This window comes from Candidatus Saccharimonadales bacterium (assembly GCA_035480635.1).
GTDB lineage: Bacteria > Patescibacteriota > Saccharimonadia > UBA4664 > DATIHN01 > DATIHN01.
Window position 1 is genome coordinate 1 of sequence record DATIHN010000025.1, and the last position, 54,781, is coordinate 54,781.

A 54,781-nucleotide genomic window follows, 5' to 3' on the forward strand; every position below is an offset into this window, starting at 1 on the left:
GGCGACTTCCACGGCTTAGTTAATTATCTCTACGCCCAGAACAAACTTCAGGCGCTACTCGTACCGAACCTGCGCCAATATTCCAGCCTGCTTAAAGGTGCTGCCCGCGAACGCATTGATTTTATTAGCAATATGCGTAAAGAGCTCGAGTATAAAAAGAACCGCGGCCGCACCGGTGGATCAAGTTCAAGCGGCAGTGCCCGCCGCAGCCCGGGCGATAAGCTCGAAGACGCATTAATCAAAGCGGTTGATGAGGGTTCTAAAGAACCCATCACGGCCGAAAGTCCCGGTGATGTCGTTAGCGAAGCCCCAACCACCAAGACCGAATAGCCAAATTGTCATCCTGAGCGAAGTCGAAGGATCTCATGCGCATTAGATGTTTCGACACGCTTAACATGACAAAAAAAGTAGTTGACAAAGCTTCACTTATATGCTAATATTCAAACACTCAGTCGCGGCGTAAGCGGCGGCTGAACATGTGGGCAAAATCTCCCAACCATCTCTGGGAGGCCCGTTACTAAGAGGCGAGAGATGGTAGTACCGTAACCTAGCCGCCAAGCTTGTTACGGGGTGAGCAGCCTACCAAAAGAGCTGTAGTTCTCGGGGAGCGGGTTAACCGCTGAAATTTCTTGCGCCGCAGGGCGCACCTTGGACCTTGTGGTTGCCTGAGAGGCCACCTGGTTCCCGTAAAGGCCGCAGCTCAGCTGTAGTGGCCCGCCGGTACGAAACTCGGCACCAAGCCCGCTTATTGCTTGCCAAGAAGCATAGGCCCAGTTCTGCAGAACTGGAAAAGGCGAGCGGTAATCACTCCGCACACTTGGACTATAGGGCCGAGAAGGGGCGTCCTAGGCGCGCTGACTCGGCAGGTTACTCTTATCCTTCACCTGTGGCGTAGGCCCAAAAAAGAGCGTAAGGTTTGTGATTTCGGTCGCGGACCAGCCGGGTACGAAAACTCCGGCACTTCTTTTTATAAACGCTCATGCTCTCGCGATTCGCCGCCCAAGGGTATAATCACCTTATGAATCTGTTTGAAGAAACCGCTCAAAAACCGCTGGCTGATCGCATCCGCCCTAAGAATCTCGAAGATGTTATTGGTCAAGAGCATTTGCTCGGTCAAAACCAGTTTTTAAGCGCCGTTATCAAAAAGCATCAGCCGACTAGCATGATCCTGTGGGGGCCGCCGGGTAGTGGCAAGACTACGATTGCTCGCATTATTGCCGCCAGTGGCGATTATGCGTTTGAAGAACTCAGTGCGGTTACTTCCGGCTTGCCAGAGGTCAAACAAGTTATTGAACGGGCCAAACAGCGCCAAAAACTCGGTCAGCAGACGATTTTGTTCGTCGATGAAATTCACCGCTTTAATAAGGCTCAGCAGGACGCTTTTTTACCTCACGTTGAAACTGGCACAATTATCTTGATTGGTGCGACTACCGAAAACCCGTCATTTGAAGTCATTGGGCCTTTGTTGTCCCGCACGCGGGTGGTGGTGCTAGAACCGCTTTCAACTTTGGATCTTATTAAAATAATTCATCGGGCCATTAAAGAACTGCCGGGCAAACAGTTGGACGAAAAGGCCGCCGAACTCTTAGCTGAACTCTCGGCCGGTGATGCACGGGTAGCACTAAACGGGTTGGAAACGGCTGCTAGCTTGAGTGGTGGCACCATTAAAACCGATATCATCAAGCAAGCCTTGCAAAAAACCAGTTTACGCTACGACAAAAGCGGTGAATACCACTACAACTTAATTTCGGCTTACATCAAATCGATGCGGGGCGGTGATAGCGATGCCGCCTTGTTTTATCTAGCGCGGATGCTGGAAGGCGGCGAGGACCCCAAATTTATTGCCCGGCGCTTGGTCATTTTTGCATCCGAAGACGTTGGCTTAGCTGACGCAGCCGCCCTGCCGCTGGCCGTTGCTACATTCCAGGCGGTGGAACGCATTGGCCTGCCCGAGTGCCAGCTAAATTTGAGTCATGCTACGATTTATCTAGCGACAGCCCCTAAATCGCGAGCCGCTACCAATGCCCTTGGGGCTGCCACTAAAGCCGCTAAGGACAACCCTTTAGCCGAAGTACCGCTACATTTGCGCAATGCCCCGACCAAGTTGATGAAACAACTTGATTACGGCAAAGACTACAAATGGGAACCGGGCTTTGAGCACGCCAAAGGCTTCATGCCCGAGGGTCTAGAGGATCAAAAATTCTACCAGCCGGATGTGGGCCCAAAGGTTGACAAGCCTAAGACATAATTGTTACGCTTAGCCCAGTTAAGTTCAAAAGGTTATGCCCAAAAAAGTTGCCAAAGTCGAAGCTGATAGCGTCTATTTTTTAAAGTTATTACTCTATTTCACCCTAGGAACCATCTGGCTGAAAATTAACGGCCGCACCGTGGTGCCGATTGGGTTGATCCTCGGTGTCATATTTAGCACTCACGAACACTTTCGCATCGATCGCAAAATTGAATACGCCGTGCTGCTAGTAGCGGCCCTATTGGGGCTAGCCGGCTTCGGCGTATTCCTAGGTATTTCGTTTTAAGACTGTTTTAAATAGCCTAAGGCGTTGATGAAAACCACGGCCATTAGAATTAGCATGGCAGGGCTGATTAGGCTATGGATAATCTCAAAGGGGATGATGACGTATAGCCCAAACAGCGCTACATAGATAATCAATAATTCAGCTGTGCGGATAGATTGGATGCGTTCGATCAATTTCATAACCCTATTTTAACTCAAAACATTGTAAAAGTCAACAAAGTGTGTTATGATAGCTCCACTTGCCGAAGAGGCGAGGGTACCTGAAAGGTGAAATGTGGAGATGCTTATCTGCCACGTCAGAAACTGTGAGTTCCAGGCTATTGCAAGCCATTACCATCCCGGCGATAGCAAATACCCCTGCGACCACGAAGTCGGAAACGAAGTTAGGGGATGGGTTTGCGACAAACCCGAAGCTCCAATCGGAAAACGACATTGGTCGTACAATTGTTACTTCTGTCTCATTGGTGTGGAAGCAGCAATAAAGAATGGTAACTTCGAAGACGTCAAAGAACCGCACCGCAGCGAGTGCATCGAAGAGATCGAGAAATCTCTGAGATACTTCCGCAGTCGGTAAGGCCCACCGAGGCTTAAAACCGGTGGTCGTGCTACTGGACCCTAAACAGTTGCACCTTTCACTGCTCTTAGCTAAACCCAGCATTCTGGGCTTGGCCAACGGCAGAGAAACCTCTTTGGCATAAGCTCAGCCATATCGCTGGGCTTTTTTGCTGTCAAATATTTATTGCTCAAATAATAGTAAAGTGGTAGAGTAGGTGCCAAGGTGGCGCAGCAAAAGCGCCATGTTCTTTTGAAAGGGGCCACAATGCCCTCCGAGACGGAACTCGAACGCTACCAGGCAGAGCTAGCTGAAGCTGAGTTGGCGCTTACTTCCGAGGCGTACGACAGTGCTGAAAGGATCGCAAGAAGGGCGCTTGATTTGAATCCCGATGGCATCAAGGCGAAAGCCATCCTCGGGAAAAGCTTCTACAAGCGGGGTTTGTATCGTCAGGCGATGACATTTTTGCAGCCGGCCGCACTCTACGAAGACGAGTCTCAAGTTTTACTGCTCGTCTCCCAAATTCGTTGCGGGCTCAACCGCCTACGGAAAATGGCTGTCACAAATGAACTTGTAGAGGTTCTCAAGCGTATTTGCAGTGTCGGGGAGCGGGAAGTCTGGCAAGTGGGGTATGACTTTCTAAAAGCCAACAGCGGCATAGACGCTGAGGCTAAACAAGTCCTGGAGTTCGCTAGAACCCACCGTCCGAGCTGGGTTTCTGAGACATAGATCGTCCGCCAACCGAACGGAGACGCCATGACCGATGCAGTCAACCTCAGTCGCGGCTGCTACTACTGTGGCCGAGACAACCCCACCCACTCAGAGGACTGTCCCGAGCAGTACCCGCCCGGTTTACAGCGCGACAATGCCATCGGGGAATGGGACCTGGGTTTTCACCATTGGTGTAAAGGCATCGAACCACCGCCAAACACCAGTGATTGGTACGCCCTCGGGTACCGCTGCGCCCAGGCCAAACGAATCGGAATGTTGGGCCAGAAGTAACTCAAGCCCCCGCTGTCTAAACGATGGCGGGGGCCAATGCTTTTTAAAGCTGTTGACGCAATCCCTCAAAGCTGATAGACTCTCTTGGTAGCCAAGTTCGAGAAGTCCAGTACTTCTCTTAAATTAAGAAGGAATATTTACTGGTGAATGGAGAGGCCCAGCGTAGCCCTGCGCGAAGTTGGGAACCGGCCAATTACCAGCCTTATTTGTGCCTAAATCTATGAAAGCCCTACTCGGAAAAAAAGTTGGAATGACCCAAATCTTCGATGCAAGCGGCAATGTCGTGCCGGTTACTGTCATTGAGGCTGGTCCTTGTGTTGTCACCCAAATCAAGCAGCCTGATCGCGATGGCTACTTGGCGGTCCAACTTGGCTTTGGTGCGGCCAAAAAGCCGGGTAAATCTCTAGTCGGACATAGCAAAAAGGCTGGTACAACTCCCAAGTATATGAAGGAAATTCGCTTGCCAGCCCTGCCTGAGGGCGAAGCCGCCTTGAAAGTTGGCACCAAGCTCGAAGCTAGCATTTTCGAAGTTGGTGATAAGGTTCAAGTCAGCGGTACCTCCAAAGGCAAAGGTTTTGCCGGTACCATCAAGCGGCACAATTTTCACACCGGCCCCAAAACCCATGGCTCGCACAATTACCGCGCCCCTGGATCGATTGGTTCGGGCTATCCCCAACACGTTTTTAAAGGTATGAAGATGGCTGGCCAAATGGGACACTCTCAAGTTACAACCAAAAACCTAACCGTTGCATTAGTTGATCCTAAACTTGGCGTCATCGGTCTGCGTGGAGCAGTGCCTGGACCCCGCAAAGGCTTAGTGGTGGTCAGAGGTCTGTGATGGTTAAGGTTCAAGCTTACAGTAAAACCGGAACCAAGCAGGCCGAAGCCGTAGCCTTAGATAAAGCTATTTTCGGGGTCGAAGCCAACCAGCAATTGGTGGCTCAGGCCTACAATGCTTATCTCAGTAATGGCCGCAGCGCTCAACCGACTACCTTGACGCGAGGCCTGGTTCGCGGTGGCGGTAAGAAACCTTGGCGTCAAAAAGGCACCGGTCGGGCCCGGGTTGGTTCAATCCGCGTGCCCAACTGGCGCGGCGGCGGAGTGGTTTTTGGTCCAACCGGTGTCGAAAATCACATTGTCCAGCAACCGATCAAAATGAAGCGAGCCGCCATTCGGCAAGCTCTTAGCCTCAAGGCCGCCCAAGACCGCATCATCATCATCGAAGAGCTGAATTTGACTGGTAAAACCAAAGATGCTGCTAGCTTGCTGGCTAAACTGGGTGCCACTCGCCGAGTGTTAGTGGTGGCTGACGATAAGACCGCCAAACTTGATCAAGCGCTGCGCAATATCCCAGGAGTCACGCTGGTTCAAGCCAATTACTTGAATGTCTTTGATGTTATGAATGCCGATAGCCTAATTATGACCAAGAAAGCCATCGAATTGATTGAGCAGTGGTTAGGGGAGAAGGCTAAGGCCCCGAAAGATCAAACCGAGCCAACTGCCCAAAAACCAGCAACTAAAGCCACTCCCAAACCAGCCCCCAAGGCGGAAAAGGCCAAATGAGTTTAATTCTGACACCCAAAATTAGCGAAAAAGCTATTGCTCAAGCCGAGGCTGGCAAATACGTTTTCGAAGTTCCAACTGCTACCAACAAAGTCGAAGTGGCTCATGCTGTTGAAGCCGCCTTTAAGGTTAAGGTCACGGACGTTAATATGCTGATTACCAAAGGCAAGGTCAAACAGTTCAAGCGCCAGAGTGGCCGCCGTGCTGACGTCAAAAAAGCCATTGTAACGCTAAAAAAGGGCGATAGCATCAAACTCTTTGAGGGAGCTAAGTAATGGCTATTAAGCTCTACAACCCAACCACTCCAGCCCGCCGCGGTATGACTAGCGCCGATACTTCGACTATTACCAAAAAGCGCCCACAAAAGTCGCTTTTAGTAGTTAAAAAGGCCGGTACCGGACGAAACAACCAAGGCCGAATCACTGTTCGCCATCGGGGAGCGGGTGTTAAAAACTTTTACCGCTTAGTTGATTTTAAGGCCCTCTGGCCCGAAGCCAAAGTGGTAGCGATTGAATATGACCCCAATCGCAGCGCTCGGATTGCATTAGTGCAAGCTGAAGGTGGCCAAAAGGCCTACGTGTTAGCGGGAGCCAACATGAAAGTTGGTGACAAACTCTCAACTGGCGAAAAAGCCCCGATTCGCGCCGGAAACCGACTGCCGCTGAAAGCTATGCCGGTGGGATCGAGCATTTATAACATTGAACTTACCCTGGGTCGCGGCGGCCAATTGGTTCGCAGTGCTGGTGCCAGAGCCCAGCTGGTGGCTAAAGAAGGCGAATTCTGCCAGGTTAAACTGCCCAGTGGTGAAGTTCGCTTGATTAATCAGAACTGTAGCGCTACCCTTGGGAACGTTGGCAACGAGTCACACCAAAATATTAAATACGGTAGTGCTGGTCGCCGCCGCCGCTTAGGCTGGCGCCCGGCTGTCCGCGGTAAGGCCATGAACCCAGTCGACCATCCGCATGGTGGCGGCGAGGGCGCTCACGATATTGGATTGCGCCGTGGGCCAACAACCCCTTGGGGTAAACCAGCTTTGGGTTACAAAACCCGCCGCCGTAAGTTAACCAATGCCATGATTGTGCGCGGGCGCAAGGAAGGCCGGAGACGCTAATGAGTCGTTCACTCAAAAAAGGCCCATATGTTGATGCCAAGCTACTGAAAAAGGTAGAGGCTTTGGCTGCCTCCGATAAAACCGTTCTCAAAACTTGGGCGAGGGCCTCGACAGTAGCACCGGAAATGGTCGGACGAACCATCGCTGTTCATAACGGCAAAGTCCATGTCCCGGTCTTTATCAGCGAAAACATGGTCGGACACAAATTGGGTGAATTTTCGCCAACTCGCAAATTCCGAGGGCATGGCGGTAAGCTAGCTAAGGATCAGAAACGATGAAAGCTATAGCCAAAGCCAAAATGATTAGAACCTCGCCTCGCAAAGTCTCGCTGGTAGCGGCTTTGGTGCGCGGTCAGAGCGTGGCCCAAGCCAAACTGACGCTTGCCCAAACCAACAAGGCTGCCACCGTTACGATTGGTAAAGTCTTAGATTCGGCCGTGGCTAATGCTGAGAATAATTTGAACTTGAAATCACGTGATTTGGTGGTCGAATCAGTCCTGGTTGGTGCCGGGCCAACCCTTAAGCGCATCCGCCGCCGGTCCCGTGGCCAAGCCAATCGAGTTTTGAAGCGAACCAGCCATATTACAGTCATCTTAAACGATAGTGGTGCAGCTGAAACCGAGACTAAGCCCAAGGCACCTATCGCGGCTAAAACCGCAGCCAAGCCCAGCCGAACCGCCAAAACCAATGTCAAACCGGCGGAGGCCAAATAATGGGTCATAAAGTCAATCCAGTTAGTATGCGCTTGCAGGTTACCAAAGACTGGCAGTCCAAGTGGTTTGCCGATAAAGACTATGCCAACTTCCTGGTGCAAGATATCAAATTGCGCCGGGCCGCTGAACGTAAGCTAGGCAAACGGGCTGGCGTCGCTCGAATTGATATTGAGCGCTCACCCAATTTACTGGTCGTGACTATTTATACCTCCAAACCTGGCGTGGTCATTGGCCGCGGTGGGGCTGGCGCTGAGGAACTCAAGAATATTCTGACCAAAATCGCTGCCGCCAATATCAAGGTGGCCATCGAAGAGGTTAAACGCCCCGAAACTAACGCCGTCTTGGTGGCCGAAAACGTGGCATCTCAATTGGAACGTCGAATTTCCTTCCGCCGAGCCATGAAGATGTCGATCGAAAACGCCCTGAAATCGGGGGCAAACGGCGCCAAAATTACCGTGGCTGGGCGCTTAAACGGGGCCGAAATGGCCAGGCGGGAAACTATTTCCAACGGCTCTATCCCCCTGCATACCATTCGGGCCGACATTGATTTTGGCCAGGCGCTGGCTAAAACGACTTATGGCACCATTGGCGTCAAGGTTTGGATTTATAAGGAAGCGGGGAAATAATATGTTAATCCCGCGCAAAACTAAATATCGCAAGCAGCAAAAGGGGCGCTTGCGCGGAGTGGCTACGAGAGGTAGCGAAATTAACTTCGGCCAATTTGCGCTGAAAGCTGAGACCGGTGAGAGGATCAGTTCGCGCCAGATCGAAGCTGCCCGGCGAGCTATGACTCGCTACATCAAACGCGGTGGTAAAATTTGGATCCGAGTGTTCCCAGATGTACCGATTACCTCTAAACCCGCCGAAGTCCGCATGGGTAGCGGCAAGGGTGCGGTTGATCATTATGCAGCTAGAGTCAAACCAGGCCGAATTATGTTCGAAATGTCTGGTGTGCCCGAGGATGTGGCCAGAGAAGCCATGCGCCTAGCGGCCCACAAATTACCGATGAAAACCAAGTTTTTGGTGCGTCATGTACCAGGCGAGGAGCAATCATGAAAATCGCAGATATTGCTACTAAAAACGATAAAGACTTGCAGGTGTTGGTGGCTGATAGTCGCAAGCGGATTGCTGAACTAGTGATTGAGAATCGCACCAAAGAGAGTAAAAACGTCAAAGCGGTGCTAGCAGCTCGTAAGCAATTAGCCAGGGCTTTGACCGTCGCCAGACAACGCCAACTGGGCGGGGAGGAGAACTAAGATGGCAAGAACGTTGCAAGGCCAAGTCGTGTCCGATAAAATGAGCAAAACCGTGGTGGTAGCTGTGGGTCAGGTTAAAGAACATCCGGTTTACCGCAAGAAGTTCACGATTACCAAAAAATATCAGGCTCATGATGAGGCCGAGGCTTTTAAGGTTGGCGATTTGGTTGAAATTACCGAGTCCCGCCCCCTGAGCCGCCACAAGCGTTGGGTGGTTGCGCGCAAACTGACAACCGAGGAGCTAGAAGGTTAAGATGATCCAACAGGAAACCAGGTTAAAAGTCGCCGACAACAGCGGAGCCAAAGAGCTTCTCTGCATTCGAGTGCTGGGCGGTTCTAGGCGGCGCTATGCCCTGGTGGGTGATGTCATCACCGCTAGCGTTAAAGTAGCTATGCCGGGGGCTGCGGTCAAGAAAAAGGAAGTTGTCCAGGCTGTGGTGGTTCGGACCAAACATCCAGCCAAGCGCGCCGATGGGACCGTTATTCGATTCGACGAAAACGCCGCCGTTTTGATTGATAAAAGTGGTAACCCCAGGGGTACACGCATTTTTGGCCCGATCGCTCGAGAATTGCGCGACGGCGGTTACATGAAGATTATTTCGCTCGCCCCGGAGGTCCTGTGATGAAGTTAAAAAAAAGCGACAAGATCATGGTTCTAGCTGGCAAAGACAAGGGTAAAACTGGTGAAATCACACGAGTCTTGCCAGCCAATCACCAAATCGTGGTCGAGGGCATTAACATAGTAAAACGTCACACCAAGCCTTCCAACAAAAACCCCCGGGGCGGGATCCTCGAAATTACCAGACCAATGCCAGATGGCAAGGTGGCGCTGGTGTGCCCCAGTTGTAAGAAACCAACCAGGATTGGCTACAGCCTTGGTAAAACCAAAGAACGTATCTGTAAAAAATGCGGGAACGTGGTGAAATAAGATGAATCGCTTAAAAGAACGCTACATTAAAGAAATCGTGCCGGCTCTGATCAGCGAATTTGGCTATGGTAACATCAACCAAGTCCCTCGCGTTGAAAAGGTCATCATTAACGCTGGCGTGGGCCGAGCCACGGCTGATTCCAAACATTTAGAAGCAGTTGTTGCAACGCTAGCGACGGTCAGTGGTCAGGCCCCGGTTACCACTAAAGCTAAAAAGAGCGTGGCGGCCTTTAAACTGCGCGAAGGTAATGCTATCGGAGCTATGACGACGCTGCGCGGTGAGCGCATGTATGCTTTCCTTGATCGTTTAGTGGCGGTGACTCTGCCGCGCATCCGTGACTTCCGCGGTATTAGCCCGACGGCTTTTGACGCCCACGGCAACTACAGCTTAGGCATTACAGATCAGACAATTTTCCCAGAAGTCACCTACGAGGACGCCTCCAAGAGTCATAGTTTGCAGGTCAATATTATTACGACTGCTAAAACTCAAGCTGAGGGTCAAAAACTAATGGAACTAATCGGGTTCCCGTTTAGGAGAGATAATGGCTAAAACATCGATGATCGTAAGAGCGGCTAGAAAGCCCAAATACTCCACCCGCCAGCAAAACCGCTGCAAGGTTTGTGGTCGCCCCCGGGCCTATATCCGTAAATTCGGACTTTGCCGGATTTGTTTTCGTGAATATGCCTCTCGCGGTCAGATCCCGGGTGTAACTAAGGCTAGTTGGTAAGGAGCTCAAGATGACAGATCCAATTGCAGATATGTTAACTAGAATTCGCAACGGCCTAATGGCCGGGCGGAGCTCCATTTTGGTGCCGCACTCCGGCATTAAAGAGGCTATTGCTAAAATTTTGGCTGATCAGCACTTTATTGGTGGATACAAAGTCAGCGGACAAGTACCAACCAAAATGATCGAGATTGACTTGGGTGGGCAGCGACCAGTTTCCAAAGTTACGCGGGTGTCTAAACCGGGACGCCGAGTTTATTTAGCTAGCAAACAGATCCCAACCGTGCTTTCCGGGCGTGGTCTGGTGATTGTTTCGACCTCACACGGCCTAATGGCCGGACACGAAGCTAGACGCCAAGGTTTGGGCGGTGAATTAATCTGTCAGGTGTGGTAAGATGAGCCGAATTGGAAAATCACCAATTAATGTCCCCGCCGGAGTCGAAGTTGAGATCGATGCTAGCGTGGTCCACGTCAAAGGGCCAAAAGGATCACTTGAACAAACCATCTTGACGGGACTCAAAGTTGAACAGACCGAGAGCCAGATCCAAGTCTCGATCAAACGGGGGCACAACGAAGCTCAGGCCTATTTCGGGCTAATGCGGACTCTGATTGCCAATATGGTTAGTGGGGTTGAATCTGGTTTTGAGCGCAAACTCGAAATCAATGGCGTTGGCTACCGAGCCAATGTGGCTGGAGAGGTCCTAAATTTAACACTCGGCTTTTCCCACCCGATCGAAGTTAAGTTGCCGGCAGGCATCACTGCGAGCGTCGAAAAAAACGTCGTGACCATTAGTGGCTATGATAAGCAATTGGTTGGACAAGTGGCAGCTAATATCCGATCACTCAAAAAACCCGAGCCTTACAAGGGCAAAGGCATTAAATACGTCGAAGAGACTATTCGGCGTAAGGCTGGTAAGGCAGCTACTAAAGGTTAAACTATGCAAACTACGACCAAAATTCAGCAAAAGCAACGCATCCGAGCCAAAATTAGTGGCACGGGGAGCCGACCTCGCTTGGTCGCAAGTATCAGTAACCGCCACATTGTCGCTCAATTGATTGATGATACTAAAGGCCAGACTTTAGCCTACGCTTCAACCCAGACTGCTGAGGTGAGTGGCTCGATGGTCAAAAAGGCCGAGCTGGTTGGTGCGCGCATCGCCGAGGCAGCCAAAAAGGCCAAGATCAAGACCGTGGTCTTTGATCGAGGCGGCCGGATTTATGCTCAAAGACTAAATGCCTTGGCCACAGCGGCTCGCAAAGGTGGACTGGAGTTCTAATGGCTATGATCGAAACAGTCAAAGAGTTCGAAGAACGTGTTATTTCGATCGATCGTGTGGCTAGAGTAGTGAAGGGCGGTCGGCGCTTCCGTTTCCGCAGCATTGTGGTAGTCGGCGATGGTAAAGGCCGAGTTGGCGTGGGGGTTGGTAAAGGCTCCGAGGTCATGACTTCGATCGCTAAGGCTGTTGCCATTGCCAAAAAGAGCTTGGTCCAAGTGCCGATGAAGGGTACAACCATTCCTCACGAGGTCAATGTGCGCTTCTGTGGGGCTGAAGTTATGCTCAAACCGGCCAGCGAAGGCACCGGCGTCATAGCTGGTGGGGCGGTCCGCAGCGTGGTGGAAGCCGCTGGCATCCATGACCTGCTGACTAAATCATTTGGTTCGGCTAATAAAGTTAACAATGCTTATGCCACCGTTATGGCTCTGAGCCAACTTCAAACTGGACCGGTCTATTCCGTTAAAAACGCCAACAAACCAGCTGTAGTTAAGGCCGATTCACTATTAGCTGACTCAGCTAATAAGCCTGAGAAAGCTGAGTCTAAACCAGCGACCAAAAAACCGCTAGCTAAGAAAACTACTGCCAAAAAAGCCACCACTAAAACAGTAGCCAAGAAGCCGAAGGCTGCATCCAAGGAGCCTAAGTCATGAAACCGCATGAGCTAGCAGCTAGCGCTCACAAGTCGCGCAAGCGGGTTGGACGAGGCATTAGTTCGGGCCATGGCAAAACCGCTGGTCGCGGCACCAAAGGCCAAAATTCCCGTAGTGGCGGTGGCGTGCGATTGGGTTTTGAGGGTGGTCAGAATCCGCTAGCCAAGCGCTTACCGAAAAAGCGCGGCTTTACCAGCATTAACCGGATCGACTACCAAGAGGTCAATTTGAATCAATTGGATTCGGTCAAAGGTACCCAAATTACTCCCGATACTCTAGCCCAGGCTAAGTTGGTTAAATCCAGCACCAAACCGGTCAAGATTTTGGGTGATGGTAAAATTGAGCGCAAACTGAGTTTCAAAGTCCAAGCCATGACGATACAGGCCAAAGCCAAGGTTGAAGCCGCCGGTGGTACAATTGAACTGCTAAGTTCAACTACCAAACCATAATGAATCTAGGCATTATCAAGCAAGTTTATCGCTCCAGCGACATCCGCAAGCGGGTCCTAGTAGTACTGGGTCTGCTGGTGGCCTTTCGGTTTCTGGCCCATGTGCCAGTGCCGGTGCCTAATAATGTGGCGCTGACAACTTTCTTACGGACTCTATTTAACTCTAATAAACTGCTCGGTTTTGCCGATCTCTTCTCTGGTGGGGCCCTGACTAACTTTTCGATCATTATGATGGGAGTTGGCCCCTTCATTAATGCTTCGATCATTATGCAGCTGCTGCAGCAAGCATTGCCTAAACTGGAAGCTTTAGCCAAAGAAGGCGAACGTGGTCGACAACAAATTAACCAATACACTAGAATGCTGACTCTGCCGCTAGCTTTGATTCAGTCGGTGGCCATGATCTTCTTGGTTCAGCAGACCTCAAAGCGGGTGGCTCAGACTGATCTGATCGGTCACCCGTCGCTATCCCAGTGGTTGCTAATGGTTATTACTATTACCGCCGGCACCATGCTGCTGATGTGGCTGGGCGAAATCATTACTGATAAAGGCATTGGTAACGGGATCTCGCTAATCATTTTTGCAGGTATTGTGGCCCGTTTGCCTTCTAGTGCCGGACAGTTCTTTTCGCTAGCTCAAAACGATACCGGCAAAATCCTAACCCTAGGCTTCTTCGTGGCCCTGGCTCTAGCAGTCATTTACTTCGTAGTTATTCTAAACGAAGGCCAGCGTAACATCCCTGTCTCTTATGCCAGGAGGGTTCGCGGTAGTCGAGTCTACGGCGGCGTTGATACTCATTTGCCGCTTAGAGTTATCACCGCCGGCGTCATCCCAATCATTTTTGCGCTGGCATTCCTGACCATCCCCGGTTTTGTCGGGCAAATATTCTCAAACGCATCTAGTCAGTGGTTATCATCGTTTGCCCATTGGCTAACAGCAGTATTTAATCCTAATAACCCGTGGTACGCCGTTATTTACTTCATGCTGGTAGTGGTCTTTACCTACTTTTATACCGCCATCGTCTTTAACCCCGATGAAATTGCCGAGAACCTGCAAAAGCAGGGCGGCTTCATTCCTGGCATTCGCCCCGGTGGCCAAACGGCTAGTTACCTGCGCAAACTTCTAAACCGCATAACCTTGGCCGGTGCAGTTGGCTTAGGCCTTATCGCCATTCTGCCGTTCATCGCCCAACACTTTACCAACACTCAAACTCTAACCTTCGGCGGCACCGGGCTAATCATTGTGGTCAGCGTGGCCATTGAAACAATGAAACAGATCGAAGCCTTGGTGGTGACTGAGAGCTACGAGAATTACTAGTGAAGCTGCTTCTGACGTCAGCCGGCATACGAAACCAGGGAATCGCCGACGCTCTGAAGTCGCTGATCAATAAGCCTGTCGAATCAGTTAAGGTTGGACTAATACCGACCGCCCAGAATTTTGAGCCTGGTAATAAAGACTTCTTTATCGCCCAGCTAACTAATCTCCAGAAGCATGGGTTTAGCTGGATTGATATTGTTGACCCAGCTGCTGATGGGATCGACTGGAAATCTAGACTAGACCCTGTTGACATCGTTTTTGTGAGTGGTGGTAACACATTTTATCTTATGGAGGAGACCAGGAAATCGGGACTTGGTGACTGGCTCAGTAAAAATATTGCGACCAAGGTTTATGTTGGAGTAAGTGCCGGGTCTATCATGGCTACCCCCTCGATCGCGGTCGCCGAAATCGATGATGGCGACGAAAATGCTGTCGGATTGACAGATCTAACCGGCTTGAGCTTTGTTGATTTTGAGGTCTCACCCCATACACCAGAGTTTGTCAGTGTTGAGGCAAATAATGAATATGCTACTAAAATTGACCGAGAGTTGTATCTAATTGACGACGAATCGGCCATTAAAGTCGATGGCAAAGAAATCACGGTCGTTGGTGAGGGTAGCCACTCAATACTAAATCAAGCAAAAATCTCCCGTTAACCCCTTTACAATTCTGTAAAGTTTCTCTATAATTGAGGACTGTAGCTCAAATTATGTCTGATACAAAGGAAGTAATCGAGGTCGAAGGCACCGTTTCCGAAACACTGCCGAACGCTATGTTCAAAGTGGAACTCGAGAACGGGCATGTTATTTTAGCTCACATTTCCGGCAAAATGCGGATGCACTACATCCGAATTGTGCCAGGGGATAAAGTGATGGTTGAAATGACGCCCTATGATCTGGAAAAGGGCCGCATTAGATACCGAATAGGCTAAAGGTAAAAGCATGAAGGTACGCGCAGGCGTCAAACCAATTTGTTCTAAGTGCAAAGTCGTCCGACGTGAGGGCGTGGTTTATGTTATTTGCCCAACGCCTAAGCATAAACAAAGGCAGGGCTAATGGCACGCATCGCCGGAGTTAACATCCCAGATAGCAAACGAGCCGAGGTGGCCCTAACCTATATTTTCGGCATTGGCGTAACTTCCAGCCGCAAAATCTTAGCTGCCGCTAAAGTTAGCGGTGACGCGCGAGTCAAAGATCTAACCGAGGCCCAAATCGCCGCCATTAGAGGCGAGATCGAGAAGACCTACACCGTCGAAGGCGATTTACAGCGTCAGGTTAGCACGAACATTAAGCGGTTAAAAGACATTAACGCCTTTGCGGGCTTAAGACACAAAAATAACTTGCCCGTTCATGGTCAGCGCACCAAGACGAATGCCCGGACCAAACGCGGTAAAAAGATCACTATGGGTAGTGGTCGTAAGAAAGCGGCTTCTAAGACTTAAGGATTATGATGGCACAAACTTCAACCAAAACGACCAGACGCAAGCGCACCAAGAAGAGTATCGCTAGTGGTGTCGTGCACATTCAGGCCACCTTTAATAACACTATCATTTCAGTAACCGACGATAAGGGTAATCTAGTTAGTTGGTCGAGTTCCGGTGCGGCTGGATTCAAGGGATCTCGTAAAAGCACCCCATATGCCGCTGGCATTGCCGCTGAACGAGCCCTGACCAGTGCTAAGGATGTTGGTCTAACTAAGGTTGAGGTCTTAGTCAAAGGTGTTGGCAGTGGTCGGGAAGCCGCCATACGCAGTTTGCAGAGCCTGGGTATCACCGTAACTGGTATCCGCGACGTTACCGGCATTCCTCACAATGGTTGCCGACCCCGAAAGCCGAGGCGAGTCTAATGGCTAGAGACCTAATGCCAGTGGTAAAGCGCTCGCGGCGCGAAAAAATCGCCTTGCACCCCAAAGCTATTAAGGCTATGACCAAAAAACCCTACGGCCCGGGCGAGCACGGTCAGACTAATTTGCGCTCAAAACCCAGCCAGTACGCTATTCAACTCCGTGAAAAGCAAAAAGTTAAGCGCCTCTACGGCTTGCTGGAAAAGCAATTTGCGACCCTAGTTGGCCAGGCTGAGCATCGGCCGGGGGTAACCGGTGATATCATGTTGCAAATGCTCGAACAGCGCTTGGATAACGCTGTCTATCGCATAGGCTTCGCCGGCAGTCGGCAGGCGGCCAGGCAATTAGTCACTCACGGTCACTTCATCCTCAACGATCGTCGGGTGGATATTCCCTCGATTCGCTTGAAGCCGGGCGATGAGTTTAAGGTGCGGCCCAAGAGTCAGACCAACGAATACTTTAAGCTTTTAGAACCGGTGCTGAAATCAGCTAAGCCTGACGTGCGCTGGCTGAGTCTGGACGCAGCCAAACTAAGCGTTAAAGTTACTGGTCTGCCAGCGCGCGAAGACGTTGTTGACGACATCAATGAACAGTTAATTATTGAGTTCTACTCAAGGTAAATAAGGAGGCCAAGTGCTACACCCAATCCAACTACCAGAATTAAAAACCACTTCGGAGGATGGCAACAAAGCTACGTTTGCCATCGAGCCACTCTATTCCGGCTATGGCATGACGCTGGGCAATTCCTTGCGCCGCGTTATTCTATCCAGTCTTAGTGGTGCGGCCGTGACAGCCGTAAAAATCGATAATGTCTCACACGAATTTTCGACCATTGAAGGCGTCAAAGAAGACGTGGTAGAAATCATTTTGAATCTTAAAAAACTGCGCTTTAAGGTCTTTAGTGATGAGCCTCAATTCCTGATTCTAACCAAATCTGGATCGGGCGAGGTTAAAGCCAAAGACATTAAAACCACCGCCGATGCTGAAATTATCAATCCAGATCAGTTGATTGCTACACTAGACAATTCGAAGAGCAAGCTTGGAATGGAAATCAAGGTCGAAAAGGGCCGCGGCTATGTACCGGTTGAAGCCAGAGAAAGTGAAAAGCTGGAAGTTGGCATGATTGCGGTTGATGCTCTCTACAGCCCCGTTCAAAGGGTTCGCTACAGTGTCGAAAACACCCGCGTTGGTCAAATGACCGACCTCGATCGCTTGGTCATTGAAATCGAAACTGATGGTAGCGTTAGCCCCCTTGATGCCCTCAGCCAAGCTGCTGATATCTTGGTAGAACACTTCTCGGTTGTGGCGGGCAACGCTCAGCCAGAACCAACCGATGGTGCGATAGAAGATCGTAGTGAAGGTGATGCCGCCAAAATTAGCATCGAGGAAGTTAACTTCTCTCCCAGAACCAGTAACGCTTTAATCAACAACGACATCAAAACCATTAAAGACTTACTGCGGCTGAGTGATCAAGAGCTAAAGGACCTGAAAGGCTTCGGAGCCAAAGCTTACGATGAAGTTAAAGATAAGTTGGCCGAACTAGGTTTTAGTAAACAGGAGGCCGAGGTTTAAGCAATGCATCGCCACGCCTACAATGGTCGTAAATTGTCCCGCCAGCGCGATCAGCGACTGGCTTTGGTGCGTGGCCAAATTATTTCGCTAGTTCTCTATGAGCACATTGAAACAACCTTAGCCAAAGCCAAAACAGTAGCACCGGAAATGGAGCGTCTAATCACTAAGGCCAAAAGCGGTACTTTAGCCGATCGGAGATCCATCGAAGCCGAGATTACTAGTTCAAGTGCGGTCAAAAAACTAATGACCGATTTGGCCCCACGATTCAAGGACCGGACCGGTGGCTATACTAGAATTATTAAAACTAGCAACCGTTTGGGCGATAATGCGCCAATGGCGGTACTGTCCTTAGTGATATCCGAACCAGCCGCTAAGCCGGATGATAAGACTGAGGCCGTAGCTGAATCGACTCCAAAAGCCAAACCAGCGGCCAAAAAGCCGGCCGTGAAGCGCTCAGCTAAAACTGCTGGAGCCAAGTCATGAAGACTTACTCACCTAAAGCTAGCGAAATTAGCCGCACCTGGTACCTAGTTGATGCCAAGGACCAAGTTCTGGGCCGGTTGGCTAGCCATTTGGCTATGTTTTTGCAGGGCAAGCATAAACCAGGGTTTGCGGCGCATTTGGATTCTGGCGATTTCGTGGTAGTTATAAACGCCAGTAAAATTAAGCTAACAGGCAATAAACTAGAAGACAAAACTTATTATCACCACTCAGGTTACCCCGGTGGGATTAAAGAAACCAGTTTGAAGCAAAAGATGGCGCAAGATCCGAGCTGGGTTATAAAGCACGCCGTTGCTGGGATGCTGCCCAAAAACCGCCTGAGCGATGATCGGCTGAAGCGCCTGAAGGTCTATGCCTCTAGTCAGCATTTACACGCCGGCCAAACCCCGGTTCCATTATCATTTGACACCAAGGAGTCGAACTAATGCCAGAAACTGCTAAATATTATTACGCCAAAGGACGCCGCAAAGAGGCCGTGGCTACAGCTCGCTTATTCTCAGGCAAGGGCACCACAATGGTCAATGATGTGACCGTCATGGAATACTTTAATAACAAAACCCTGGTGGCCGCCCTCGATCAGCCACTGAAGGAAACTGGCAACGAAACTAAACTCTACGCTACCATCAAAGTTAGTGGCGGCGGCAAACACGGGCAGGCCGAAGCGGCCAGATTAGCCATTGCCCGGGCCTTACTAGAACTCAATGCCGACTTGCGGCCAACCCTAAAGAAAGCTGGCCTATTAACCCGCGACCCAAGAGAAAAGGAACGCAAAAAGCCTGGTCTCAAACGGGCTCGCAAGGCTTCGCAGTTCTCAAAACGCTAGTTCAAGCTTCACTGTCGAATCAGGAACATAAGCAGTATATAATATAGGGGTGAGCAAACGCGGCAATCGAACATTGCTGAGAATTTCGGTACTCTCCATTCTACTGGTGGCGGTCGGTACTTTTGGTTTCGCTCGCTTTGAGCATTACAATTATGCTCTATCTCTCTACACCACCTTACTAGTGCTGTTAACGCATTATCCGCATGGCGATGTTGCGACCTGGCAAGGCAAAACGCTATTAATTTTTTTAATTATTGCCAGCCTCGTCATCATTGCTTATTTGCTTAAGTGGTTTGCCGAATATATGATTGGAATAGGTGGAAATGTACGAAAGCGACATGTGAAAGCAAAAATTGATAAACTCAAAGGGCATTATATAGTCTGCGGTCTGGGACGCGTTGGCTCCCAAGTCGCCCGCGAAATGGCTATTGAGGGCATCGCCTTCGTTGGCATAGATAAAGACCAAGAAAGAGTCGATGAAGCTCTCGAATCTGGCTATTTGGCCTTTTGCGCCGACAGTAGCGCTGAGGGGACATTGCTTGATGCTGGAATTTCAAGAGCTAAGGGGTTGGTCGCAAGCCTAGGCGAGGATTCACTAAACTTGTTCGTGACGCTCGCAGCAAAATCACTTAATGGCAAAGTTTACGTCGTAGCTAGAGCCAATCGCCAAGAAAGCGAACTTAAATTAAAACGAGCTGGAGCCGATCGAGTTGCCCTACCTTATCAAATTGGTGGTTACCACATGGCTTCCATGGTGCTCAGGCCTAATGTGGTTGATTATCTGGATGTCATCAACACCAACGGCAGCAATAAAGACTTACAGGTTGAAGAGATGATAGTCGGCGATAAATCTGAACTGGCCGGCCATCGCTTGGCTGAGCATAAATTTTTGGTCGAAGGCTCTAATGGTGCGACGGTTATTGCGATTAACGGCTCCGATGGCTCAAGCATTGTTCGGCCATCGGGTAGCGAAGTAATTTACCCTGGGGATCGCTTAATTCTGCTGGGAGCAAAGAAAGATCTGACCGAGGCTTCGGCCCTGATTCGCTAAATGAAACGCCACCGAGTTGGTGTCAGTGAAGCCGGACATAGATTGGATGTGGTTGCGATGGCCTGGCTCGGTCTTAGCCGCAATCAGGCGTCACAGTTAATCAAATCGCATCAAATTACCGTTGATAATCAGGCTGTTAAAGCCGGTGCAATGCTCAAGTTGAATAGTTTACTAAGGTATCATCCGACTAATAACTTAAAAATTGTGCCTAGTTCGAGTAAGCTAAAAGTTTTATACCAAGATGAGGCCGTGATGGTAGTCGATAAGCCCGCTGGACTATTAGTCCACCCAACCTCGACGCAAGCAAATGATATCACTGTTGCCGACCTGATTAGGCATGATACAACTGACAAAGATGAGCTTAGACCCGGAATTGTCCATCGTTTGGACCGCGATACATCAGGATTAATCATTATCGCTAAATCGCAGGTCGGTAAAACCGCTATGCAAGCAGCTTTCCGCAAACATTTGGTAAAAAAAGAATATCTCGCTTTGGTAGAAGGACATTTAGATAAACCGGTGGCTGAGATTAGCTTGCCGATTGCGGCTGATAGTGGTTCTAGGCGGAAAATCCATCCCGCTGGCAAAGCGGCTATGACTAGCTATAAAGTTGCCAAAGTCTATTCGAATTCTACATTGGTCCGAGCTTGGCCCGCCACCGGTCGAACTCACCAGTTACGAGTCCACTTTGCCGCTATTGGACATCCAATTGTGGGTGATAAAGTATATGGCCACCCCAACCAGAGCTTAGCTAGGCAATTCTTACACGCTACCAAACTTGAATTTAGATCCCCGACTAATAAGTGGGTAGAAGTGAGTAGCCCACTGCCCAAGGAATTAAAAGACTACCTTAGAACTCTAGGTTGAGCATATAATAGGGGCGTGGAATTAATTTATCACCCCATAACCAAACGCCAGTTGGCGGCTATTGATCGCGGCTCAGGCTCTTATATTTTTAGTGGTGCTAGTGGCAATGGCCGCGGTCAAGCAGCGATTAGTTTAGCCAAAAAACTCAACTGTTTGCAGGGCGGAGACGACAATTGTGCAATTTGTCGAAACATTGAGGCTACTAGCTTTCCCGATTTAATTGAAGTTACCGGAGGAGATAAACGGCTTGGCATTGAGCAAGTCCAAACCTTGCAGCAGGCCCTTTCCAGCCGACCAATGACGGAAGCCACTACTCGGGTAGTGGTGATAGATAGTGATTCTGGCATTACACCAGAGGCCCAGAATCGATTACTTAAAACCTTAGAGGAACCACCAGAGAGCACCATTATTATCATCAAAGCCACCGAAATCGATCAGTTGTTACCCACGATTAGATCACGCTGCCAGATCATCCATTTCTTACCAGCCCGCCGCTCCGATATTGCGACTTTATTAGGGACCAAATTTTCACAAGTTAGCGCAGATGCCGTTTTAGCACTGAATCCAGCGACAGTTGGTGAGGCTATGATGCTTGCCAGCGATGATGAAACCAAGAAGGAGCGCCAAAGTCTCTATGATGCTGCTAACAACTTTTTATCCGCCTCCCTGTACCAGCGCCTAACAATGCTAACTAGTCCAATAATGGCCGATAACTATCAAGCCATCATAGAAATATTAGCCAAAAAAGTTAGTCGAAGCCCAGCCTCTTTAGGTTCGATAATTAGCATCGAAAAGGCTCAAGCTAGAATCAGGGCCAACGTTGGGGCGCGTAGTGTATTGGAGGCCATGGCGATCGAGCTATGATGATCGAACTGCTATTTTTCGTAGTGGCGGTGATCATCCTAACCAGGGCAATTAGAGACTTGCAGCGGCCAGTAGCGGCCAAAGCTGTTACGCACAGCCAAAAATCGCCCCAGCTGGCTCATTTTGAAACTTATGCCAATCGTCTCTATGGCGAGCGGCAGTATTTGGCGGCCGAGAAGGCCTACCTCAAAGTCTTAAAGCTTAATCACAAGGATCAGCACGCTTACAACCGCCTTGGCATGATCTATGTGGCGCTGAAGAATTATCCCGACGCCATTGAATGCTTCCAGATAGCAGCTCAGTTAAAACCGAGCGCCGCTGGCTGGTATAATCTGGGACTAGCTTATTTCGAAAATGATAACGCCATCAAAGCCATCTCGGCCATCGAAAAATCAATAATGTTTGAGCCAACTGCCGCTCGCTTCGTCACTTTGGCTAGGGCTTACACCAAGGTATCCAACTCCTCAAAGGCCATATCGGCGCTAGAGCGAGCCAGTGACCTAGAGTCATCCAAGAAGACTCTAAGTTTATTGGCTGAGGCTTACACTAAGAACCATGATCGTGAAAAAGCCGTTGAAACTTATCAAAGAATATTAGAAATTGATCCGACTGATGCCAAAGCCAAACGCTTGGCTGGTACTACCGTAAGCTAATAGAGCGAAGCTAAGTTCCCCAATGAGCGGCCAAGATCGATAGATCAAATATATTGACCCTTAGGTCACCGTTTAGATCACCTTGTGCTGCCGTAGCCGAATTAGAACCATAATTACTGGCGAGAACACTTAAATCAAATATGTTCACCTGACCATCGCCATTAATATCGCCAACCTTAGGTGGACCAGAACTACTACTTATCAAGAAAGAATTGTTGCTTATATCCCAGTTGTTAGCTAAATATGAGCCTGCAGCAGGTGAAGTGTTAAAGTAATCATCATCATTACAATCTAATAAATGTTCCTGGGTGTTATCACACGGGAAAGTAAGGACTTGGCCAGTTTTTAACGTACCATCGTCGTAACACATGGTGTCAGATTCATCTGTGCAATGCCCGCCAGGGGTACCATGAGGTGCTGCTGGCTGAACAGCGCCTAAAAGATGGCTGAGTTCATGAGCTTCGCTCATATGGCTGCCAGGCCCGGTTCCTAGGCCCCAACAACCTTGGTCGACTCTGGCAAACAGTACACTGGTATTGCCACCATTATTGGAGTTGGTTTGGGCTGGGTTGGTGTCAACTGATAAGTTGGCTATGCCACAGAGAATATTGGCATCAGTCCAGACCAAGTATTTTCGGGTGGTCAGGTTATATCCCAGACCGATCAAAGCGCTTTTCTCGCTGTTAAATGAATCGTCTGCGGTCGGTGGCAATACGACATGGGCGACGACCAAGTTGCAGGATGGATCTGTAACCCAGCGGACATGCCGAACCCCGCCGGTCTTGGCGGCTGAATCAAAGAATACACCATCGACCTCAGCGGCCCAGGTTTGAATCATTGGCGCAATCGTGGCGTAACGGTCAGTTTTATCGGAGGCCACTGCGTAAATAGCTTGAACGCGGTTGCCGCTAACGCCGTCGCCATCACACAAAATAGAACCATTGCCAGCCGTAATAACCGTGCCTGTTGGTGGGGTGGTATCGGCCGATACCCCGGCTCTGAGTTGTGCTTCGCTGCGCGGCTTAGTCACATCAACACCAGGTGGAGCTGGATCCGGGCCATGAGTGCAAGTCAGGCTCTCAGTCGGGTTATTTTGAGGCAACTCATAAAGACTTTTACATTTGCCGTTAGCTGGGCCTTTTCGTAAACCAGTATAAACTAAACCTTTGCTGGGATTGTCGGACGGAATCTGGCCACTCGGACCGGTCTGGGCTAATGTAGTCCTAAGCAAGGCTGCCCCAAACCCCGCCGTCAACAGTATCAAAATAGCTAGTAACGTCTTACTAAACGGCAGTGAGTGCCTCAGTTTATTATCGTTTTGCTCGTCCAAACCTAATAACTCCACTCTGCGATTCGCGTTATGGTATCGCAAACATTATAAACCGAGCTTAAGCGTTATGCATAATGAATAAATTGGCAGAGCATTCTAATAGAAGTCATAACTAATATACGATACGAAAACACCTTGCAGTTTGCGAGTTGACCACCGAAGTGGAAACGTTTTCGCAAACCGCAAGGTGTATGGTGCCGACTGTTCAGTCGGGGGGTTGGCCAAACTCGCGGATTGATCGCCGGTCGGTACCTCGTTTGAATCGCGACACAACGGCCGGGTCATCTGGGCGATGCGGGCCTGCATCGGGGTCACCGTCGCCATGCTCTTGCCTGTACTGCCCGAAGTCATCGGCTAGGCCGAGGAGATCATCGCAGTACTCTGGATCCATACCCAGAAGGCGACTTTCTGCAGCCAGCGCACGAATTGCCACCGGAGTGGCTGGATCCCTGGCGCCTAAGACCAAGTATGGCCAATCAGGCACCGTGCCGTCGCGCCTAACAACCAGGAATTTATTCCAGAGCTTCAAATTATCCTCCTCGATTTGCCAGTACTGAAGCGCGACGATTTGTCGTGCTCCCGATTCTGGCAGGGGTGGCAGGATACGGGCTTGGCTTCGCCAACCCTAGCTGCTCGCTATTAATCTTAAGGGTTGTAAGCGATCTAGTCGAACCAGTCGGGTTCTCATCCTACTTTTCATATCAAGAAATATCGCCGACAATAGTCAGCAACATTTCTTGGCAGGGGTGGCAGGATTCGAACCCGCGGCCTTCGGTTTTGGAGACCGACGCTCTAGCCAACTGAGCTACACCCCTCTGTGGGCTAGTGATTAGCTTAAGCCCAATTGTATCACTAGCTCTTACTTGGACTCTTTGAACTCTACGACCTTTTGGAGCTTCTTGGAATACTTGTTTAGCACCAATCGATCCGGAGAATTCTTCGGATTCTTTGAGGTCGTATATACGGTTGTGGGGTCCTCATCGCTTCTTAGCTGGATGAATGGACGATTTCGTTTTGGCATATTACTTTCTCCTGTTGAATTTCTTACCGCGACACAAACCAAGGAGCTGTTTGTGGTGCGGAGAGCGAGGCTTTGCGGCGTAAGCTGGAACCAGGCAGGGCTGGTGTAAGCTGAAGCCCAAAACGAGCTGGAGCCCAAGGCGAGGATTGAACTCGCGACCCCTTCCTTACCATGGAAGTGCTCTACCACTGAGCTACTTGGGCCTGGTGCCGGGTGAGAGATTCGAACTCCCGAAGGCATAAAGCCAGCTGATTTACAGTCAGCCCCCGTTGGCCGCTTGGGTAACCCGGCATGTGATGTGTAAACTGGAGCCGACGAGAGGAATCGAACCCCCAACCTACGGTTTACAAAACCGTTGCTCTACCAATTGAGCTACGTCGGCGCATCGTTTCCGGCGTCGGCTGAACCAAGTAATAGTAACATCAAACAATAGCTTTATCAACCAGTTAATGAACCCACTAATCAACTTATTTTGTCATAGTATGCGCTTGTGAATATTGTTAAGCTTACAATATGAAAATTGTCGTAGTTGGCGGTGGTTTTGCCGGCGTCAGAGCTGCCTTAAGTTTAAGTAAACGTTCGGGTAATCAGGTTATTTTAATGGCTAATCGTCCCTGTTTCGAGTACCACGCCGCACTTTACCGCACGTTAACGGGCCGTTCCGTTCTTGAAGTTTCTGTCCCGCTTAGCCGTATTTTTGGTCGTAAGCCAGTCGATGTGGTCGAAGACAGCGCCAAAACCATCGATGTAAAAGCCAAAGTTATCATCGGACAAAGCGGCCGCAGTTATAGTTATGACGTAGCAGTCTTGGCTCCTGGCAATGTAACCGCCTATTTTGGCATCGAGGGCCTAGCTGAATATTCCTACAGCCTCAAAACCGTCGATGACGCCCTGCGCCTGCGTAATCACCTGCATCACGCCTTGGTGTCAGGAGATGTCGATTTGAATTACGTCGTTGTCGGCGCTGGGCCTAGTGGCGTTGAGCTAGCCGGGGAAATGGTGGCCTATTTAAAGCGCATTCGTAAAAGGCATATGGTTGAAAGGTCATTCAACGTGTCATTGGTCGAAGCGGCTCCGAGGGTATTGCCGTCGCTAACGGAAGAAGTCTCGCGCCGGGCGACCAAACGTTTGAAGGCTATTGGAGTCAAAGTCTTTACCAACACAGCTGTTCGAGCCGAAACCGCTAATGACCTGCAACTGCCCGAGGGAAGTATTAAAACTCACACCGTTATCTGGACAGCTGGAGTGACCGGTAACCCGTTTTTTACCGATAATCCCGACGTATTTAAGTTATCCAAAAAAGGTGGGCGAGTAGTCGTTGATAATAAACTAAGGGCAGCCAAAAATGTCTTTGTGATCGGTGATAGTGCTGACACACCAGAATCTGGCTGGGCCCAAACCGCTATTTATGACGCTAATTTTATTAGCAAAGTCATTGCCGGGCGCAACCCGACCTACAAACCGCCAAAGCCGATTGGAGCCATTCCGATTGGTGGTCGCTGGTGCATCGTTTCGGGACGCTTACGGGTTTTTTGGGGCTACCCGGGTTGGTTGGCCCGGCGGTGGTTAGACTGGTCAATATTTAGCCATGTACTTCCGAGCAGACTAGCTATCAAATCATGGGTCTATGGCACCAAGCGCGAAGAAAACTGCGAGGTCTGCTCCCACTAAGGGGTCAGACGATTCATGTCACGGGGGAAGAGGGTGGCTTCTTTAACGTTAGCCAGACCAAGCAACTTTTCGGTCAAGCGGTCCAAGCCCAAACCAAAACCAGCGTGAGCTGGCATGCCAGCCTGCATAGCCATCAGGAAATACTTAAAGCCGGGATTTTTCGGGTCACCTCCCGCCATGGTCTTGAGCTGCTTAACCAATTGATCATAATTATTCTCTCGTGTGGAGCCCGTTACAATTTCGACGCCTCCTAAGAGTAAATCTATTCGATCCGCTAGCTTCGGATTAGTAGCTTGGGCTTTATGGTAAAATTTCATATCGCTAGCCGGCCAATCGGTCACGTAAATGGCATCGCTTTTGAGGTGCTCGCGAGCAAAATCGCAAATCCAGCGCTCTTCATCGGGACGCAAATCTTTTTCGCCAATTGTTTTGGTGCCAGTAGCTTTAGTGTAGTGCTCGTGAATGTCCGCCATGGTCATAGCGGGAATTTGTTTGGGTAAGACCGGTTTCTGCGCTTTCAGTAAGTCCAATTCAGTCTTAGACTTGTCCCAAACCTCATCAACCACAAAGTTCATTAGACCACTTAAAAAAGCTTCTAAATCACCGATGTCCATAAAGCCCATTTCGCCATCAACTGAAGTGTATTCCGTCATGTGGCGGGTAGTGGCGCTTGGTTCCGCCCGATAGACTGGAGCAATCTCAAAAACCCGTTCATAGACGCCGACCATCATCTGCTTGTAGAATTGAGGGCTCTGGGCCAGGGTGGCTTCTCGGCCAAAGTAGTCGATTTTAAAAACGTCGGCTCCACCTTCGGTGGCAGCAGCCAGCAATTTGGGAGTATGAATTTCGGTGAAATCGTTTTGGTAAAAATAGTCTCGAATGGCCTTAGCAACAGCCGCCCTGACTTTGAAAATAGCGGCTTCGTGGGTGTTGCGTAAGCCGATCGGGCGGTACTCAAATAGGGTTTCAAGATTGTCTGATGCATGGCTGAGCGGTTTATCGATTTCAATGGGCGGAACCTCTGTGACTGGCACTAAGATCGTAATTTTTGGGTCCTGGAGTTCGGCTCCATTCATGGCTCGATCATCCGATTTGACGCTTCCAGTAAGTTCTAGAACCGTACCAATTTGCATGCCATCCAACTTAGCTTGTTCTTTTACGTCGTGAATCACGGCTTGCACTAAACCGCTACGATCACGAACAATCACGAACATAATACCACCCATGGCTCGCTTTTTGTGTAGCCAGCCCTGCACCATAATCTGCTTATCGCCATGTTTAGAAACGTCTCGAGCTAGTACACGCATAATGGAGTTATTATAAAGCAATTTGACTAATGTCGTAATGCTTATGGCAATTGACAATACCACACTCCTGTGCTATACTAGTCTTTATCTGTTGGGAAAGACCCAGCGGGAGCATCGAGTCACAGGAGTCATCGTGCACACAGAATGCAAGCGCCGTTTTGGACGTGGCATCGGCAACACCATCGTTGCGGTGGGAGCCCTGATGCTTTGGTCGACAGCTTCGACCTTCGATCACAGCCCCAGCTTTCCGGTTGGGCTGGCGTTTTGGACCTTGGCCGTCCTGAGCGCGGGCACGTTGGTCCGCTGGCTCTACTCCGAGCAGGAGTGCATTCGCCGCGACGCCAGATCCGCCAATCACCGCTACAGCCAGCTGTGTCGCAAACGCCTTGCGCGGGTTGAAGCGGCCAACGGCGGCCCCGTTTTGACTACCGAGATGGTTCAAGACGAATTCCGTCTTACGTTCAACCGCGACATTTGCGGACCCTCGGTGCAGCCGGTTCCGGGACTGAGGCAATAGCCTCGGCCCGGGCCGGCCAGCCCATGTGCTCATTCAAGCCTCAATTGAGGTTTTTTGTTTGCCTAAATACCCTGATAGCGGCTATGCTAATACCAAGATGGTGAGAAGTAGCAGTCAGGCTCAACTGGCTAATAAAGAAACTTATTATGAGACTGTGACCCGCAATGTGCGCTGGATCGCCATCGCCATTGTAATTTTAACTTTTCCACCCAGCCAGCCTCAATACAAATATTTGCTAGCAGCCACCATGGCTGCTGTTGTATTTAATAGCTTACGCTATTCGCGACTGATGCGCTCGAAGTTATTTGCCTCAAGAATTACCACTCTAGTGCTCGATAATCTTTTGATTGCGGTTTTGCTGTATTTGTCGGGCGGCATCCATAGCCCCTACGTTCTGTTTCTGGTTTTTACGATTATTTCATCGGCCTATTGGTATGGGGGACGTGGTATTGCGCTGGTCTTAGGCTGGCAAATCATGGCGCTTACTTTTATGGCAATCTGGCAGCCCAAGGTTCTGTCGCTGAACCTTGCGACCAACTTAGCCATCATGATCTTTGCATTAGTCGCGCTAGCGGTGCTGGCCGAAAGATTAACCCGGGTTGATCGCAATGAACGTAGTTTACTAGCTAGAGCTAATCACGAAATAGAAGCCGAACGTGAGCGCATGGTGACTCTAATAAATAGCTTGGCCGATCCGGTTTTGGCAATTGATAATGTTGGTCAAATCACCGTCTACAATGGCGCGGCTTTAGATTTACTTAACACCAATCAACAGCTCAGCGGTGCGAAGATTGCCCAATTAGTCCAACTCGAAGATGATAAGGGGCAGACTGTACCGTTTGAATCCATTATGGGCCATCCTAGCGTGCTCAAGCGGACCGACCTAATTCTAAGGCTAGCCGATGGCTCTTCGGTCAACCTGGATTTGAGCGTCGCACCTATCCGAGGCACCAACACTGGCGATCTAGGCTATATTTTACTGCTACGCGACATCACCAAGCAAAAGTCGCTTGACCAAGAACGCGATGAATTTATTTCGGTAACTTCGCATGAACTAAGAACTCCCGTAGCCATCGCTGAAGCTAATCTCTCAACTGCGCTATTGCCCAACTTCGCCCACATTGACGCAAAAGCCCTGACCTTGCTCGACCAAGCCCACCAAAACATTATTTTTCTGGGACAGTTGATTAAAGATCTATCAACCCTATCTAAAGCCGAGCAGGGACGCTTAAAGATTGAGATTGAATCGATCGAGCCCGATCAGCTAATTGAGCAACTAGTTAATGATTATCAAGCCGAAGCTCACACCAAGGGGCTGGTCATCAAAAGCCATATCAAATCAAAACTAAAACCGATCTTGTCGAGTCCAAATTTGGTTCATGAAATCTTACAGAATTTGATTACCAACGCCCTCAAATACACCGAAAAAGGCACCATTACACTTTCGGCCGAACCAGGCGAAGACGCTAGCGGCGTGGTTTTTAGCGTGGCTGACACCGGCATTGGGATTAGTGTCACTGATCGAAAAAAACTCTTTACCAAATTTTACCGTTCAGAAGATTATCGGACTCGCAAAACCAATGGCACCGGATTGGGTCTCTATATCACCAAGAAGCTAGCTGAACGCCTGGGCGCCAAGCTATCATTTACCTCCCAGCTGAATCGCGGCTCAGTTTTTAGCTTGTGGGTGCCTGCCATCAAAGATGCTAGCGAAGACCATCGTAGTGTGGTTAAAGCCACCACCTCTAAATTCTTCGATTAAGTAGGATTAGTAGGGGTACGGTGCCGGCGGCCCAATAGCACAGTGCCGAAAAAGAAGCTAAAAACCACAATGTAGACGCCGTAAACTGTCGGTGAGTTATTTTGCCCGCGTAAGACCAAAGTGTTGTAGAGCCCACTCACACCACCCGAGAGAACAATGGTGGCAAGGCCAAAACTTCGCAGTTTACCCATTAAGCTGCGACTGGCCCGAGACAGCGAATAAATATAAAAGGACGCCACCACAAACACTATCGACAGCAGAGCATCAAGCCGGAGGGCTAGGGTCGGCCAGCTATAGGTCAGAGCCCCGTTCTCGAGCACTACAGTGGTATTCCAGATGTTTATGACGTACAAACAATAGACGACTAAGGATAGAGCCAAAGTCGGCAGAAATAGCCAAAGAAAGTTAAATCGCTTGTAGAAACCGATGTACCAAATAATACGGGCCAGCACTAAAACCAGGCCGTAATAGCCGATATCACCAATATTTGTGGCTAGCCTAAGGGCATTCAAATTTTCGGTAAAGAGATAGGGGATAGAGTTGGCGTAAAAAAAGACGGCTCCACCTATGCCACTGAGAATAAAATATTTTGTGATTGGGGCTGGGACTTTGCGATAACTACTAACCCCCCAAATTACCAGGGCCACTAATACGGTGCCACCCAGAATGTAGGCTGCATTGATTGGATAGATGTGCAGTAGCGTCACAGGTTCATTTTAGGCCGTAGTCAGCCATCAGTAAAGCTGTTAGGCTTAAATTAGGGCCTGCTTAAGCTGTAACTATGAATAGACTTCGACTAAATGTTTTCTAAGTTAAAACATCCGACCAACCCAAATCGCTTCGACGTTTGCATTATTGGCGCCGGATCCGTTGGAGTCGAACAAGCCCTCAAGTTTTCCGCAAAACAAAGGGTGGCCATTGTCGATGATGGTTGGTTGGGCGGTCAGTTAACTCTGGCTGAACTGGTACTTGTCAGTTTGGAACGAGCCCAATCTCAGAGTATAGAGTCAGCCGAAGTAATGAGTTGGTTGCGCCTTGAGCTCTCAAACCAGGCTCAGCGCCTCGATACCAAAGGTCGACTCCAGTCCAGCGGAGTTACAATCTTGTCTGGCCCCGCGGTCTTTGCGAGTCTGAATGCAATTTCAATCAGAAATGTGCTCCACGAATCCAAAGCCTTCGTGGTTGCGACCGGTGTGAGTCCGATAATACCCGAGATCGATGGGTTGAATTCGGTTCGTTATTACACCTTGGTAAATTTTAAAGACCTAACCAAATTGCCATCTAGGCTAGTAGTTTTAGGCAGCGACCCAATGGGTCTAGGGCTAGCTACGGCCGCCGCCCGGCTGGGCTGTCGGGTCTCAGTTTTAATGCCAAGTGATCAAAAAACCGATGCTTTGGACGCCGCTAAAGTTAGAAGTTCCGGTGTCAATATTATCAAAGTTGATGGAATTGGGAGTGTCGAAAAACTCCAAAAAGCAGTTAAAGTAAATTACCACGGAGGACTAGCTGTATCAGCTGTAGCGGCTGAGGTAATTGTGCTGGCCTATGGTTGGCAACCAAATCTGGGACTAGATTTGGTAAAAGCCAATGTTAATTTTAGTGAAAAAGGCATTCCCACTGATGCCCGCGGGCAGACCAATGTTAAAACGATTTTTGCGGCTGGGGCAGTTGCTAGGGCGGAAAAACCACCGCCTGACTAATTTGGGCATTCCTACAAATTACATCAACAACTTAGCATTTGATTACCCGAACTAACTGTGGATAACGGCTTAATCAGATCGAAATAACGGGATAAATGTGCTTAAATAGTGCTAATGGTTTGCCCGTATTGCGCTTCAACCAATATTGTAACCATCAAGGGGCAGAGTTTTTGCGTTAATTGCGGCCACCCCCAACCAACTGTTAAGCCGGCTGGAGCAGATGAAGCTCAAGCGGCGGTTGATCTCCAGCTCAAGAAAGTCTTAGTCAAGCCTGCCTCTCAAACTCAATCACCAACCATCGTTACCGGCCCGAAATCAGCTCGGGTAATGAGCGATATTAAGAGTCCGCCCAAACCGACTCCCAAGCCGGAAAAGCCACCAACTCCTGCGAAAGTAATAGCTACGCCTCACCACCATAAGAAAGACCTTGCCCCTAAAGACGAAGCTGAAACTAAGGTTAAGGCCGAATCAAAGTCCAAGTCTCACCCTAAGGCGACAGCAGTTCACTCAACCACAAAGCTGCGGGAGGCCAAACGCATTCATGGTTCGATTGTGGTTACCACCTCGAACCTAGCTATTGGCTTGGTGCTAGCCCTAAAGGCCAGCTCTCTATTGCTCCTGGTGCACCAAAGCCACTCGGCCACTCCAGGCACCTTCTTGGCTTACCTAGCCGGTTTATCGCCTAGAGCTAAATATCTAATTGTCAGCTACTCACCGGCAACTCTAATTGCCTTATTCGGGCTGTTCATCACTTTACTCTGGCTTCGGACATCCGCCATAGTTGCCACCTCTAGGCTGTATGATCATCGCCCCATTAGTCATCGCTTAGCCCTTAAAATGGGTTGGAATGCGCTGGGATCCGTCTTAATTGTGGTGCTTGCGGCCATCGGCGCTATGGCTCTATGGCTAGGTAGTCTTGCCGGCGTCATTTATTACCTGTCACATTGGTCGCTCAATTCAAACATTATCTCGGGCCTGGGGGTAGCGGCTAGTTTTGTCTGGGTCTTGTGGGGCCTCTACCTCTCAGCCGCGTTAATCATGACCGCCTACTTAATTATTTTGAGCGCTCAGTCCCTGCGATCAGCTTTTGCGATCGGCTTGGGCCTAGCTAGACGCTGCTACGTTACACTAGCCGCCAGCTTGATTTGGCTTAGTTTCATAACCTTGGCAGTCTTTGCCAGCGTTGGCGTGGTCGTACTGGTCTTACACGACTGGTTGAAACTTGGACACCACCCCTATTATTTACAAGTTATGGTGCTATTTGGTTTGAGTTGGCTAGCTAGTTTTTGGCTGCTCGGCCTAATTCTAGACCACTGGGTCAAACAATATCGCAATGTCACCTACATCGCTTTTGGTGATGCCGAAACCGCTGCTTTTCGAGCTGGTCGTAAACCAAAACCGATCCACCCCTGGGGGATTGCCATAACGATCACCTGGTGGCTAATTGTGGCCGCGGGCGCCAGTTGGGCCCTATGGCGGCTTCGAGTCGACCCAACTCCACTCCTGGTACGATTATCCAACACTATTTATTGACGCATGCCCGTCTTTTTGCTATAGTTTTAATCAAGAAAGCCGACAGGCTTTTTAAAATTGCCTTGTGATGAATCGATTAATGACATATTTACGGGAATCTCGAGCCGAGCTGGCCAAAGTTGATTGGCCGAATCGGCAACAAGCCATGCGCCTGACGGCAGTGGTAGTGGTTTTTTCGTTACTGGTGGCAAGCTTCATCGGAGCGGTTGACTATATTTTTACAACCATTTTGCAGAAAGTTATCTTGAAGGGCTAAATGACTCAGACTAATACAACTAAAGACTGGTACGCCATTCACACCTACTCGGGCTATGAGGATCGGGTGGCCGATAACCTGCGTCAACGTATCGAGACACTCGATATGAGCGATAAGATCTTTGATGTCATTGTCCCTAAAGAAAATCAGATCGAAATTAAAAACGGCCGCCGCCGCATCGTGGAGCGCCGGATTTTCCCCGGCTATGTTCTGGTTCAAATGGATGTGACTGAAGATTCTTGGTACGTCGTTCGTAATACGCCCAATGTCACCGGCTTTGTCGGTAGTGGCACTACTCCAACGCCGCTCTCAGAACCCGAAATTCGTCATATTCAAAAGCGCATGGGCGTCGAGGAGCCGAAGTATAAAATTGACTTTACTGCCGGTGAATCAGTTAATATCACCGATGGGCCTTTCAAGGGCTTCGACGGCGTCGTTAACGAAATTGACGAGAACAAAGGTAAAATTAAAGTGCTGGTTAATATGTTCGGTCGTGAAACTCCGGTTGAACTAGACAGCCTGCAGGTCAAGAAACTTTAGGCAACTATTATGGCAACCAAAGTAATTAAAGCCAAAATCAAATTCCGAGTTCCGGCGGGCAAGGCCACACCGGCACCGCCAGTTGGTTCTTCGATGGGCCAGCACGGCTTAAACATGATGGATTTCATCAATCCATTTAATGAAGCCACCAAGGAGCTAGGCGATGTCATGATCCCAGTTGAGATGGTAGTCTATGAGGATCGAACTTTTAGCTTTAAGACTAAGACCCCGGCCACCTCTGGTCTTATTCGAGCCGCTGCCGGCGTCGAAAAGGGCTCTGGTGTGCCCAATAAAACGAAAGTCGCAACGCTTAGTGCCGCTCAAGTTGAAAGCATTGCTCAAGCTAAGCTACCAGATTTGAATGCCAACGATATTGAAGCCGCCAAGAAGATTGTGGCCGGTACTGCCCGCAGTATGGGCATCGAGGTTGAGAGCTAAATTCAATTAATATTGTGGGAGTCCGCCGTAAGCGACGTTAGCACCACGAGGAGAACTATATGGCCAAGAAAGCCACTGAAGCTGATATTGATTCCAAAAAGACTGATGACGAATCTGCAGGTTCAAAAGAAGAAGTAGAAGCCAAGCCGGTTGCCAAAAAAACGCCGGCCAAGAAAGCTGGCCCCAAATCGGCCAAGTCGGTTCGTGAGGCTGAAGCTGAAACTGAGCGCAAAGAGAAAGCTCAGGATAAGGCTGATGAGCCAAAACCCAAGGTAGCGCCAAAAGCTAACCCGATGAAGGCACATGGTAAAAAGTATCGTGAGGCCGCTAAGCTGATTGATGCGGAACAAGCCTATGATTTGGCTGAAGCCATCGCACTGGCCCAAAAGACCTCGACTGCCAAATTTGATGCTAGCGTTGAGCTCCACATTAACCTTGGCGTTGACCCCAAGCAGGCCGATCAAATGGTTCGAGCCACCGTGGTTCTGCCGGCTGGAACCGGCAAAACCCAGCGGGTGGCGGTGATTGCGCCTACAGAAAAACAGGCTGAAGCCAAAAAGGCTGGGGCCGATTTAGTTGGGGAAGATGACTTAATTGCCTTAATTGAAAAAGGCCAAATCGACTTCGACGTTTTGGTCGCTACCCCACAGGTCATGACCAAAATCGGCAAACTAGCCAAGGTTCTTGGCCCCAAAGGTCTGATGCCCAACCCCAAGAGCGGCACTGTCACTAACAATGTGGCTGAAGCTGTTAGCCAATCAAAGGCCGGTCGGGTGGAATTTAGAATCGATAAGCAAGCCATCATTCACACGGCCGTCGGTAAAGTTAGCTTTAAGCCTGCTGATTTGGAGACCAACATCCTGACCCTGATCAACGCACTCATGGATGCCAAACCGGCCGCCGCCAAGGGTACGTTCGTTAAGCGCATGACCCTAACTACCACCATGGGGCCGGGCATTCATTTGAATCATACTCAAGCTCTTGCCGCCGCCAACCAAGTTAAGTAATCGAACTTGCCTAGATAGGGGATAGGTTTGCTATAATCAAAGCGATGGCTAACAGTGTTAGTACCAAAAGCAATCGTGGAGTTTTTGTACCGGGGCGAAATTCAGACGACCGGTTCATTCCTAACCTCAAGCGTCTTGATGAAGTTGTGCGGGCCTTCAAAGTTGTCGGTCTAAAGGTTGTTTTGACACAAGGGGTCTATGATTTATTACACGAAGGTCATGCTCGGTACTTGGAGCTAGCCAAATCCTATGGTGATATTTTGATTGTCGGTATCGATTCGGACGAGTTGACTAGGCAACGCAAAGGCTCTAATAGGCCTATAGTACCGGAGCGTGAACGCATTGAAATGCTTAGCCACTTGCGGCACGTTGACGTCATTGCCCTGCGCAAGAGCGAACAGGGAATTGGTGACCTCATTCGTCTCGTCAAACCAGATGTGCTAGTAACATCATCCAGCACCAAGGACTTTACGGCCCAAATGATCAAAGACTACGGCAATAGTTGTGGTAAGATTATTACCCTTAAACCTCAATCAACCACTTCGACCACCGCCCGAATTCGAGATCTAACCATCGAGGGCGCCGAGCAGCTAGCAACTGAGATTAATACACTGACTAAAGACTTTATCGACAAAATTAGACGGGCCTAATGGCTCGCATCGTTGTCTCCTACATTCCCGCACTGCACCAAGGCTACATCAACTTTTTAGTCAAATACCCAGGTGATTTGCTAGTTTTAGGCCAGGAATTGGTGCATGAAAGCCCACGCCTAGATCGTGATATACGAGCGATGGATCCTAAAGGTGTTGCCACAATGATCCAAAGCCTGGAGTTAATGAAAAGTGTACAGGTCTTAGACGATCCTAAATCTCTTAAAGCATTAATAGACAGCGACTTCATCCTGCCCGATGAAGATGTCAACCGTCGTTTTGCGGAGCGCTACCTGAGTAAAGCTAAGGTCGCATTAGTACCCGTGTTTCTGCGCTGGGATATGCCGGCTAGTTTATCGAAACAGGTTGTTGATCCTAAACGTAAAGTAAGCGTAGAAAAACTCGACCGAGACTTAATCGCGCTGGCTCAACAAGAAGTTCATAAAAGTCCAGATTGGTGGCGGCAGGTTGGGTCTGCCCTTGTAATTAAAAGCGTGCCACCGCTGGTTGCCCACAATCGACCGCCGTTGGCTGGTGATTACACCTTTGGCGCCTTCGGCGACCCACGCAGTAATTTTGATGCCGGCCAAAGTTTTGAACTATCGAAAATCTTACATTCCGAGACAGCCGTCATCGCTGAAGCGGCCAAGCGCGGGCTAGCCACCAAGGGGGCCTCTATGTACGTTACTACATTTCCTTGCCCGGTTTGCGCCAAACTTATCGCTGCTGCTGGAATTAGTAAAGTTTACTACCAAACTGGTTATTCCCTGCTTGATGCCGAGGATGTTCTGGCCGCCGCCAGAGTTGAATTAATTCAGGTGGAAACAAAAACCCCCCGTCCGCACTAGGCAGACGGAGGGCTGGAACGCTGGGCTGAGCCCATGTAGAACTTGACGGGCTCGCACTTTGGGTCGCTGACCACCAGCTGGATGTGCAGGTGCTGGATGGTGGCACCGGTAAAGCGGGGGTGGCCGTTTCTAACCCCTAAAACGTAGTAAGATAGGCCACATTCGGTCACGGCCTGATCCAAGATGGTCCAGAAGTTGCGTTGAGCGGGCACTGAGAGCTCGTGCATGGCATTGGCATGCTGCCTGGGGACCAACATGACGTGCTGCAAAGCTCCGGCGTATGGGTACTCGTTCACCAGTAGGGCCCAGCAGTCCGATTTAGACAAAATCTTCTTCTTGAATGAAACCCCCCCTGGGTATTCCAGTAAAACCTCGGGTTCAGGTGAGTCCGTCCAGCTTTCAGGACAGAAGATGCAAATGCCAGCCTTTTCTAGTTCAACCATTTCGTCGTGCTGAGCCTGAGAACGAGCATTTGGCAAGTAGTAGAGCGGTCCGCCAACGTCGTTGTGGGCTATCACGGCTTCCTCCGCATGGTCACGAATGTGCAAGTGTATTTGTTGTCGTCATCAGCTGGGTGGGTTTGGAGGTTTTCCAGTTTCCAATCTTCAACGCTGTAGAGTGGAAAGTAGGTATCGCCAGCAAACTCTTTGTGGACAAGCGTTAGGTGCAAGGCGCTAGCCATTGGCATCGCCAAGTGGTAGATCTCAGCGCCACCAATCACAAAGCAGCTGTATGGGCTAGAAGCCATTTCAGCTAAGGTGTCCAAGCTGGCTACTTCGGCTCCATCGATGGCGCCACTGCGGGTCAGCACGTAATTGCGGCGCCCTGGCAGTGGCCGGAACCGTTCCGGCAATGACTCCCAGGTTTTTCGACCCATCACGACTGGATGACCAGTCGTCAGCTCACGAAAGTGCTGCATGTCAGCCGGAATCTGGCCCTGCCAAGGCAACTTTCCGCGATTGCCGATGACATTGTTACGGCCGATGGCCGCCACGATCTCGATCATGTCGACACCGGGATGTCGTTCATAGCTGGATGCGGATCGTAATCGCTGAGCTCAAAGTGCTCTCGCCGGAAATCCTTTAGGCAAGTTGCCTTTAGCCCAGCATCACCTAGTCGAACTGTCGGCAATCGACGCGGTTCACGCACCAGCAACTCCTCGACATTGTCGAATTGGTCGGCGTAAATGTGCGCGTTCCAAATACTGTGGTAGAACACACCGGCCTCGAAGCCAGTCAGGTGCTCCAGCATTAAAACTAGAGCGGCATATTGAGCCATGTTGTGAGGACCACCGACCGGAGTGTCGCATGACCTCTGCCGCATGCCAAGGTGGATGCGACCCTTCAGGATATGGATAAAGACGTCGCCGTGGCAGGGCGCAATGGTCGTCTTTTGGTAGCCATGCACCAGCCGGGAGTTTTCCTTCGGCATCCAAATGGCAATCCGATGGATACGATCATGCGGAAGCCTGATGATTTGATCAACGATGTTCTCGATCTGATCGAACAATGAGCCATCGAGGGTCGGGAAGGCAGTCATGGCCGGGCCATAACTAGCTGGTCCGATAACGCCCGGCTCAAAGCCGAATAGGGCACACTTGTCTGGATCGGTCCAAGCATGCCACCAGTCGGCGCCGAAATCCGCCAATTCATCGACCGTCTGGGCACCGTTCATGAAGCCACAGAGCTCACCAATGCCTTTATTCCAACTCTTTTTTGGACCCAGGCTGCGATCGGGAATGACCGGAAAGCCGTTGCGCAGATCAAAGCGCATATGCAGATCAAACAACGTTCTGGCCGGTACACCCTGCCGAGTTTGCTCGGCATCTTCGCCTTCGCGCATGATGCGCTCAAGCAAATTCCGGTACTGACTATCGGGCAGGCGATCCTCGTACGGGAGATAGTCGGGCATGTTATCCTCTTGGTCGTAGGTACGCTTTAAGAGGACGTCCCCCTAAAAAGCTGACCTCATCCTAGCAAACTATCTGATCATTTGTAAATTTGTTCAAAACCATGAATCAAGACTAATGATTGCTCTAAATAATATTTGATGTTATTCTTACCCCGAAACGAGGGTGGTTTCGATCCTACCAGGGGGTGATCCCATGCCCGGACGCTATATTGTCTTAGAAGGCGGTGAGGGCGTCGGGAAGACGACCCAAGCCCGAGTTTTGCGTCAGCGGCTGGCAACGTTTGGAGTCAAAGCCATTGGTTTCATGGAGCCAGGGCAGACGCCAATTGGATACCAAGTCAGAGACTTGTTGTTAAACCGTTCTACCGAAGTTAATGACAAGGCCGAGGTACTGTTGTTTAACGCCGCCAGGGCTCAAGGCATATCGATTGTTCGGCAGAAGTTGATGGAAAATGTTTGGGTAATAGCGGATCGCTGTTACCTTTCAACTCTGGCTATGCAGGGTTATGGCCGGGGCTTGGACATTGCGGAGCTCGAGACCATCTGTCGATACGCCACTGATGGCGTCGAACCCGACTTAATCATGGTGCTGAGCTGCTCGCTAGAAGTTTTGCTTGAGCGCAGAGGCAGCCGTGGAGTCAAAGATCACTTTGAGCGTTTATCAAATGATTTCCATAGTCGGGTCAACGCTGGTTACGCTCAACTGGCCCGCGATTACTCTTTGCCGGTGATCGATGCCGATAGCTCGGTTGAGAGCGTACACGAGTGCATTTGGCAAAACGTCCGCCCGATAGCGGAAAAGTTTCTAGTGCGACCCGAGGGGGTCTAAATCCTCTCGGGTCGTTGACATTTAACCCCATATTCGCTATTATTCATTGGATCACCGAAGACCGTAGCCGTCGTAAGACTTAATCTGCTACCGAGGCGAAAACAATTATTGTTTTTAACTTGTCTTTGGCTGATGCCAAAGTTTTTTAATTGGGAGAACCTAGTGGCTATAACCAGAGCCGAAAAAGAAGCGGTTGTTGAGCAACTCTCTAGTGATCTGAGCCGCTTTAAGCTGGCCGTCTTAACTGACTACCGAGGACTTAGTGTGGCCGAAATCAAAGAGCTGCGCCAGGCCCTGAGTGCAGAGGGCATTAGCTACCGTGTGACCAAGAACACTCTGCTGCGCTTGGCTGCGGCCGCTAGCCCCACCCTCAAGAGCATTGATCCGGCTAGTTTCAGTGGCCCGATGGCGCTAGCCATTGGTTTTGATGATGAGGTGGCACCAGCTCGAGTTATCTTCCAGTTCGCCAAAACGCATGAGGCGCTAGAAATTGTGGGAGCGCTAACACCCGATGGTCGCTTGCTCAGTGCCGCTGAGGTCAAGGCTCTAGCTCAAATGCCCAGCCGCGATCAGTTACTGGGCCAAGTGGTTGGCACCATTGCCGCCCCACTCAGTGGTTTAGTGGGAGTACTTGGGGCAAATGTTAGATCAATCGTTAATGTATTAAATGCAATTAGTAATTTAGAGGAGAAATAAGATGGCTGATGAAGCTAAAGCAGAAGCAAAAGAACCTGAAGTAAAAGCAGACAAGAAAACCGAGGTGCCGAAGAAGTTTAAGGATCTAGTTGAAACTATCGAAAAACTCAGCGTTTTAGAACTGAGCGAACTAGTTCATACCCTGGAAGACCACTTTGGCGTTAGCGCTGCGGCTCCGGCTGCGGCCATGGCTGCTCCGGCGGCTGCTGGCGCGGATGCCGGTGAGGCCGCTGAAGAAAAGACGGCCTTTACGATTGTACTTAGTGCCGCTGGTGATCAAAAGATCAACGTCATTAAGGCCGTGCGCGAAATCACCGGTCTGGGCCTAGCCGAGAGCAAAGCCTTGGTTGATGGCGCACCTAAACCGATCAAAGAAAACGTGCCTAAGGCTGAGGCCGATGAGGCCAAAACCACTCTAGAAGCCGCTGGCGCTAGCGTCGAGCTGCAATAAAAGCCTTCCAAACCTGAGAGCTAAGTGTTAGCATGGTTGCAAGAATTGGGAATTGTAAAACAAAGGCCAAAACGTGGCAGAACTTAGCGATAAGCAGCTAAAAACTCTAAAGAAACTAATCGAAACCGCCGAAACCAATCTGGCTGGCGCCAAGGAACTATTGGCTAGTCTAGTTGGTGATGAAAAAACGGCGGTTTCGCCAATTGTGCCTAGCGAATCAACCGCTGGTAAGGTCATTGAGGGCACTTTTGATGGTCAAAACATGCATGGTCCGGACGAGAAAGTTTATCCGGTGCCCGCCAATTACGCCTCTAAATCCAAGTTAGTCCAAGGCGACATTTTGAAATTAACTATTTCCGATGATGGCTCGTTTATTTATAAGCAAATCGGCCCAATCGAGCGGAAAAAAATTATAGGTACTCTGCAACTAAAGGACGGCCAATACACCGTCGAAGCCCAAGGCAAGCCCTACCGTGTGCTGTTTGCTAGCGTCAGCTACTTCCGCGCCCAACCTGGCGATCAAGTCACAATCGTAGTACCCCAAGAGGGCGAAGCCGACTGGGCCGCCATCGAAGCCGCGTTGTAAGTTCTTCTAATCTTTTTGCACGTTGACTATTTAATAAAACATAACTAGAATGACGTCTGCCCTAGGGCGTTTTTTATGTCAAAGTATCACCTAATTGCGATATTTTTAACGCTTTTCGACTTCCTAACATTGTCGGTTGCGTCATTAATTAATCCGACATGTATTGACGAGGAAACCGCGTTCAATGATGACTTTACAATTCTGATTCCAATCTTTGGAGACCTCAGGTACTTAAAAAATATAAAATTCCTGCAGAACTATGGCAAAAGAGTACTGCTCTGCTCTACAAATCAAGAGTCTAATGAGTTTAATCGTGAAATCAATCAAATTGCGAGGGACTTCGGTTTTAGAATACATCGATCTTCAATCCGTAAAACAAACGGCAGAGTCAAGCCAAACCCTTGGAAGCTATTTACAAAAACCCTTTCTAACTCCCGCATTACAACTGATGCCAGAGATGAAATAATTGCAAACAGCTTTGTTGTTGTAAAAACAAAATTTTGTATCTTCCTAGATGGTGACACGGAGTCAAACGATAGTTTGTATCGGCTAGTGGGATTGATGGACGAGAAAAACTACGACATTGCTTCAGTTCGAGTGCTTGTGGCTAAACCCACTACTCTAACAGAAAAACTTCAAGCTATAGAATATCAATTCGCCATGGACGCTCGTCGCGTATATCCGTGGCTCACCTCTGGAGCATGTATGGTCGCAAAAACGAAAGTTATCCGCGACATCATGCAACACCATTCACTTTTTTTTAGTGGTGGAGACATAGAAGTAGGGAAGCTGGCAAAATTATTACATTATAGGGTTGGTCATCTGGCCTTTGAGTTTTTCACTGATGCCCCGTCAACATTTGCTGCTTGGTTTAGACAGAGAATGGCTTGGGCTGGCGGGGGCTTCAGACACTCGATCATTAATGGATATAAATATACATGGCGCCATCCTTTTTATTTCCTGTACTTTACGGTCGTTGTCTACGGGTTAGTAGCAATCAGGTGGTATGATGCTATAAGGTTTTATAGGTTAATTCCCGCAGTCATTGTGGTGTATTGGATTTTATTGTTTGCCTTCAGATGGAAAAACCGATCTTGGTTATTTTTTTTATTTCCTTTCTATGCATTAACCCAAGTAATGCTAATCGTCCCGTTGGGCATTTATAGATACACGGTTATGGCCGTACAATCGCGCAATATTGGAATAATCCGGCTGCGCGATAAACCTAGCCGAAAGCGAGCTAGAGTACGAAAGCAGCGTACCGGGATAACTGAGATGCCGAGGGGTAACCAATTTATACCTCAAAGTAGAGCTACACGTTTGGGTTAAAATAGCTTGCGCTCAATAAACAGGCTGACTATAGCGAAAGTAACTTTTCCACCGCTTATCAACTGGGCAAAGCTTGGCGGGCAAGGGTATAATAGGAGCTAAGATAAGGGGAGAGGGTAGACTTGTCCGAACTTGCACTCTATCGCAAGTATCGCTCCACCACTTTCGACGAGGTGGTTGGTCAGCCGCATGTAGTTATGACACTCAAGAGTGCTATTGCTGCTGGGCGGATTAGTCATGCCTATTTACTGACTGGGCAGCGCGGCGTCGGTAAAACCAGTGTAGCTAGGATCCTGGCCCGCAGCCTGAACTGTTTGAGCGATGGCGAAAAGCCCTGTAACACTTGTAATAACTGTACGGCTGCCCTCAATGGTAACCTCGATATTATTGAAATCGATGCCGCCAGCAACCGCGGCATTGATGAAATCCGGGATTTAAAAGAAAAAATCAACCTGGCGCCGAGCCTAGGCCAATATAAGGTCTACATTATCGATGAGGTCCACATGTTAACCGATGCGGCTTTTAACGCCTTGCTCAAAACCCTGGAGGAGCCACCGGCCCATGCCGTCTTCATTATGGCCACTACCGAAGCCCATAAATTACCAGCTACGATTATATCCAGAACCCAACGCTTCAATTTGCACCAAATCGAAGTCGCCGACATCAACGCCCACATCACCATGGTCGCCACCCGCGAACAAATTGGGGTCACGCCAGAGGCTCTAGCCATGATCGCTTCCGCCAGTGGTGGCAGCATCCGTGATGCTTTAAGTTTACTGGATCAAGTCTCAGCCCTGGGCGGCGAAGTCACCGCCGACGACGTTCGTCAACTCTTGGGTTGGGGTAACGACGAAGAAATCACCTGGCTCTACCAAGCCATTATCGATGGCCAAATGGCGGCCGTCTTAGGCCAGATCGATCAACTCTACGATAATGGGGCCCAACCCAGTCAGGTGATTAACCAGCTCATTAGTGTGGTGCGGGCCGATCTCAGGCGCAAGCTCTCCGAAGGTCAACCAGCCGGCCAGCTCCTAGCCTTAATGGAAAGCCTGATTGCTGCCACCAAATCGGCTCTGCCCCAATACGCCTTAGAAACAGCCATTGCCCGCTATTCGCAAACCAGTCCACCCGCCGTCACCGAACCAATAGCTGCTCCCGCCAAGGCCGCCGCTGAACCTCTAGCTAGCCCCGCCGCTGCCGAACCTAAACCACCCAAGGCCATCGAACCGGAACCTCGGCCGACGCCTGAGGCTGCAGCACCGACCCCAAGCCCTAACCAAAATGACTTCGACGTGCGCTGGATGAAGGCCTTAGCTGAAGTTAAAGCTCACAATAACTCGCTCTACGCCTTACTGTGCTCCTGCGATACCAAACAAACCGAAACTGGCATTGAATTAATCTCGCGCTTTAGTTTCCACCGCGACCGCTTAATGGAGCCAAAAAATTTAGCCATTATTGAAGCTGGCATCAAGCAGGCCTTTGGGCGCGAAATTCCCTTGGTCGCACACCTAGCTAATCAGGCGCCGCCGGCTAAATCAACTGAGTCTAGCGAGGAGCTAATTAGTTCGGCCCTGGAAATCTTGGGTGGTGAGGTGGTCGAATGAGTGCAGCTAAAAAAGCGCCGGCCATGGCTTCGATCAGCGAAATTGTGCGAGCCGAACGCAGCGGCAAAATCCCACCCCACAACATTGAGGCCGAAGCCAGCTTGATTGGTGCCATTTTAATTGATAAAGAAGCCATTATTAAAATTGCCGACCTAGTCACCCCCGACGATTTTTATTCTGACAACAACGCTTTGATATTTACGGCCATTATGGATCTCTATGAAGCTCGGCAGCCGCTCGATCTCCTAACGCTCTCAAATAAGCTCGAAGGAGCCGGGGAGCTAGAGCGCGTTGGCGGCACTAGCTACCTAACTGATCTGATCAACACTGTGCCCTCGGCGGCTCATGTGGCTAATTACGCGGGCATTGTGGCTCATAAAGCCACGCTCAGGCGTTTGATTTCGGCCGCCAGCGAAATTACCGGCTTCGGCTACAAAGAAGATGAGCCGCTGGATGCCTTACTGGACCAGGCCGAGCAAAAACTGTTTGAAGTCTCGCAAAAACACTTAAAACAAAACTTCATCGGGATTGGTTCGGTGCTGGCCCAAAGTTTTGATCGCTTGGATGATTTACACAAAGATAAAAACAAACTGCGCGGTATTCCGACCGGCTTTCGGGCGCTAGACAACGTTTTGGCGGGCTTACAAAAATCCGATTTGATTGTGCTGGCGGCTCGACCCAGTATGGGCAAAACTTCGCTGGCCCTAAACATGGCTCAGCATGTGGCCGTCAAAGAAGGCGTGCCGGTGGGATTGTTTTCGCTAGAGATGAGTAAAGAACAATTAATTGATCGCTTAATTGCCAGTGAATCCGGCATTGACGCCTGGAAGTTGCGGACCGGTAATCTTGAAGACAGCGACTTTCCGAAGATCAATCACGCCATGGCAGTGCTCTCGGAGGCCCCAATCTTCATCGATGATTCGGCTATGACCAATGTTATGGAAATGCGCACCAAAGCCCGCCGGCTTCAAAGTGAACATGATCTGGGTTTGATCGTAGTCGACTATCTGCAATTAGTCAGTGGGCGCTCTAACGCCTCCGGCGACAACCGTGTTCAAGAAGTCTCCGAAATCTCGCGCGGGCTCAAGGCTTTGGCTCGCGAACTTAACATTCCGGTTTTGGCTCTGTCGCAGCTTTCGAGAGTAGTTGAAACTCGTAACCCCCAAATCCCGCAGCTGTCCGATTTGCGCGACTCCGGTTCAATCGAACAAGACGCCGATGTGGTGCTCTTCATCTACCGCGAGGATTACTACAACCGCGATACCGAGCGCCTGGGTCTAGCCGACATCTTGATTCGTAAGCACCGCAATGGGCCGATCGGCCAGTTGGAGCTCTTCTGGCACCCCGAGCAGCTGGCCTTCCGTAGTCTCGACAAAGCCCGGACTCCGACCCCCAGCTAACCAGCGGAGTTTTGGTCGTTACGAGAGACTCTTTACAGCCTCATCCTATTTCAGTTATGCTTATTGCGTTATGGCGACTGCTACAAGTACTGAGGTGAAGCGCATCGGCAAATTCGGTGCTGTCGGTATTATTAACACAATTATCGACTTTACGATTTATAACGTTCTAACCTCTAAAGTCGGGCTGACCTTAATTCAAGCCAACTTTTTCTCGACGACTGTAGCCATGATCTTTAGTTTCTTTGCTAATAAAACGGTCGTTTTTCAAAGTCGCAAAGGGAACCCCATCCGGCAAGCCGTCATTTTCTTTATTGTGACGGCTTTTGGGCTCTATGTGCTGCAAAACTTAGTCATTCACGCGCTGACAGTGACTTGGACCGGGCCAGTCGATTTGGCTACCCACATCGTCCACAGCCTGGGTTTGGGCGGAACCTTTAGTGATGCTTTCGTGATAAAAAACAGCGCTAAAATCGCTGCCATCTTGGTTAGTATGATTTGGAACTACCTGGCCTACAAAAAATGGGTCTTTCCTCAGTGAAAAACGGCCGCCTGACCAAATTTATTCAGACCCATCTCTACACCATTTTGCTAGTGGCCATCATTGCATTGGCCGCTTTTTTTCGCTTTTATCAGCTCAACCATCTGCCTCCGGGCTTACATCCGGACGAAGCCGCTAACGGCTTAGACATTTTTCGGATTCTAGAACACCACGACATCCGGCCGCTCTATAACACTAATGGACCAAGGGAATCGTTGTTCTTTTTCCTGCAAGCTATCTTTGTGGCCATTTTAGGTAATACCATACTGGCGCTCAGAATTGCCCCGGCTCTAATTGGGGTAGCGGCTGTCTTTACGACTTATCTGTGGGCTAAGAGTTGGTTTGGGGCCCGTGTGGGGTTGCTAGCCGCCGTTATTATGGCCGTAAATCCCTGGGCCGTCACCATCACCCGCGATGGCTTTAGGGCCTCCATGACGCCCTTATTTGTAAGCCTGGTAGCATATTTATACACCAGAGCCTTCCAGACGAAATCGAAGCGCTGGTTTATTGCGGCCGGTGCCACCATGGGCCTGGGCATGTATACTTATTTGTCATTTCGACTTTTCCCGGTGGCGCTAGCTGCCATCTGGCTGGCTCTGGAAATTTGGCGCCGCGACTTTATTAAACCCTTTCGTAAAAGCATCATCGCAAGCCTAATTGCCTTTGCGATATTGATGATTCCTATGGGGCTCTACGGCATCAAGCACCCAGGTGATTTGGGCGCCAGAGCCTCTGGTACCAGCTTTTTAAACAAAGATCTAAACGGTGGCCACCCGGTCCAAACTCTAGCTTCCAATATCGCTAAAACCGCCCTGATGTTTAATGTTCATGGCGATGAAAATTATCGTCAGAACCTGGGCGGACAGCCACTGCTGAACATTTTTGTGGGTGTCATGTTTATTCTTGGCATATTGATATGCCTGGTTCACTTCAACCGGCCGCGCTACTATGGATTAATCTTTATTTTTGGCGCTATGCTAGTGCCCGAGGTTCTGACCGCCGAAGGCATCCCACATGCTTTGCGCTCGATTGGGGCCTTGCCAGCCGCGGTGATTTTAGCGGCCTTAGGTATCGAATACATGTTGGAGCGTTGGTATGCCACCTTCCCGATCAATGCGGCCGCCAGATATAGTGGGCTAGCCATCATCTTGGTTTTAATCGGCCTAACCATCTACCAAGGCTATACCCAATACTTTGTGGCTTGGGCTAATTCACCCCAAACTTATGAGGCTTACAGCGAAGATTCAGTCGCGCTAGCTAAATACATGCTGGCCCATCCTTTTACCGGTGAACGCTACGCCGTGGTCGATGGCTATTCCGATAAAACCGTCTATTACCTAACTCATAATCATTTGAGCTATACGCGCATCGATCCCAGCCAGATTGCCGGCTTGCCAGTCGATGGCCAGCCCAAACAGTTTGTGATTGTTAGAAGCCAGTATGACGCTGCGATCAAACCTCTACGCGATCATTGGGCCGGCGGTAAGCTCAGCCCCGGGTATTCGACCTTCAATGCCAGCGAAATCTACGATGTCTACGAGGTCACCAAATGAGCGAGGTCCCAGACCTCAGCATTGTCATCCCAGCTTATAACGAGGGTGCCCAATTTGATGATCGGATGAAGCTTCTAGCCGATTGGTTGCATAAGCACGACTACGGCCAGGTTGAAATTTTGATCATGATGCAAAACGATGACACCTCCGGGGACGTCGAAGAAGCCCAGGCCTTTACCAAACACCACCCCGGCTTTAGGGTGATAAATCTCGGTCAGCGGGCGGGCAAAGGTGGCGCTGTCAAGGCTGGGATGATGGCCGCTGGAGGCCGCTACCGTTTGTTTATGGATGCCGATTTAGCAACACCGCTGAAGCATTTGGATGATGTTAAGGCCTTAATGGATCGAGGAGCCAAAGTTGGTATTGCCATCCGCAATCTAGTTTCCACCCATAAGGGTTTGATGCGAAAACTGATTACAAGATCTGGTAACATCATGGCTCAAATCATTTTGCTACCCGGGATTAAAGATACTCAATGCGGCTTTAAGGTTTTTGAAGCAAACGCCGCTGAGCAAATCTTTAGCCGCCAGACCTTGAGTGGCTGGGGCTTTGATTTGGAGATTCTAGCCATCGCCAGAATGCTAGGCTATACCATCGAGACTTTCCCAGCCAACGACTGGAAGGACCCCAAGGCGGCCGGGCTGGTCGGCGATTCACCCATCAAAGCGGCGATTCAAGTCTTCTTAGACCTTATCAACGTCCGCTGGGGATTGATGACCGGCCGCTACAAGCGACCGCAAACGAGCTTAACACACGCCAGTGTTCAAGAGCGCCTAGCCGAAACCTACGACCGCTTGGTACTAGCCGGTGCCATTTTGGTTGGGGCGCTATTGCGTTTTATTAACATTTCCAAAGCCAGCATTTGGCATGATGAGGGCTATACCATGATGCTAGCACCCCAGTCTCCGGCCCAGATCATCGCGCGGACCGCTCGCGACGTCCACCCGCCCCTGTATTATCTGAGCTTGCATTATTGGATTAGGATATTTGGCGTAAGCGAACTTGGGGCTAGATCGCTCAGTGCCATCTTAATGCTAGCAGCCATCATAGTCGGCTTTCTACTGGCTAGAGAACTCTTTGGTCATCGGGTGGCCCGCCTGAGTGCCGTCTTTTTGGCGCTAGGGCCTTTCTTAATCCGCTACGGTCAAGAGGCCAGGATGTACGCCATGGCCGCGTTTCTAGCGGTGCTGGCAACTTATTTGTTAGTTAGAGCTCAAAGGACTAACCGCTGGTGGTTTTGGGCTAGTTATAGTTTGGCGATTGCGGCCGGCCTCTACACTCATTATTACTTTATTTTCATTATCATTTTGCACTGGCTCTATATGATAGCCGTCCGGCAGCCCAGATGGGGGATCAAGCGAGTCGGCTGGTGGCTGGCCAACTGGGGCAGCGCCATGCTCTTTTTACCTTGGCTACCCAAAGCCTACGATCAGTTTAGTCGGGTTCAAGCAGCTTTTTGGATTCCTAAAGCTAACTACCTCACGCTGCCCTCGACCATGGCCCAATTTTTAACTTTCACCGATTTGGGCCGAATCGCTGCCATATTGAGATTCTCGGGTTTTGTCTTGCTGATGGTCGCATCAATTATTTTAGCCCTCAAACGCAAATATTTTCCCAGTGGTGCCTTGATCGCCGGTCTAACTTTCTTGGGGCCACTGGCTGTCTTGATCGTCTCCCTGGGTAAGCGTCCGATTTACGTCGATCGCTATTTTGTTTTTGCCGCCGTCGGCTTCTACATTCTACTAGCTGCCATCTTGTATCTAGTGGCGCCCTTTGAACGTAGCCGGATGGCCCGTTGGGCGGCCATATTCGTCTTGCTCGTAACCTTTGGCATCGGCACCCATAACGTCTATGCTCAGGCCACCCACGCCATGGGGCAGGTCGGTGATTATGTTGACGCCAACTATTCGCCTGGAGATGCAATCGTCTCAGGTGAGCTCTATACCTACTTTGACTTTAGCTACTACAACCACACCGGATCCACCACCCTGTTGCTAGCACCTGGTGGCGTCACTGGCTACGGCGAGACTAGCTTGCTCTATGATCGGGCCGACAAAATAGTGGTGGCCAGCTTTAACCAAGTTCATCCGGCTTCAGGCTACGTTTGGGTGGTCGGTAAGCCTGGCCACAACGATGACTTCGCCGTGCCGGCCAGCTGGCGCTTACTTGATGATTTCCAGGCCGCCGATAGTGAAGTTCGACACTACCACACCAGCGGTTCTTAGCGCCCGGATTATCTAGTACAATAGAGCTAACTAGGAGGACGCTATGTTTGATCGCGCCAAAGCATTAATTGAGTTAAAAAAGATCCAATCAGCGCTGGCCAAAGAGATGATCGAAGTTGAGGCTGGCGATGGAGCCGTGATGGTTAAAATTAACGGCGAGCAAAAGATTCAAAAAATCTCTCTTGATCCGGATAAGATCGATTTTGATGACTTGGGCCGGTTAGAGAAATGGATTGAATCAGCCATTACCCAAGCTATCACCAAAAGCCAACAGGCGGCGGCCGATAAGATGAAGGCGATTTCGGGTGGACTGGGCATCCCCGGGCTCTAAATGCGCCTGCTCCCCGAACCAGTTGAGAACCTCATCCATGAGCTATCGAAATTGCCGAGCATCGGGCCGCGCACAGCTGAGCGCCTGACCTTTTTCTTGCTCAAAGCCGATCCGGCTGAGGCCGCCGGTTTGGGCCAGGCTTTATTAGATCTCCATTCTGGGCTAACTCGCTGCGAGGTCTGTCGTAATCTTGCGACCAACCCGCGTTGTGATATTTGCAGTGATGGGAGCCGCGATCAAAATTTGCTAGCCGTAGTTGAGGAACCGCTGGATGTGGTGGCCCTCGAGCGAACTGGCCACTTCCGTGGTCTCTACCACGTTTTAGGTGGAGCTATTTCGCCAATCGATGGCATTGGCCCCGAACAATTAGAGGTTAAATCTCTACTCAAACGTTTGGATAGCGGCAGCATCAAGGAGCTGATTCTAGCTACCAATCCCAGCACCGAAGGTGAAGCCACGGCTTTGTTTATTCGCAGGCAACTAGGGCCGGCCAAAATTAAGGTCACCAGGCTGGCTCGCGGGTTACCAATTGGGGGCGATCTGGAATACGCTGATCAGATCACGCTGGGCCGCGCTCTGGAAGGACGGCAGGCTTTTTAATGTTAAAGTTATTTGATACCTACAGCCAAAAGCTGGTCGAAGTTGGCCCCCAGCGCCAAATTAAGCTCTACACCTGCGGACCGACGGTCTACGATTACGCTCACATTGGCAACTTGCGCAATTTGATATTCAACGATACCTTGAAACGCACGCTGCTGGCTGAAGGTTATGAGGTAAATCACGTTATGAATATCACCGACGTCGGTCACTTAACTAGTGACGCCGACGAGGGTGATGATAAGCTCGAGACGAGCGCCAAACGCGAGGGCAAGAGCGTCTGGGCAGTGGCTGATTTTTTTATTCAAGAATTTCACGCCAATGCCAGCGCCTTGAACATTCTAGCGCCAACCAAGGAGGCTAGAGCCACCGATTACATCGAGCAACAAATCGCCCTCGTCCAAACCCTAATCGATAAAGATTACGCCTACCAAACCAAGCAAGCCATATATTTTGACGTTACCAAATTTGCGGGTTACGGCAAGCTCAATCGCCAGAGTCTGGACGATAAGTTAACGGCCGCCCGCAGTCAGGTTGTGAGCGATAAAGCCAAGCACCACCCTCAAGATTTTGCGCTGTGGTTTTTTACCACTGGCCACTTCGCCGACCACACCATGCATTGGCCCAGCCCCTGGGGCGAGGGTTTCCCGGGCTGGCACCTGGAATGCTCGGCTATAATTCAAACCCTACTGGGGAATCCAATTGATATTCACACCGGTGGCGTTGATCACATCGGCACCCATCACCCTAACGAAATTGCTCAAACCGAAGCGGCCACTGGCCAGGCTTTGACTAAAATTTGGATGCATAATCAATTCCTCCAGGCCGAGGGGCACAAGATGAGCAAATCGGCTGGCAATTTTTATCGCTTGCGCGATTTAGTGGACCGCGGCTATCATCCGCTGGCCTTTCGTTTGTTAATGTTGCAATCGCACTATCGCAATCAAGTTAACTTCACCTGGGAAGCTCTAGCCGACGCCCAGCACTTTTTGCTCAAGCTCTACAATTGGGCGGAGCTGGTTTACCAACCATCCTTTGCTCCGCTGGCCGATGAGGTAGTTGGTCAAATTAAATCAGATCTAGTCGACGACCTAGCCACCCCCACGGCTCTAGCTAAACTAGCTGAACTTAAACACGAGCGACCCAGCCATGGGATGCTAGAAACCCTAGATGAGTTACTGGGTCTGGATCTGGCCAAGCGATCGGACATTTCTGCCCCACAAAAGGCCTTGATAGCCGATCGCGAGACCGCTAGACTAAACAATGACTTTACTAACAGTGATCGCTTGCGGACCGAGCTCCAAAAAGCTGGCTTGAGCCTCGATGACACTGAATTTGGCCCACGCTGGCGCCGGAGCACAATTTGAAAGATATCATCAAAATCATTCGTTATTCGTGGAGCCTGAAGCGCTTCTATATCGCGACCGCCATCATGGTGGTGACGATTTCTTTACTTAACCAAGTTTCGCCATTTATTTCTAAATTCTTAGTCGATAACATCGTCAAGCGGGGCACCGGGCAGGCGGTGCCGGCCAGCAAGTTTCTTATTTTACTAGCGGCTCTGTTTGCGATTTGGTTGATTATTACCATAATTACCAATGTCCAAGGCTATGTTGGCGATCTATTGGGCGCTAAACTAAACACCCTGCTGAGCCAGCGCTACTTTGATCACTTACTCAAACTGCCACTGGAATTCTACGATAATGAAATCACCGGCCACATTACGGCCCGCCTGGATCGCAGTATTGCGACAATTTCGAGCCTGATGCAGGCCTTTGCCAATAACTTTATTGGCTTCTTTTTGACCAGTTTTTTTACGCTGATCATTTTGGCTAAATATTCCTGGGCTATCGCTCTGATGCTGGCTAGTCTGTTTCCGCTCTACATGTGGCTAACGACGCTATCGAGCCGCAGCTGGCAGGCCAAGCAGGCTGGTATCAACGCCGACGTCGATCAAGCTAATGGGCGCTTCATTGAAGCCATTTCCCAAATTCGAGTGGTGAAATCTTTTGCTCAGGAATTAACGGAAAGCAGGTTTTTTGCTGGCAAACGCCGAGCCATCGAAGGCCAAACCAAAACTCAATCCAGGCAATGGCACAAATTCGACGTCTGGCGGCGCCTCAGCTTGAACCTAGTCTTCTTTGGCATTTACTCCATCATAATTTGGCAGGCCATAAACGGCCATTTTGGCCCGGTTCAGCAGGCTGTCGGTACGGTTGTGCTGCTACTGCAATTAACCGAGCAGGCCCAGTTTCCGCTATTTGCCTCATCGTTCATCGTCGATAACGTTCAAAAAGCCATTGCCGGCAGTAAAGACTTTTTTTCGATCATGGATCTAGAGCCTTCGATCCAAGATGACCCCGATGCTAAAACCCTAAAAGTCGACCGGGCTCGAGTTGAATACAACAAAGTCGATTTTAGCTATGATGGTGGTCAAAAAGTCTTAAAAGACGTCTCCTTTACCATTGAGCCCGGCACTAAACTTGCCTTAGTGGGGGAGAGTGGCCAAGGCAAGACCACCATTGCCAATTTACTGCTGCGCTTCTACCTACCCTCTAAAGGAGCCATTACGGTTGATGGGGCCAATATCAATGGTGTGACCCAAGAATCGCTCAGGCAGCAAGTCGCGGTCGTCTTCCAGGAACCAGCGCTGTTTTCCGGCTCGGTGGCCGAAAATATTACTTATGGTAGCCAAAAAGTTACCGAAGCTGCCATGACTGAGGCCGCTAAAGCCGCTAATGCTCTCGATTTTGTGAATAAATTGCCCAAGGGCTTCGATACCGAAATCGGCGAACGTGGCGTTAAGCTCTCTGGCGGTCAAAAACAGCGCATCGCCATTGCTCGGGCCATATTAAAAAACGCCCCGATATTGATCCTAGATGAGGCCACCAGTTCGCTAGATAGCCGGGCTGAGCGCGAAGTCCAAGAGGCCCTAGATCACCTGATGGCTGAGCGCACCACCATGATTATTGCTCACCGCCTCTCGACTATTGCTGGTGTCGATACAATTGTGACCCTCAAAGATGGGCAGGTGGATGAAATTGGTTCCCCCGAGGAATTATCCAAAACCGAAGGTATTTATGCTCAACTACTTGAGCTCCAAGCCCCAACCAAAGCCAACAAAGCCCTGCTGCGTAAATTTGATATTGCCAAGACATAGGGCTTGGCCTATTGCCAAGACTTAGGCTTCTCTTTGGTGGTGGTGAGTGTCTAGATAATCTCGAGCCATGATTTGGATACTGGCGGCCACCGGAATAGCCACTAAACCGCCCAAGAGCCCGCCTAAGCCAGCCCCGATCAAAACGGCTACTAGGACTAGTAATGGCGAGATGCGGACCGTTTTGCCGTAAACCAAGGGTTGTAAGATGTGGTTTTCGGTTTGCTGGTAGACCAGGAAAAAGATCAGCATGATGACGGCGGCCGTGACAGATTGGAACAAGGCCACGATCACCACCGCGATCGAGCCCAGGGTTGCTCCAACCAATGGGACTAAATCCATTATGCCCACGAAAATCGCCAGCGGCGCCGCGTAGGGTATACCCAGAATAATTAGCATGATCCCAGAGGTAATCGCAGCGATGATACTGGTTAAGATGTTGCCGTTGACGTAACCGGTGGTGGCCACATACATATCACGCGTTAGTTTTTGGTAATGCGGCTTCTTAGCCGAATGATACCTGGCCCAAGCGCCTTCGATCCAACCATGACCCTCTAGCAACATGAATATCGTTAGAGCAAAAACCGTTACGGTAGCCGCCAGACTTGAGAAGATATCGCGCACAACAGTAAAGAAGGATCCGCCAAAGGTCGTAACTTGATGGACTAGTTGAGTTTGATCCGATTTTACCCGGGTAACCAAATCGTATTTGCGAATGGCCTGACCAACCACGTTATCGGAGTGCACCA

General features: G+C 49.9%; 72 protein-coding genes, 4 tRNA genes, 2 pseudogenes and 1 other annotated feature (1 of these 79 cut by a window edge). Of the genes and pseudogenes, 64 read left to right on the forward strand and 14 right to left on the reverse strand.

The genetic code is table 11. The features are described 5' to 3' along the window. From VLE72_03980 to VLE72_03990, 3 genes are all read left to right on the forward strand, one after another. Positions 1-330, forward strand: a 330-nt coding sequence (locus VLE72_03980; GenBank protein HSX15032.1) for a hypothetical protein, incomplete at its 5' end; no start/stop codon positions are given. A gap of 688 nt (positions 331-1,018) precedes the next feature. Continuing rightward, on the forward strand, positions 1,019-2,248 hold the full coding sequence (locus VLE72_03985) for a replication-associated recombination protein A (GenBank protein ID HSX15033.1): 1,230 nt from the start codon (positions 1,019-1,021) through the stop codon (positions 2,246-2,248). Positions 2,249-2,282: 34 nt separating this feature from the next. Next, positions 2,283-2,534, forward strand: a complete 252-nt coding sequence (locus tag VLE72_03990) for a hypothetical protein (protein ID HSX15034.1) — start codon at positions 2,283-2,285, stop codon at positions 2,532-2,534. Here the strand turns inward: VLE72_03990 and VLE72_03995 are convergent. Continuing rightward, a complete protein-coding gene (locus VLE72_03995; GenBank protein HSX15035.1) occupies positions 2,531-2,713 on the reverse strand; it encodes a hypothetical protein in 183 nt (60 codons plus the stop codon). The genes VLE72_03990 and VLE72_03995 overlap by 4 nt on opposite strands. Positions 2,714-3,311: 598 nt before the next feature. On the opposite strand from VLE72_03995, the gene VLE72_04000 reads away from it, so the two are divergent. The 36 genes and pseudogenes from VLE72_04000 (at position 3,312) to VLE72_04175 (ending at position 22,245) form a co-directional block, all read left to right on the forward strand. Continuing rightward, the gene (locus tag VLE72_04000; protein HSX15036.1) at positions 3,312-3,815 is read left to right on the forward strand and encodes a tetratricopeptide repeat protein; all 504 of its coding nucleotides are present in this window, start codon (positions 3,312-3,314) and stop codon (positions 3,813-3,815) included. Between the two features lie 27 nt (positions 3,816-3,842). Further along, positions 3,843-4,088, forward strand: a complete 246-nt coding sequence (locus VLE72_04005) for a hypothetical protein (GenBank protein ID HSX15037.1) — start codon at positions 3,843-3,845, stop codon at positions 4,086-4,088. 220 nt (positions 4,089-4,308) lie between these two features. Continuing rightward, the gene (gene rplC / locus VLE72_04010) at positions 4,309-4,926 is read left to right on the forward strand and encodes a 50S ribosomal protein L3 (protein ID HSX15038.1); all 618 of its coding nucleotides are present in this window, start codon (positions 4,309-4,311) and stop codon (positions 4,924-4,926) included. After that, entirely contained in the window at positions 4,926-5,651 is a 726-nt protein-coding gene (rplD, locus tag VLE72_04015) for a 50S ribosomal protein L4 (protein ID HSX15039.1), read from the forward strand. The genes rplC and rplD overlap by 1 nt, the downstream gene beginning before the upstream one ends. Further along, complete coding sequence (gene rplW, locus VLE72_04020) at positions 5,648-5,926, forward strand: 50S ribosomal protein L23 (GenBank protein HSX15040.1); 279 nt, start codon at positions 5,648-5,650, stop codon at positions 5,924-5,926. Before rplD ends, rplW begins: the two co-directional genes overlap by 4 nt. Further along, on the forward strand, positions 5,926-6,762 hold the full coding sequence (gene rplB / locus VLE72_04025; protein HSX15041.1) for a 50S ribosomal protein L2: 837 nt from the start codon (positions 5,926-5,928) through the stop codon (positions 6,760-6,762). Before rplW ends, rplB begins: the two co-directional genes overlap by 1 nt. After that, positions 6,762-7,040: a 30S ribosomal protein S19 gene (rpsS, locus tag VLE72_04030; GenBank protein ID HSX15042.1), complete on the forward strand. Its 279-nt coding sequence runs from the start codon at positions 6,762-6,764 to the stop codon at positions 7,038-7,040. Before rplB ends, rpsS begins: the two co-directional genes overlap by 1 nt. Then, positions 7,037-7,363 (forward strand): annotated as a pseudogene (rplV, locus tag VLE72_04035) (50S ribosomal protein L22). The gene rpsS and the pseudogene rplV overlap by 4 nt, the downstream one beginning before the upstream one ends. A gap of 110 nt (positions 7,364-7,473) precedes the next feature. Beyond that, positions 7,474-8,100, forward strand: a complete 627-nt coding sequence (gene rpsC, locus VLE72_04040; protein HSX15043.1) for a 30S ribosomal protein S3 — start codon at positions 7,474-7,476, stop codon at positions 8,098-8,100. Position 8,101: 1 nt separating this feature from the next. Next, the gene (gene rplP / locus VLE72_04045) at positions 8,102-8,530 is read left to right on the forward strand and encodes a 50S ribosomal protein L16 (protein HSX15044.1); all 429 of its coding nucleotides are present in this window, start codon (positions 8,102-8,104) and stop codon (positions 8,528-8,530) included. Further along, positions 8,527-8,730, forward strand: coding sequence for a 50S ribosomal protein L29 (gene rpmC / locus VLE72_04050; GenBank protein HSX15045.1), 204 nt, complete (start codon positions 8,527-8,529; stop codon positions 8,728-8,730). The genes rplP and rpmC overlap by 4 nt, the downstream gene beginning before the upstream one ends. Position 8,731: 1 nt before the next feature. Then, positions 8,732-8,983, forward strand: a complete 252-nt coding sequence (rpsQ, locus tag VLE72_04055; protein ID HSX15046.1) for a 30S ribosomal protein S17 — start codon at positions 8,732-8,734, stop codon at positions 8,981-8,983. Between the two features lies 1 nt (position 8,984). Next, positions 8,985-9,353 carry a 50S ribosomal protein L14 gene (gene rplN, locus VLE72_04060; protein ID HSX15047.1) on the forward strand — a complete coding sequence of 123 codons (369 nt, stop codon included), beginning with the start codon at positions 8,985-8,987 and terminating at the stop codon, positions 9,351-9,353. Beyond that, on the forward strand, positions 9,353-9,658 hold the full coding sequence (rplX, locus tag VLE72_04065) for a 50S ribosomal protein L24 (GenBank protein ID HSX15048.1): 306 nt from the start codon (positions 9,353-9,355) through the stop codon (positions 9,656-9,658). Before rplN ends, rplX begins: the two co-directional genes overlap by 1 nt. A 1-nt stretch (position 9,659) precedes the next feature. Continuing rightward, a complete protein-coding gene (rplE, locus tag VLE72_04070) occupies positions 9,660-10,208 on the forward strand; it encodes a 50S ribosomal protein L5 (GenBank protein ID HSX15049.1) in 549 nt (182 codons plus the stop codon). Beyond that, complete coding sequence (locus VLE72_04075) at positions 10,201-10,386, forward strand: type Z 30S ribosomal protein S14 (protein HSX15050.1); 186 nt, start codon at positions 10,201-10,203, stop codon at positions 10,384-10,386. Before rplE ends, VLE72_04075 begins: the two co-directional genes overlap by 8 nt. Before the next feature lie 10 nt (positions 10,387-10,396). After that, a complete protein-coding gene (rpsH, locus tag VLE72_04080; GenBank protein HSX15051.1) occupies positions 10,397-10,777 on the forward strand; it encodes a 30S ribosomal protein S8 in 381 nt (126 codons plus the stop codon). 1 nt (position 10,778) lies between these two features. Further along, positions 10,779-11,318, forward strand: coding sequence for a 50S ribosomal protein L6 (gene rplF / locus VLE72_04085; protein HSX15052.1), 540 nt, complete (start codon positions 10,779-10,781; stop codon positions 11,316-11,318). A 3-nt stretch (positions 11,319-11,321) separates the two neighbouring features. Then, positions 11,322-11,660 (forward strand): 50S ribosomal protein L18, encoded by a 339-nt coding sequence (gene rplR, locus VLE72_04090; protein HSX15053.1) that lies wholly within the window; start codon positions 11,322-11,324, stop codon positions 11,658-11,660. After that, positions 11,660-12,100, forward strand: a pseudogene (gene rpsE, locus VLE72_04095) (30S ribosomal protein S5). Before rplR ends, rpsE begins: the two are co-directional and overlap by 1 nt. A 206-nt stretch (positions 12,101-12,306) precedes the next feature. Further along, positions 12,307-12,759 carry a 50S ribosomal protein L15 gene (gene rplO / locus VLE72_04100; protein HSX15054.1) on the forward strand — a complete coding sequence of 151 codons (453 nt, stop codon included), beginning with the start codon at positions 12,307-12,309 and terminating at the stop codon, positions 12,757-12,759. After that, a complete protein-coding gene (gene secY / locus VLE72_04105) occupies positions 12,759-14,072 on the forward strand; it encodes a preprotein translocase subunit SecY (GenBank protein ID HSX15055.1) in 1,314 nt (437 codons plus the stop codon). The genes rplO and secY overlap by 1 nt, the downstream gene beginning before the upstream one ends. Continuing rightward, positions 14,072-14,728, forward strand: a complete 657-nt coding sequence (locus VLE72_04110; GenBank protein ID HSX15056.1) for a Type 1 glutamine amidotransferase-like domain-containing protein — start codon at positions 14,072-14,074, stop codon at positions 14,726-14,728. The genes secY and VLE72_04110 overlap by 1 nt, the downstream gene beginning before the upstream one ends. Before the next feature lie 53 nt (positions 14,729-14,781). After that, positions 14,782-15,003 carry a translation initiation factor IF-1 gene (gene infA, locus VLE72_04115; GenBank protein ID HSX15057.1) on the forward strand — a complete coding sequence of 74 codons (222 nt, stop codon included), beginning with the start codon at positions 14,782-14,784 and terminating at the stop codon, positions 15,001-15,003. A gap of 10 nt (positions 15,004-15,013) precedes the next feature. Then, a complete protein-coding gene (gene rpmJ, locus VLE72_04120; GenBank protein HSX15058.1) occupies positions 15,014-15,127 on the forward strand; it encodes a 50S ribosomal protein L36 in 114 nt (37 codons plus the stop codon). Then, complete coding sequence (rpsM, locus tag VLE72_04125) at positions 15,127-15,513, forward strand: 30S ribosomal protein S13 (GenBank protein HSX15059.1); 387 nt, start codon at positions 15,127-15,129, stop codon at positions 15,511-15,513. The genes rpmJ and rpsM overlap by 1 nt, the downstream gene beginning before the upstream one ends. Positions 15,514-15,521: 8 nt before the next feature. Next, positions 15,522-15,917 (forward strand): 30S ribosomal protein S11, encoded by a 396-nt coding sequence (gene rpsK / locus VLE72_04130; protein ID HSX15060.1) that lies wholly within the window; start codon positions 15,522-15,524, stop codon positions 15,915-15,917. Then, positions 15,917-16,534, forward strand: coding sequence for a 30S ribosomal protein S4 (gene rpsD, locus VLE72_04135; GenBank protein HSX15061.1), 618 nt, complete (start codon positions 15,917-15,919; stop codon positions 16,532-16,534). The genes rpsK and rpsD overlap by 1 nt, the downstream gene beginning before the upstream one ends. Before the next feature lie 13 nt (positions 16,535-16,547). Beyond that, on the forward strand, positions 16,548-17,486 hold the full coding sequence (locus tag VLE72_04140) for a DNA-directed RNA polymerase subunit alpha (GenBank protein ID HSX15062.1): 939 nt from the start codon (positions 16,548-16,550) through the stop codon (positions 17,484-17,486). A 3-nt stretch (positions 17,487-17,489) separates the two neighbouring features. Next, positions 17,490-17,969 (forward strand): 50S ribosomal protein L17, encoded by a 480-nt coding sequence (rplQ, locus tag VLE72_04145; protein HSX15063.1) that lies wholly within the window; start codon positions 17,490-17,492, stop codon positions 17,967-17,969. Further along, complete coding sequence (gene rplM, locus VLE72_04150) at positions 17,966-18,412, forward strand: 50S ribosomal protein L13 (protein ID HSX15064.1); 447 nt, start codon at positions 17,966-17,968, stop codon at positions 18,410-18,412. The genes rplQ and rplM overlap by 4 nt, the downstream gene beginning before the upstream one ends. Continuing rightward, positions 18,412-18,810, forward strand: a complete 399-nt coding sequence (rpsI, locus tag VLE72_04155) for a 30S ribosomal protein S9 (protein ID HSX15065.1) — start codon at positions 18,412-18,414, stop codon at positions 18,808-18,810. The genes rplM and rpsI overlap by 1 nt, the downstream gene beginning before the upstream one ends. Before the next feature lie 49 nt (positions 18,811-18,859). Further along, complete coding sequence (locus VLE72_04160; protein HSX15066.1) at positions 18,860-19,861, forward strand: TrkA family potassium uptake protein; 1,002 nt, start codon at positions 18,860-18,862, stop codon at positions 19,859-19,861. Beyond that, a complete protein-coding gene (locus VLE72_04165; protein ID HSX15067.1) occupies positions 19,862-20,728 on the forward strand; it encodes an RluA family pseudouridine synthase in 867 nt (288 codons plus the stop codon). Between the two features lie 15 nt (positions 20,729-20,743). After that, on the forward strand, positions 20,744-21,592 hold the full coding sequence (locus VLE72_04170) for a hypothetical protein (GenBank protein ID HSX15068.1): 849 nt from the start codon (positions 20,744-20,746) through the stop codon (positions 21,590-21,592). Continuing rightward, positions 21,589-22,245 carry a tetratricopeptide repeat protein gene (locus tag VLE72_04175; protein ID HSX15069.1) on the forward strand — a complete coding sequence of 219 codons (657 nt, stop codon included), beginning with the start codon at positions 21,589-21,591 and terminating at the stop codon, positions 22,243-22,245. Before VLE72_04170 ends, VLE72_04175 begins: the two co-directional genes overlap by 4 nt. A 10-nt stretch (positions 22,246-22,255) precedes the next feature. Here VLE72_04175 and VLE72_04180 read toward each other — a convergent pair whose 3' ends face one another. The 7 genes from VLE72_04180 to VLE72_04210 form a co-directional block, all read right to left on the reverse strand. Continuing rightward, positions 22,256-23,590, reverse strand: a complete 1,335-nt coding sequence (locus tag VLE72_04180; GenBank protein ID HSX15070.1) for a dockerin type I domain-containing protein — start codon at positions 23,588-23,590, stop codon at positions 22,256-22,258. A gap of 190 nt (positions 23,591-23,780) precedes the next feature. Next, a complete protein-coding gene (locus VLE72_04185) occupies positions 23,781-24,104 on the reverse strand; it encodes a hypothetical protein (protein HSX15071.1) in 324 nt (107 codons plus the stop codon). A gap of 209 nt (positions 24,105-24,313) precedes the next feature. Then, a tRNA-Trp gene (locus VLE72_04190) sits at positions 24,314-24,390 on the reverse strand. A gap of 44 nt (positions 24,391-24,434) precedes the next feature. After that, positions 24,435-24,596, reverse strand: coding sequence for a 50S ribosomal protein L33 (rpmG, locus tag VLE72_04195; GenBank protein HSX15072.1), 162 nt, complete (start codon positions 24,594-24,596; stop codon positions 24,435-24,437). Between the two features lie 128 nt (positions 24,597-24,724). Beyond that, positions 24,725-24,799: transfer RNA gene (locus VLE72_04200), tRNA-Thr, on the reverse strand. Position 24,800: 1 nt separating this feature from the next. Next, positions 24,801-24,887: transfer RNA gene (locus VLE72_04205), tRNA-Tyr, on the reverse strand. A 15-nt stretch (positions 24,888-24,902) separates the two neighbouring features. Beyond that, positions 24,903-24,978: transfer RNA gene (locus VLE72_04210), tRNA-Thr, on the reverse strand. Positions 24,979-25,109: 131 nt separating this feature from the next. Between VLE72_04210 and VLE72_04215 the strand changes: the two genes are divergently transcribed. After that, positions 25,110-26,267 carry an FAD-dependent oxidoreductase gene (locus VLE72_04215; protein ID HSX15073.1) on the forward strand — a complete coding sequence of 386 codons (1,158 nt, stop codon included), beginning with the start codon at positions 25,110-25,112 and terminating at the stop codon, positions 26,265-26,267. Here the strand turns inward: VLE72_04215 and aspS are convergent. Beyond that, a complete protein-coding gene (gene aspS / locus VLE72_04220) occupies positions 26,264-27,574 on the reverse strand; it encodes an aspartate--tRNA(Asn) ligase (GenBank protein HSX15074.1) in 1,311 nt (436 codons plus the stop codon). The genes VLE72_04215 and aspS overlap by 4 nt on opposite strands. A gap of 133 nt (positions 27,575-27,707) precedes the next feature. Between aspS and VLE72_04225 the strand changes: the two genes are divergently transcribed. Beyond that, complete coding sequence (locus VLE72_04225) at positions 27,708-28,091, forward strand: hypothetical protein (protein ID HSX15075.1); 384 nt, start codon at positions 27,708-27,710, stop codon at positions 28,089-28,091. A gap of 58 nt (positions 28,092-28,149) precedes the next feature. Then, positions 28,150-29,853: an ATP-binding protein gene (locus VLE72_04230; protein ID HSX15076.1), complete on the forward strand. Its 1,704-nt coding sequence runs from the start codon at positions 28,150-28,152 to the stop codon at positions 29,851-29,853. On the opposite strand, the gene VLE72_04235 is transcribed toward VLE72_04230, so the two are convergent. Beyond that, a complete protein-coding gene (locus VLE72_04235; GenBank protein HSX15077.1) occupies positions 29,850-30,560 on the reverse strand; it encodes a hypothetical protein in 711 nt (236 codons plus the stop codon). The two genes, VLE72_04230 and VLE72_04235, sit on opposite strands and share 4 nt — an antisense overlap. Before the next feature lie 93 nt (positions 30,561-30,653). Between VLE72_04235 and VLE72_04240 the strand changes: the two genes are divergently transcribed. The 8 genes from VLE72_04240 (at position 30,654) to VLE72_04275 (ending at position 36,825) form a co-directional block, all read left to right on the forward strand. Further along, complete coding sequence (locus tag VLE72_04240; protein ID HSX15078.1) at positions 30,654-31,553, forward strand: FAD-dependent oxidoreductase; 900 nt, start codon at positions 30,654-30,656, stop codon at positions 31,551-31,553. Positions 31,554-31,667: 114 nt separating this feature from the next. Then, on the forward strand, positions 31,668-33,086 hold the full coding sequence (locus VLE72_04245; protein HSX15079.1) for a hypothetical protein: 1,419 nt from the start codon (positions 31,668-31,670) through the stop codon (positions 33,084-33,086). 67 nt (positions 33,087-33,153) lie between these two features. Then, positions 33,154-33,342, forward strand: a complete 189-nt coding sequence (gene secE / locus VLE72_04250) for a preprotein translocase subunit SecE (protein ID HSX15080.1) — start codon at positions 33,154-33,156, stop codon at positions 33,340-33,342. Further along, complete coding sequence (gene nusG, locus VLE72_04255) at positions 33,343-33,882, forward strand: transcription termination/antitermination protein NusG (GenBank protein HSX15081.1); 540 nt, start codon at positions 33,343-33,345, stop codon at positions 33,880-33,882. A gap of 9 nt (positions 33,883-33,891) precedes the next feature. Beyond that, entirely contained in the window at positions 33,892-34,320 is a 429-nt protein-coding gene (gene rplK / locus VLE72_04260) for a 50S ribosomal protein L11 (GenBank protein HSX15082.1), read from the forward strand. A gap of 293 nt (positions 34,321-34,613) precedes the next feature. Beyond that, complete coding sequence (rplA, locus tag VLE72_04265) at positions 34,614-35,327, forward strand: 50S ribosomal protein L1 (GenBank protein HSX15083.1); 714 nt, start codon at positions 34,614-34,616, stop codon at positions 35,325-35,327. Positions 35,328-35,371: 44 nt separating this feature from the next. Continuing rightward, a complete protein-coding gene (locus VLE72_04270) occupies positions 35,372-35,977 on the forward strand; it encodes an adenylyltransferase/cytidyltransferase family protein (GenBank protein HSX15084.1) in 606 nt (201 codons plus the stop codon). Next, positions 35,977-36,825 carry a deaminase gene (locus tag VLE72_04275; GenBank protein HSX15085.1) on the forward strand — a complete coding sequence of 283 codons (849 nt, stop codon included), beginning with the start codon at positions 35,977-35,979 and terminating at the stop codon, positions 36,823-36,825. Before VLE72_04270 ends, VLE72_04275 begins: the two co-directional genes overlap by 1 nt. Here the strand turns inward: VLE72_04275 and VLE72_04280 are convergent. The 3 genes from VLE72_04280 to VLE72_04290 are packed head-to-tail and all read right to left on the reverse strand — an operon-like array spanning position 36,822 to position 38,736. Continuing rightward, positions 36,822-37,343 (reverse strand): hypothetical protein, encoded by a 522-nt coding sequence (locus VLE72_04280; GenBank protein ID HSX15086.1) that lies wholly within the window; start codon positions 37,341-37,343, stop codon positions 36,822-36,824. The two genes, VLE72_04275 and VLE72_04280, sit on opposite strands and share 4 nt — an antisense overlap. Further along, entirely contained in the window at positions 37,340-37,831 is a 492-nt protein-coding gene (locus tag VLE72_04285; GenBank protein ID HSX15087.1) for a dihydrofolate reductase, read from the reverse strand. Before VLE72_04285 ends, VLE72_04280 begins: the two co-directional genes overlap by 4 nt. Then, entirely contained in the window at positions 37,828-38,736 is a 909-nt protein-coding gene (locus VLE72_04290) for a thymidylate synthase (GenBank protein HSX15088.1), read from the reverse strand. The genes VLE72_04285 and VLE72_04290 overlap by 4 nt, the downstream gene beginning before the upstream one ends. Positions 38,737-38,929: 193 nt before the next feature. Between VLE72_04290 and tmk the strand changes: the two genes are divergently transcribed. The 14 genes from tmk (at position 38,930) to VLE72_04360 (ending at position 54,035) form a co-directional block, all read left to right on the forward strand. Beyond that, on the forward strand, positions 38,930-39,565 hold the full coding sequence (gene tmk, locus VLE72_04295) for a dTMP kinase (protein HSX15089.1): 636 nt from the start codon (positions 38,930-38,932) through the stop codon (positions 39,563-39,565). 36 nt (positions 39,566-39,601) lie between these two features. After that, positions 39,602-39,722, forward strand: a sequence feature (ribosomal protein L10 leader region). Positions 39,723-39,727: 5 nt separating this feature from the next. Further along, positions 39,728-40,261: a 50S ribosomal protein L10 gene (gene rplJ, locus VLE72_04300; GenBank protein HSX15090.1), complete on the forward strand. Its 534-nt coding sequence runs from the start codon at positions 39,728-39,730 to the stop codon at positions 40,259-40,261. A 1-nt stretch (position 40,262) separates the two neighbouring features. Further along, on the forward strand, positions 40,263-40,712 hold the full coding sequence (rplL, locus tag VLE72_04305) for a 50S ribosomal protein L7/L12 (protein ID HSX15091.1): 450 nt from the start codon (positions 40,263-40,265) through the stop codon (positions 40,710-40,712). Between the two features lie 73 nt (positions 40,713-40,785). Then, positions 40,786-41,298, forward strand: coding sequence for a hypothetical protein (locus tag VLE72_04310; GenBank protein HSX15092.1), 513 nt, complete (start codon positions 40,786-40,788; stop codon positions 41,296-41,298). A 75-nt stretch (positions 41,299-41,373) separates the two neighbouring features. Then, positions 41,374-42,627: a glycosyltransferase family 2 protein gene (locus VLE72_04315; protein HSX15093.1), complete on the forward strand. Its 1,254-nt coding sequence runs from the start codon at positions 41,374-41,376 to the stop codon at positions 42,625-42,627. Positions 42,628-42,749: 122 nt separating this feature from the next. Next, a complete protein-coding gene (gene dnaX / locus VLE72_04320) occupies positions 42,750-44,231 on the forward strand; it encodes a DNA polymerase III subunit gamma/tau (protein HSX15094.1) in 1,482 nt (493 codons plus the stop codon). Next, complete coding sequence (gene dnaB, locus VLE72_04325; protein ID HSX15095.1) at positions 44,228-45,631, forward strand: replicative DNA helicase; 1,404 nt, start codon at positions 44,228-44,230, stop codon at positions 45,629-45,631. The genes dnaX and dnaB overlap by 4 nt, the downstream gene beginning before the upstream one ends. A gap of 70 nt (positions 45,632-45,701) precedes the next feature. Next, positions 45,702-46,169, forward strand: a complete 468-nt coding sequence (locus VLE72_04330) for a GtrA family protein (protein ID HSX15096.1) — start codon at positions 45,702-45,704, stop codon at positions 46,167-46,169. After that, the gene (locus tag VLE72_04335; protein ID HSX15097.1) at positions 46,166-47,722 is read left to right on the forward strand and encodes a glycosyltransferase family 39 protein; all 1,557 of its coding nucleotides are present in this window, start codon (positions 46,166-46,168) and stop codon (positions 47,720-47,722) included. Before VLE72_04330 ends, VLE72_04335 begins: the two co-directional genes overlap by 4 nt. After that, positions 47,719-49,947, forward strand: coding sequence for a glycosyltransferase family 39 protein (locus tag VLE72_04340; GenBank protein ID HSX15098.1), 2,229 nt, complete (start codon positions 47,719-47,721; stop codon positions 49,945-49,947). Before VLE72_04335 ends, VLE72_04340 begins: the two co-directional genes overlap by 4 nt. Positions 49,948-49,990: 43 nt before the next feature. Continuing rightward, positions 49,991-50,278 carry a YbaB/EbfC family nucleoid-associated protein gene (locus tag VLE72_04345; GenBank protein HSX15099.1) on the forward strand — a complete coding sequence of 96 codons (288 nt, stop codon included), beginning with the start codon at positions 49,991-49,993 and terminating at the stop codon, positions 50,276-50,278. Then, positions 50,279-50,878 carry a recombination mediator RecR gene (gene recR / locus VLE72_04350; GenBank protein ID HSX15100.1) on the forward strand — a complete coding sequence of 200 codons (600 nt, stop codon included), beginning with the start codon at positions 50,279-50,281 and terminating at the stop codon, positions 50,876-50,878. It abuts the gene before it with no gap. Next, complete coding sequence (cysS, locus tag VLE72_04355; protein ID HSX15101.1) at positions 50,878-52,242, forward strand: cysteine--tRNA ligase; 1,365 nt, start codon at positions 50,878-50,880, stop codon at positions 52,240-52,242. Before recR ends, cysS begins: the two co-directional genes overlap by 1 nt. Then, positions 52,239-54,035, forward strand: coding sequence for an ABC transporter ATP-binding protein (locus tag VLE72_04360; GenBank protein HSX15102.1), 1,797 nt, complete (start codon positions 52,239-52,241; stop codon positions 54,033-54,035). Before cysS ends, VLE72_04360 begins: the two co-directional genes overlap by 4 nt. A gap of 21 nt (positions 54,036-54,056) precedes the next feature. Here VLE72_04360 and VLE72_04365 read toward each other — a convergent pair whose 3' ends face one another. Further along, on the reverse strand, positions 54,057-54,781 hold the 3' portion of the coding sequence (locus VLE72_04365) for an AI-2E family transporter (protein ID HSX15103.1). It continues 313 nt past the right edge of the window; the window shows 725 of its 1,038 coding nt (coding positions 314-1,038); its start codon lies off the right edge, out of view; the stop codon is at positions 54,057-54,059.

Bases quoted from the DNA above. Each gene is read 5' to 3' on its own strand.
- rpsM (HSX15059.1), top strand. From the start codon at position 15,127: ATGGCACGCATCGCCGGAGTTAACATCCCAGATAGCAAACGAGCCGAG.
- rplK (HSX15082.1), top strand. From the start codon at position 33,892: ATGGCAACCAAAGTAATTAAAGCCAAAATCAAATTCCGAGTTCCGGCG.
- VLE72_03995 (HSX15035.1), bottom strand. From the start codon at position 2,713: ATGAAATTGATCGAACGCATCCAATCTATCCGCACAGCTGAATTATTG.
- cysS (HSX15101.1), top strand. From the start codon at position 50,878: ATGTTAAAGTTATTTGATACCTACAGCCAAAAGCTGGTCGAAGTTGGC.
- VLE72_04345 (HSX15099.1), top strand. From the start codon at position 49,991: ATGTTTGATCGCGCCAAAGCATTAATTGAGTTAAAAAAGATCCAATCA.
- rplF (HSX15052.1), top strand. From the start codon at position 10,779: ATGAGCCGAATTGGAAAATCACCAATTAATGTCCCCGCCGGAGTCGAA.
- rpmG (HSX15072.1), bottom strand. From the start codon at position 24,596: ATGCCAAAACGAAATCGTCCATTCATCCAGCTAAGAAGCGATGAGGAC.
- rpsI (HSX15065.1), top strand. From the start codon at position 18,412: ATGCCAGAAACTGCTAAATATTATTACGCCAAAGGACGCCGCAAAGAG.
- VLE72_04315 (HSX15093.1), top strand. From the start codon at position 41,374: ATGTCAAAGTATCACCTAATTGCGATATTTTTAACGCTTTTCGACTTC.
- recR (HSX15100.1), top strand. From the start codon at position 50,279: ATGCGCCTGCTCCCCGAACCAGTTGAGAACCTCATCCATGAGCTATCG.
- rplC (HSX15038.1), top strand. From the start codon at position 4,309: ATGAAAGCCCTACTCGGAAAAAAAGTTGGAATGACCCAAATCTTCGAT.
- rpsQ (HSX15046.1), top strand. From the start codon at position 8,732: ATGGCAAGAACGTTGCAAGGCCAAGTCGTGTCCGATAAAATGAGCAAA.
- VLE72_04285 (HSX15087.1), bottom strand. From the start codon at position 37,831: ATGATCGAGATCGTGGCGGCCATCGGCCGTAACAATGTCATCGGCAAT.
- VLE72_04165 (HSX15067.1), top strand. From the start codon at position 19,862: ATGAAACGCCACCGAGTTGGTGTCAGTGAAGCCGGACATAGATTGGAT.
- secE (HSX15080.1), top strand. From the start codon at position 33,154: ATGAATCGATTAATGACATATTTACGGGAATCTCGAGCCGAGCTGGCC.
- VLE72_04270 (HSX15084.1), top strand. From the start codon at position 35,372: ATGGCTAACAGTGTTAGTACCAAAAGCAATCGTGGAGTTTTTGTACCG.
- rpsH (HSX15051.1), top strand. From the start codon at position 10,397: ATGACAGATCCAATTGCAGATATGTTAACTAGAATTCGCAACGGCCTA.
- rpsC (HSX15043.1), top strand. From the start codon at position 7,474: ATGGGTCATAAAGTCAATCCAGTTAGTATGCGCTTGCAGGTTACCAAA.
- VLE72_04240 (HSX15078.1), top strand. From the start codon at position 30,654: ATGTTTTCTAAGTTAAAACATCCGACCAACCCAAATCGCTTCGACGTT.
- rplM (HSX15064.1), top strand. From the start codon at position 17,966: ATGAAGACTTACTCACCTAAAGCTAGCGAAATTAGCCGCACCTGGTAC.
- rpmJ (HSX15058.1), top strand. From the start codon at position 15,014: ATGAAGGTACGCGCAGGCGTCAAACCAATTTGTTCTAAGTGCAAAGTC.
- rpsK (HSX15060.1), top strand. From the start codon at position 15,522: ATGGCACAAACTTCAACCAAAACGACCAGACGCAAGCGCACCAAGAAG.
- rplQ (HSX15063.1), top strand. From the start codon at position 17,490: ATGCATCGCCACGCCTACAATGGTCGTAAATTGTCCCGCCAGCGCGAT.
- rplO (HSX15054.1), top strand. From the start codon at position 12,307: ATGAAACCGCATGAGCTAGCAGCTAGCGCTCACAAGTCGCGCAAGCGG.
- rpsS (HSX15042.1), top strand. From the start codon at position 6,762: ATGAGTCGTTCACTCAAAAAAGGCCCATATGTTGATGCCAAGCTACTG.
- rplR (HSX15053.1), top strand. From the start codon at position 11,322: ATGCAAACTACGACCAAAATTCAGCAAAAGCAACGCATCCGAGCCAAA.
- VLE72_04245 (HSX15079.1), top strand. From the start codon at position 31,668: ATGGTTTGCCCGTATTGCGCTTCAACCAATATTGTAACCATCAAGGGG.
- rplL (HSX15091.1), top strand. From the start codon at position 40,263: ATGGCTGATGAAGCTAAAGCAGAAGCAAAAGAACCTGAAGTAAAAGCA.
- rplN (HSX15047.1), top strand. From the start codon at position 8,985: ATGATCCAACAGGAAACCAGGTTAAAAGTCGCCGACAACAGCGGAGCC.
- VLE72_03985 (HSX15033.1), top strand. From the start codon at position 1,019: ATGAATCTGTTTGAAGAAACCGCTCAAAAACCGCTGGCTGATCGCATC.
- VLE72_04340 (HSX15098.1), top strand. From the start codon at position 47,719: ATGAGCGAGGTCCCAGACCTCAGCATTGTCATCCCAGCTTATAACGAG.
- infA (HSX15057.1), top strand. From the start codon at position 14,782: ATGTCTGATACAAAGGAAGTAATCGAGGTCGAAGGCACCGTTTCCGAA.
- VLE72_04005 (HSX15037.1), top strand. From the start codon at position 3,843: ATGACCGATGCAGTCAACCTCAGTCGCGGCTGCTACTACTGTGGCCGA.
- rplD (HSX15039.1), top strand. From the start codon at position 4,926: ATGGTTAAGGTTCAAGCTTACAGTAAAACCGGAACCAAGCAGGCCGAA.
- rpsD (HSX15061.1), top strand. From the start codon at position 15,917: ATGGCTAGAGACCTAATGCCAGTGGTAAAGCGCTCGCGGCGCGAAAAA.
- rplB (HSX15041.1), top strand. From the start codon at position 5,926: ATGGCTATTAAGCTCTACAACCCAACCACTCCAGCCCGCCGCGGTATG.
- VLE72_04175 (HSX15069.1), top strand. From the start codon at position 21,589: ATGATGATCGAACTGCTATTTTTCGTAGTGGCGGTGATCATCCTAACC.
- secY (HSX15055.1), top strand. From the start codon at position 12,759: ATGAATCTAGGCATTATCAAGCAAGTTTATCGCTCCAGCGACATCCGC.
- VLE72_04075 (HSX15050.1), top strand. From the start codon at position 10,201: ATGGCTAAAACATCGATGATCGTAAGAGCGGCTAGAAAGCCCAAATAC.
- rplX (HSX15048.1), top strand. From the start codon at position 9,353: ATGAAGTTAAAAAAAAGCGACAAGATCATGGTTCTAGCTGGCAAAGAC.
- rplW (HSX15040.1), top strand. From the start codon at position 5,648: ATGAGTTTAATTCTGACACCCAAAATTAGCGAAAAAGCTATTGCTCAA.
- VLE72_04290 (HSX15088.1), bottom strand. From the start codon at position 38,736: ATGCCCGACTATCTCCCGTACGAGGATCGCCTGCCCGATAGTCAGTAC.
- rplA (HSX15083.1), top strand. From the start codon at position 34,614: ATGAAGGCACATGGTAAAAAGTATCGTGAGGCCGCTAAGCTGATTGAT.
- tmk (HSX15089.1), top strand. From the start codon at position 38,930: ATGCCCGGACGCTATATTGTCTTAGAAGGCGGTGAGGGCGTCGGGAAG.
- rpmC (HSX15045.1), top strand. From the start codon at position 8,527: ATGAAAATCGCAGATATTGCTACTAAAAACGATAAAGACTTGCAGGTG.
- VLE72_04330 (HSX15096.1), top strand. From the start codon at position 45,702: ATGGCGACTGCTACAAGTACTGAGGTGAAGCGCATCGGCAAATTCGGT.
- dnaB (HSX15095.1), top strand. From the start codon at position 44,228: ATGAGTGCAGCTAAAAAAGCGCCGGCCATGGCTTCGATCAGCGAAATT.
- nusG (HSX15081.1), top strand. From the start codon at position 33,343: ATGACTCAGACTAATACAACTAAAGACTGGTACGCCATTCACACCTAC.
- rplE (HSX15049.1), top strand. From the start codon at position 9,660: ATGAATCGCTTAAAAGAACGCTACATTAAAGAAATCGTGCCGGCTCTG.
- VLE72_04275 (HSX15085.1), top strand. From the start codon at position 35,977: ATGGCTCGCATCGTTGTCTCCTACATTCCCGCACTGCACCAAGGCTAC.
- VLE72_03990 (HSX15034.1), top strand. From the start codon at position 2,283: ATGCCCAAAAAAGTTGCCAAAGTCGAAGCTGATAGCGTCTATTTTTTA.
- rplP (HSX15044.1), top strand. From the start codon at position 8,102: ATGTTAATCCCGCGCAAAACTAAATATCGCAAGCAGCAAAAGGGGCGC.
- VLE72_04215 (HSX15073.1), top strand. From the start codon at position 25,110: ATGAAAATTGTCGTAGTTGGCGGTGGTTTTGCCGGCGTCAGAGCTGCC.
- aspS (HSX15074.1), bottom strand. From the start codon at position 27,574: ATGCGTGTACTAGCTCGAGACGTTTCTAAACATGGCGATAAGCAGATT.